The sequence below is a fragment of the Heyndrickxia sporothermodurans genome, assembly GCF_003055045.1.
GTDB lineage: Bacteria > Bacillota > Bacilli > Bacillales > Bacillaceae_C > Heyndrickxia > Heyndrickxia sporothermodurans.
Genome location: NZ_NAZB01000069.1, coordinates 1 through 50,530, shown reverse-complemented (window position 1 = coordinate 50,530; position 50,530 = coordinate 1). Strand labels below are relative to the sequence as shown.

The window sequence follows — 50,530 nt, the reverse complement described above, 5'->3', positions numbered from 1 at the left end:
AAATAAAGTGGCTATTTACATTACTACCATAACAATTGTTAAATATATTAAGATAAAAAATATGCCCAAATATATCCCCTCATATCTTAATCTATCGTTTTTATTTTTCTACCCATCTTTTACTAGTAAAAAACGATTAATAATTGTTTTGATTTCAACATTTTAGGGAACTTTAAGTTGATAATAGTATTGCGAGGTGAATATATGGATGAAGAAAATATATTCCACATCAAATTGGGAATGGTATCGCATGGAAAGTGATAATACATCTGAACTAAAAAAGCTTGTAGATCATACTCAGTATTGTAATTATTGGATTAATCGAATCAATAATAATGAATCTAATTACCTTGAAGTTTCTACCTTTAATCCCGAATGTTTGCATTTAAGTGGGTCGATTATCTATCTACAAAATAGTAAAGTGCAAAATGAAAATGATTTGTTTCATTTTTTTATTACAAAGGAATATTTTATTACCGTAGATTTAGACTTTTCAAAGCTACCGGAAACAGTTATTTCAGAAATGTTAATGGAAATGGAACACACCTCTACTGCGATAGAAGGTTTTTTTATTCTAATAGGAGAAATGATCAAAAATTATTTAGCTAAAATTGATGACTTCGAATTAAGACTTAATCAACTGCTTTGGGACTTAAAGGAAAAAAATAATATTGAAATATTAGAAAGGATCCATCATGCGCGGCATGAAATTTTAATTTGGAAAAATTTAATGATTCCTATTAAAGAAATACAAATAGGTATGGATGAGGTGTTTGGTGAAGAACTTACTTCATTTCCTGCTTGTAAACGAACGAACAAAAGAATCGAGAGAACATTACATTTGTTAAAAGAATACCAGCAAGAAATCGATGCTTTAGTTGACTTTGAAGTAGTCGTTTCATCACATCGTGGAAATGAAATAATGAAAACTTTAACTGTGTTAACAACTTTATTCACCCCAATTGCCGCATGGGGTGCTCTTTGGGGGATGAATTTTAAATTTATGCCGGAATTAGATTTAAAATTCGGCTATGTTTACTCGATTATAGTGATAGCTGTTACTACTCTCATCCTTTATTTTTATTTAAAGATGAAAGGCTGGACAGGAGATATTTTGCAGTCATCTAAAAAGCATTCTTTCTTTAAATAATAGAAAGTGTCCCAAAAGCATTCGATACTTTTGGGACACTTTGATTAATAGACTGATGTTTCTTTAGATATGTTTTCAAGGATTTGCTTCACACGTTGGAGGAAACGGCCACAAATTAATCCGTCGAGTATGCGGTGATCGAGTGACATACATATATTCACCATGTCACGAACAGCGATCATACCATTGTTCATAACAACCGGACGTTTGACGATTGATTCTACTTGAAGGATTGCAGCTTGTGGGTAGTTAATAATTCCCATCGATTGAACAGAACCAAACGAACCAGTATTATTTACAGTAAATGTACCACCCTGCATTTCATCTGCCTTTAATGTTCCTGTACGAACTTTATTGGCAAGTTCAAAAATATCACGAGCAATTCCTTTAATAGACTTATCATCTGCATTTTTAATAACAGGTACGAATAAGGAATCGTCAGTTGCAACGGCAATTGAAATATTAATATCTTTCTTTTGTATAATTTTGTCTCCTGCCCACATAGAATTGATTTGTGGAAATTCTTTCAATGCTTGTGCAACTGCTTTTACGAAGAACGCAAAATAGGTGATATTAAAGCCTTCTCGCTTTTTAAAGTCTCCCTTAATCGAATCGCGGTATTCAACAAGATTCGTTACATCCACTTCCATCATTGTCCAAGCATGTGGTGCTTCATGTTTGCTTCTTAGCATATTGCTTGCAATCGCTTTTCTTACACCACTTACTGGAATTTCAATATCACCCGGTAATGTAGGAATGTTTACCGCTGGTGCAGCTGGTTTTGATGCAGCAGGTTGCTTACCTTCAGATACTTCTTTTTCAGATACGGTATTTGTAGTTGGAATATGACCGGATTCAATAATTTTAAGTAAATCTTTACGTGTAATTCTTCCGTCCTTGCCGGTACCATTTACTAAAGAAAGGTCAATATCATGCTCCTGTGAAAGTTTAAGAACGGCTGGGGAATAGCGAACTTTTCCTTTGTCATTTTTCGCAACAGTCGTTTCGTTCTTATCTTGTGTGGACTCATTCACTTTTTCCTCTGTAGGCGTGTCTACTTTTTCAGATGGTGCACCATTACTGCCTTCTACATCCATCATACAAATCACTTCACCGACTTCTAACGTATCTCCTTCGTCGGCGATTAATTCTTTTATCACCCCAGTAAATGAAGAAGGTACTTCTGCATTCACTTTATCTGTCATTACTTCTGCGATTGGATCGTATTTGTTAACGTGATCCCCCGGGGATACTAACCATTTACTAATAGTACCCTCTGTTACACTTTCACCTAATTGAGGCATCGTTATCTTTTCTAATGGCAATTTAAGTAACCTCCTTTTAAGACATTGGATTAGTATTCAGCCAATTCTCTCATCGCTTTTTCAACTTTATCTGGATTGATCATAAAATATTTTTCCATTGTTGGTGCATATGGCATTGCTGGAACATCTGGGCCGGCCAATCTCATAATCGGTGCATCAAGATCGAATAAACAATTTTCTGCTATAATTGCGGATACTTCACTCATAATGCTGCCTTCTTTATTGTCTTCTGTTACAAGTAAAACTTTTCCTGTTTTAGATGCAGCCTCGATGATTGCTTCTTTATCGAGTGGATAGACTGTACGAAGATCTAATATATGGGCTTCTATTCCATCTTGAGCTAAGCGCTCAGCCGCTTGAAGAGCGAAATGGACGGATAAACCGTATGTAATAACCGTGATATCCTCACCTTGGCGTTTGACATCCGCTTTTCCGATTGGTAAGACATAATCATCGTCTGGAACTTCTCCTTTAATTAAGCGATACGCACGTTTATGCTCAAAGAAAAGAACAGGATCTTCATCTCGAATCGCAGCTTTTAATAATCCTTTCACATCATAAGGAGTAGAAGGCATCACAATTTTCAAGCCTGGTTGATTAGCAAATACGGCTTCGACAGACTGAGAATGATACAAGGCTCCATGGACTCCGCCACCATATGGCGCCCGAATGACGATTGGGCAATTCCAATCATTGTTTGAACGGTATCTAATTTTTGCTGCTTCAGAAATAATTTGATTGACAGCCGGCATAATGAAATCAGCAAATTGCATTTCCGCTATCGGTCTCATTCCATACATTGCTGCACCAATCCCAACACCTGCTATCGCTGATTCCGCTAATGGCGTATCTATAACACGATCTTCACCGAATTGATCGTATAAACCGTGAGTCGCTTTAAACACTCCACCTTTTTTCCCAACGTCTTCACCAAGTACGAAAACCTTCGGATCCCTTTCCATTTCTTCACGTATTGCAGTAGTTACTGCATCAATATATGACATCACTGGCATTTTATTTCCCTCCTGTTCTCACGTCTCATTTATTATTCGTTCCCGTATACATATTTTAATGCGTCCTCTGCATCTGCATAAGGAGCATTTTCAGCATAATCAGTTGCTTCATTGACAATTTTCATTACACGATCATTGATTTCTTTTTCAAGCTCATCATTCATAATACCTGTTTCTTTTAAATAGGCACCGAACGTGATAATAGAATCTTTCGTTTTTGCTTCCGCGACTTCATCAGGCGAACGATATGAGCGATCATCATCATCTGAAGAGTGTGCAGTTAAACGGTAAGATACAGCTTCGATAAGTGTCGGACCTTCACCACGTCGCCCTCTTTCTGCTGCTTCCTTAACCGCTCTATATACGTCTAATGGATTATTACCATCAACAGTAACACCAGGCATGCCATATCCAATCGCTCGATCAGATACTTTCTCACATGCTAACTGTTTTTCGATTGGAACAGATATAGCATATTTATTGTTTTCACACATGAAAATTACCGGCAACTTATGTACTCCAGCAAAGTTTGCTCCTTCATGGAAGTCCCCTTGGTTTGATGAACCTTCACCGAATGTCACAAATGTAACTAAGTCTTTATTTTCCATTTTACCCGCCAGAGCAATACCAACTGCATGTGGCACTTGGGTTGTAACCGGAGACGATCCTGTTACAATACGGTTCTTCTTTTGACCAAAATGTCCCGGCATTTGACGGCCACCAGAATTCGGGTCTTCTGCTTTAGCAAATCCCGATAACATTAATTCCTTTGGAGTCATACCAAAGGTTAAAACGACACCAAGATCACGATAATACGGTAATACATAATCCTTATTACGATCTAATGCAAAGGCAGCACCAACTTGTGCAGCTTCTTGACCTTGACAAGAAATAACAAATGGAATTTTTCCTGAGCGGTTTAAAAGCCACATCCTTTCATCGATACGGCGTGCCAACAACATCGTTTCATACATTTCCAATACGGTTTCGTCACTCAAACCTAGTTCTTTATGTCGGTTTTCAGCCATCACTTTTTACCTCCTAAATTTCTTATTTTATTCATATTACGAATGGATTGCTTTACCATCTACAGCTAAAGCAGCTTCACCAATCGCTTCACTTAAGGATGGATGCGGGTGGATCGTATGCCCGATTTCCCACGGTGTTGCATCTAATACTCTTGCTAAGCCAGCCTCGGATATCATATCTGTCACATGAGGTCCAATCATATGGACACCAAGAATATCATCTGTATCTTTATCAGCAATAATTTTCACAAAACCATCGGATTCGCCATATACTAATGCTTTTCCAATTGCTTTAAATGAGAATTTACCAATTTTAACATTATATCCTTTTTCTTTTGCTTCGTTTTCTGTTAATCCAACACTTGCCATTTCCGGATTACTATAAATACACTTCGATACTAGCGAATAATCGATAGGTGTTGGTTTCTTACTCGCCATGTGCTCAACCGCTACAATTCCTTCATGTGAAGCTACATGTGCAAGCTGCAATCCGCCAATAACATCACCAATCGCATAAATATGAGTTTCCTTTGTCTGGTAATATTCATTTACTTGGATGTAGCCTTTTTCTACTTTAATTTCCGTATTTTGCAAACCAATATTTTCGGTGTTGGCGATTCTGCCGACAGACACTAAAATCTTTTCCCCGGTAAAAGTTTGGTTCTCACCTTTAATTTCAGCAGATATTGACACTTGGTCATCTTCCTTAACTAAAGTTTCTGATAAAACTTTAGCTGAGGTAACAATTTTAATGCCTTTCTTTTTGAGAATTCTCGCTGCTTCTTTTGATATTTCATGATCTTCTGTTGGTACAATACGATCAGCATATTCAATAACGGTTACATCGACACCAAAATCATTTAACATGGAAGCCCATTCTATCCCAATCACACCGCCACCTACGATAATCATAGATTTAGGTAATTCTTTTAGTTGTAGTGCTTCATCTGATGAAAGAACAAAGGAACCATCAATATCCAATCCCGGAAGAGATCTTGGACGAGATCCGGTAGCAATGATCACGTTTTTTGGAATGAGCATCTCATTTTCTTTCCCATTATTTAATTCAACAGATATCGTTCCAGGCATTGGAGAAAAAATTGATGGTCCTAATATTCTTCCTATTCCTTCATAAACATCGATTTTTCCCTGTTTCATTAAATGTTGAACACCGCGATGTAATTGCTCGACTATCTTTTCTTTTCGTTCTTGCACATGGGAGAAATTAAGTTGGATGTCACCAATTGAAATACCATATTCCTCACTTTTTTTCGCTGTCGCATATACTTCTGCACTGCGTAGTAAGGCTTTGCTAGGTATACATCCTTTATGTAAACAGGTTCCGCCTAAAAGTCCTTTTTCAACGATTGCTGTTTTAAGACCTAATTGTGATGCCCGAATCGCAGCTACATAACCACCTGTGCCACCGCCAAGAATGACTAAATCATATTCCTGTGCCAAGCTTATTCCTCCATTCCTATAAAAACATTCTATTTTAAATTCATTTTTCTCATTACATTCTGATATACCTTCACATTTTCCACACCTATGAAGAAATAAATATCAATGAATCAGCTAAGCTGATTCATTGATATTTATTGACTAAGCACGATAACTTAAAATATGACGGTTATTTAGTAAAAATTGACTTCTTGATTTGGATACTTTAGCAATTCGCTCTTCCGCCATTCTATCAGCAGCTACGTATGTTGGAATGCCGTCACGTTTTGAAATTTCGATTACTTTTGCCACATTATTATAAATTCCTTCAACTTTTTTCATCGCACGTTCAGGATTATATCCATATAATTCATCCGCAACATTGATTACTCCACCAGCATTGATAACGTAATCTGGTGCATAAACAATTCCCATTTCATGAATTTGGTCACCATGACGTGTTTCTTTTAATTGATTATTAGCTGAACCTGCAATTACCTTTGCTTTTAATTGAGGAATTGTTTCATCATTAATAATCGCACCCAATGCACATGGCGCAAAAATATCGCTGTTTACACCATAAATATCATTAGGATCGACAACTTCGGCACCAAATTGTTCCACAGCTCTTTGCACAGCTTCTTTGTTAATATCCGTCACGATTAATTTCGCGCCTTCTTCATGTAAATAACGGCAAAGTTCAAAAGCAACGTTTCCTACACCTTGAACAGAAACCGTTAGTCCTTCAAGTGAATCCGTTCCAAATGCTTCATTTGCTGCAGCTTTCATGCCAACATAACATCCATAAGCAGTTACTGGTGATGGGTTACCGGAAGAACCAAATGCTGGTGAAATACCTGTAACAAAATTTGTTTCCTCATGTATTAAATCCATATCAGCAACAGTTGTACCTACATCTTCTGCAGTAATATAGCGACCGTTTAGACCTTGGATGAAACGGCCAAATGCCCGAAACATTTCTTCATTTTTATCTTTGCGAGGGTCACCAATAATAACTGTTTTCCCTCCGCCTAAGTTTAGCCCAGCTGCTGCATTTTTGTATGTCATCCCTCTAGCTAAACGTAGTGCATCTTCAATGGCTGCATCCTCAGAAGCATATGTCCACATCCTTGTCCCACCTAATGCAGGTCCTAAAGTAGTATCATGAATCGCAATAATTGCTTTTAAGCCAGATTGTTCATCTTGACAAAATAATAATTGTTCATAATCGTATTTTCCCATATATTCAAAAATTTTCATTTCAATCTCTCCATCTCTTTATAATTTAGCAGAACAAATCGCTAGTGCTAATAAATATAATTCTTTTCGTCTCTACATAAATAAAAACTTGCTAAATTTTTCTACCACAAATGAAACCGCTTCCAATACCTCGTAATCTTCTCGCAGCTGCAATTGCTACTTTTACTTTATTTTGTTGGGTTGCACGGTTAAGTATTGTGTCTAAATCCATATGTGCTGCCTCAACCCCTTTATATAAAAATCCGTACTCTATGTACTGATGCAATTTTCATGCCAATTAAATTATAGCATTTAAATCAGTATTAATAAAATTTTAACTACCAAAACTCGTGCAATTTTTTTCAAACTACGCAAATTATTGCATGTTATTATTTGCAAGCTTAAATTTTTCTAACTTGTAATATAAATTTCTAATTGATACACCTAGTTGCTTTGCTGTTGCTGTCTTATTTCCATTGTTTTTCTCCAATACTTGTTGAATGACATTTCTCTCATAGCTCTCTACAAGAGTAGTTAAATCTTGTTCAGCTGTCATTGTTTCGGAGTAGGTGGAGGCATGTTGAATATCTTTTTTATTGGATAATACAAGAATATGTTGCTGATCAATTTGTGCTTCATTATAGCCCATAAAAATGATTGCTCGACTTAAAATATTCTCCAATTCACGAACATTTCCCGGCCAATCGTAATCCATTAGTTTTACCAAGGCCTCTTTCGTAATCCCCTCTACATTTCTTCCATAATCCTGATTAAGCTATTGAATTAGCTTTTGGCATAAAAGCGGTATTTCCGTTTTCCTATTTCTTAGGGGAGGAATTTGAATCGGCATTCTATTTATTCGATAATAAAGATCTTCACGAAATGATTTATCTGCAATCGCCTTTTCTAAATTTACATGTGTTGCCGCAATAATTCTAACATTGATTGGGATAGGTTTAGTCCCACCGACGCGGACAATCTCATTTTCCTGCAAAACCCTTAGCAATTTTGCTTGCGTATTAGCACTTAGTTCGCCAATTTCATCTAAAAAGATACTCCCGTTGTTCGCTTCTTCGAAAAGTCCCCTTTTGCCACCTCTCTTTGCTCCTGAAAATGCTCCTTCTTCGTAACCAAATAATTCACTTTCCAATAATGATTCCGAGATTGCGGCACAATTCACACGAATGAATTTATTATACTTTCGATCGCTTGCATTATGTATCGCATGAGCAAAAAGTTCCTTCCCAGTTCCTGACTCTCCCCTTAGTAAAATCGTTACAGGGGTTTTTGCCCCTAATTTTGCTTGTTCAACTGCAATATCCATTTCTTCCGAATTGGAGATAATATCCTCAAATGTATATTTTGCTTCTAAATTTCTAATAATTTGCCGTGCCCGGTCCAATTCTTTTGTCAGCGATTGAATTTCTGTAACGTCATGAATAACCCCAACACTCCCTTTTAAAATTCCATCGACAATAATTGGAGCGACATTTACAATGACTTCTTTTTTCATTGGTCCTACGCGCATTTTCGTTCCACGAATCGCTTTTCTCGTTTGTATGACCTTTAAATGCATACTTTCCCCTTCGGAAATATCAATAGTTGCCGGTTTTCCGATTACTTGCTCCTTCGTTAATCCAGTGATTCGGGTATAAGCGGGGTTAATTAATATTCCTCGTCCATTTTCATCAACTACAGATATTGCATCATCACTTGAATGAATAATTGCTTCTAACATCGTTTGAATTTCTTTTAAATTTGTAATTTCTTCGGCTAAATTGACTACTTCAGTAATATCTTTAAAAACAGCAATCGCACCAATAACAATATTCTTTTCATTTATAATCGGTATCCGCGTCGTTATAATTTTCAGTCCATTATCAAGCACTGTTTCTTGATTTGCTTCAATTCTTCTAGTTGAAATTACCCTAGGTAATTGACTTTTCGGAATAACATCGAGAATATGTTTACCTATCGCATCTGCGATCGGAACTTCTGTCATTCTTTCAGCACTTTTGTTAAAAAATATAATCTTTTCTTCCGTGTCTATTACAACCATAGCTTCATCTGTTGAATTAAATATCAGATTATGCTTATACGTTTCATCTTGTAAAGTTGATATCAGCTCTTCTTTTTCCTCCATCAATGTTGCGATTAAATAAGCAACACTCCCAGGAATTAAAACAGTGTGTTTATTACGAACTTGAAGAATTTCTTGAAAAACAGCTTCATCTCCCGTAACTTCGATAATGATATCAATGGAATCATCTAAAAAATCTTTCCAGTTCTCCCCTGTTTGTATGCCCCTTTTTTTAGCCAATTGGATTCCTTCTGCATTGTTGTTTGGGTCGGTAACCGCTATCACTTTAAACATGCTGCTGCCGACGAGCATTTTTAAAATAGCCGCACCACCCTTACCACCACCAACCAATAATACGTTTTGCAAGTTTCGAGCCCCCTAACAATGCAATATATTTCATACTTTTATTTTATGAATAGTTAAAGGTAAATTCAAGTTTTATAACGGGTCGATTGCTTGACAAATAATTTCGTTGTTATATGATTTTTTTGTTGGATAAAACATTTACCTAAGTTTATTTACTTAAGGAGAACCTTTATGATACGTCTTATTGCTTTATTAATAATGGTAATACCGGGATGTTTCGCGGCGCTTGGTATTAAATTAATGCGGGATATGTTGTTTGGAATCCTCCAACCTCCATTTCCATATTTGTGGCTTCAATTTCTTGTAGGTCTCGTTTTATTTATTGGAGGATTAGGATTTATTGCAGGATTTGTTTTTTATCGTGATCGAAAACGAAATAAAGTCCAAAAACGGTTTAGAAAAAGTATTAAATAAAAAAATCTGCGTGTATTGAGCAGATTTTTTTATTTTGATAGTTTTTTTCTTATTTTAAATGCCTTTTCCGGATAGTCAGTAATAATCGCTGAACACTGAATGGCGATTAATCTTTCCATGTCACTTTCTTTATTCACTGTATATGGGCGAACGGCTATCCCATTAGCCATGGCCTCTTGTATAATCATATTCGGTGCTGCCTTAAAGTTTGGATGCAATCCTTTCGAATGAATCGCTTTAGCGTATATCCACGGCATATATAAGCCATCCGAGTATAATGGGGCGGTTTCTAATTCAGGAGCCAATTGATAGCAGCGTACAAGCGAATAGTGATTAAACGAAGAAATAATGATTCGTTCCTCGTACCGATAATCTCTTATCAGTTGGATCACTTTTTCTTCTAATAACGGATACATGATTTTTCCATTTTTCATTTCAATATTACATAGGAGATTATTTCCTCTCATCCACTCAAACACTTCTTTTAAAGTAGGTATTTTGGGACTTCTAATAAAGGACTGGAAGGTTTTAAATTTATAGCTTGCATTCAATTCTTTTAGTTCCGCTACCGTCAACTGATGAACAAACCCTTTTCCGTTTGTTGTGCGATCCACCGTTTCATCGTGAATAACGACAATTTCTCCATCTTTAGATAGATGAACATCAAGTTCAAGCCCTTCTGCACCTGATTTTTCAGCAGCAATAAATGATTCCATCGTATTTTCAGGATGTGTTCCTGCCGATCCACGGTGTGCAAATATAAAGGTCATGTAGTCACTTCCTTGGCTTTTTTTATTTCTAGTCTATTACACAGTATGAACAATAACATCCATATGGAAGAAATTTTACTTAATTGATTAATTTACTTGTTATTTTACCAATGCATATTCCACATTCCAATCAATATACATAGTATAAACGAAATACTTGTCATAAGGAGTGCATGATGAAAAAGGTTTTAATAAAAATCGTCGTACTATGTCTATTATTGATCGTCCTTTTCTTTTTATTATCTCGTCCTTCAACTAGTTACAAAAAAGTAGTAATTATTGAAAAATATTACACTCCCCAATCAAAAGGAAAAGCAAAAGGAGTGAAAACTAAGAAAAGTATACCAGTAATATCAACTCCAAATGGAAAGGCAGCATGCTTAATGGAATTTGATAACGGAAAAATTCTAGAAATGGATTGCGATACGTATGTACAATATTCAATTGGGGAAAAAGTAAAAATCAAATATAAAAATCATCGTTTAATCGATATAAGACGAAAATAATATCCATCAAAAAGGGTCCTTACGTTAGGACCCTTTTTAAATACAATTTAGAAAAAAATTTATTAGGACGCTTTATGTTCCAAACGCAGTTTATCCGCAACCATTGCAATGAACTCGCTATTTGTCGGTTTAGCTTTGGACATGCTTACTGTATAACCAAATAAGGAAGAGATCGAATCAATATTTCCGCGACTCCATGCAACTTCTATCGCATGGCGGATTGCACGTTCTACACGACTTGCAGTCGTATTAAATTTTTTCGCGATATCAGGATATAATACTTTGGTAATTGATCCGAGAAGCTCTATATCATTATATACCATGGAAATGGCTTCTCTTAAATACAAATACCCTTTAATATGTGCGGGTACACCGATTTCATGGATAATGCTGGTGATACTTGCATCTAAATTTTTTGGTTTCTCTTCATTATTAGATCTAATAAAGGAATGATTTTCCTTTTTCAAAATTGGACTTGGCTTCCCGCTAACTTGCCGAATTTGGTTTGCAAGATTATTCATGTCAAAAGGTTTTAAAATAAAATATGAAGCTCCGAGTTCAACCGCCTTTTTCGTAACATCCTCTTGTCCAAATGCAGTCAGCATGATTACGTTTGGCATTTCACTTTTTTGTCTTAACTTTTCAAGAACTCCTAATCCATCGAGATGAGGCATAATAATATCCAATATTAGCACATTTGGTGAAGCATCTTGTAACATTTCTAAGCACTCTTGCCCATTATACGCAACACCGCTAATTTCCATATCATCTTGAGAAGAAATAAATTCTTCTAATAAAGCAACTAACTCACGATTATCATCTACGATACAAACTTTAATTTTGTTGTTCACTCCTTGTTTCCTCCTCAATTACTAACCACTTTTTTTCATATCTTATTCTCTTATCACATTTTCGACAATGCCTTATAAATTCCTTCTTATATTTGAAAATTTATTAAAAAAAATATATTTTCTCTATTTTTCTCTTTATTTCTCTCGATTTCGACCTCTTTCGATTTTTAATTATATATTTGTCGAATTATCTTTATTTTCATCATAACATATTTCATTCGTACTAAAAATGCAAAAAAGAAAGCTGAAGAGAAATTTCTCTATCAGCTTGCCTTTTCTTCATTTCTTTTTTGATAAATATTTATTCCCGCTTCTCGAAGCATCCATTCGATGTGAACGCCATATCCTGACGTTGGGTCATTAACAAATACATGAGTAACTGCTCCGATGATCTTTCCGTTTTGAATAATTGGACTACCACTCATTCCTTGAACAATTCCGCCTGTTTTCTTCAATAATTTGGGATCAGTAATTTTTATTATCATCCCTTTCGTTGCTGGAAACTTTTGAGGAATGGCATTTATTATCTCAATATCATATTCCTCTACTTTATTTCCTTCAACGACTGTCAAAATTTTTGCCGGACCTTCTTTTACTTGATAGGATAATGCGATTGGCATCGGTTTGTCATACTTTTCATTTTTTATTTTCTTATCTAACTTTCCAAATATCCCAAAGGAACTATTTCGTGTAATATCACCAATAACTTCATGGTCTGAAGAAAAGCGCGCAAGTTTCTCTCCGGGTTTTCCGTCACTGCCTTTTTCAATAGACGTTACTGTCGAATTTAATATTTGCCCTTTTTCGACCAAAATTGCTTTTTTCGTGTCCATGTCTGAGATAACATGGCCAAGTGCTCCATATTTTTTTGTTTTTGGATCGATAAAGGTCATTGTTCCAATTCCTGCGGCCGAGTCCCTAATATATAAGCCAAGTTTATACGTTTGTTCTGACTGATCCTTTTGTGGATTTAAAGAAGTATTTATTTTTTGCTGTTCTCTTTGGATGGTGATATTTAAAGGGGTCCCATCTTTGCCCGCTTTTTCTACTAATGGAGCTACATCTGACAGCTTTTCTATTTTTTCCCCATTAATTTGTGTAATAATATCCCCTACTTTAATTCCAGCCTTTTCTCCCGGTGAAATCTTGCCTGATTTTGTTTCGACAAGATGATGTCCTACTACTAAAACGCCAAGTGTATTTAATTTAACACCAATCGATTGTCCACCCGGAATTACCTTGAAATCCTTAATTACTTTTACATCCACTTTTTTTATTGGCAGTCCAGCTAATTCGAAAAATACTTCATCTTTTCCCGCAGAATTACCTTTTATGTCTAGTGATTTCTTTTGTGCAAACACGTCAATACTTTCGCCTTTGGATGTTACTTTAGCAGACACATTTGCCGCTTTCGCAATATTTAAAACGTCACCTTCAAATAATGTGATATCGGTTGGTATATGAAGATAATTTTGAAACGGTTTTGAAAATCCTATTAAACAAAGTGAAACAAGGAGAAACCCACCAATTACTTTTCTTAGATGATCCAATTTCAAAACTTTTCACTCTCCTCGCTTCTAGTCCACTTTTAAAGAGTAACCTTTTTATTTTTTTGGTTACAATTTTAATTTAGCCTTGATACGGCGGAAATATAACAAGGGATTAAGAAAAAAGCTACCCATTGATGGATAGCTTTTCAAGTGAATTTTTTTGCATAGGCAAGTTGTAGCAATTCTTGTGCATGTTCTATTGCTTTATCGGTTATTTCAACACCTGCAATCATGCGACTAACTTCATTAATTTTTTCTTCCAATTCAAGTGTTTTCACCTTTGTTCGTGTTCGTCCATCAATGGTTTCCTTCATGATAAACAAATGTGTATCTGCCATAGCTGCAACTTGCGGAAGATGGGAAATACATAAAACTTGTGAATGCTCTGAAACTTGATAAATTTTCTCTCCAATTGCTTGAGCAACCCTTCCACTTACACCGGTATCTACCTCATCGAAAATGATCGAAGTAATGCCTTGATGTTTTGAGAAAATCGTCTTCAACGCCAGCATCATTCTCGATAATTCACCGCCTGAAGCAACTTTATTTAATGGTTTTAAAGGCTCACCCGGATTTGTTGATATATAAAATTCAACTACATCCAAGCCATCTTTTCGAAATGGAAGATTTCCTTCATTTTTATAGTCCTCAGCTGATTGAAGGAACTTCACCTCAAATACTGTTTTATCCATATACAATTGCTTTAGTTCTTTATGGATTGCATTAATTAATTTTTTTGAGCATTTTTTTCTTAAATCACTAAGTTGTTTAGCTTCTAAATACAAGTCTTTCTCAAGTTGTGTTAATGTTATTTGTAATTTATCAATATGGCTTTCACGATTAATAATCGTTTCAATTTCTTCTTCTATTTTCGAACTATATTCCAATATATCTTCCAATGTGCCACCATATTTTCTTTTTAATTGGTTTATTTCGTTTAGGCGGCTTTCAATCTCATTTAACCGTTCAGGGTTAAACTCCAAGCTATCTAAATCATTGCGAATCGTACTTGCGGCATCTTCAAGGATATAAAAACAATTTGAAACAGATTCTAGTAGTGGCTTAAAATCAGGCTCAATTTCAGCAGCTGTTTCTAACTGACTCATAACCAGCCCTATCCAATCAATTCCTTTTTGTTCACCCTGCAATGCACCGTAACTCGTTTTCAATGAATCGAATAGCCGTTCAAAATTCATTAATTTTTTCTTTTCTTCCAAGAGAATGGTGTCTTCGTCTATTTGAAGATTTGCCTTTTGGATTTCTTGAAGTTGAAATTGAATAAGATCTAATCGGTGGGCCATTTGTTGTTCATTTTCACTTAATCCTTTAAGTTTTGAAACGATTTGCTCATATTGTTTGTATATTACACGATAATTATCAAGAGCAGTCTTAATCTCTTTACCCCCATATTGGTCAAGAAGCCTTAAATGATGGGTTTCATTCATTAATTCTTGGTGTTCGTGCTGGCCATGAATATCAATTAGTGTACTGCCAATTTCACGCAAAATTGAAATCGTCACTAATTTCCCATTAATTCTACAGACGCTTTTTCCGGAAACGGAAATATCACGATGAAGGATAATCATTCCTTCTTCAATGTCAATTCCAAATTCGTTTGCACGATTATAACATGGATGTGACTCGTCATTTAAGATAAAAAGTCCTTCTATTTCAGCTTTTTTTTCACCGTGACGAACGAATTCTGAAGAACCTCTTCCGCCAACTAATAAATTTACCGCATCAATGATAATCGATTTTCCTGCTCCGGTTTCTCCTGTTAATACCGTTAATCCTTTTTCTATAGACAAATAAAGTTCATCAATGATGGCAAAATTTTTGATCGATAATTCTTGTAACAAGGAAAACTTCACCCCATTTTTTCAATTACCCGTTTAATTCTTTGTTTTATAACATATCTAAAAAGCGTTGTGAAACCATTTCTGATTTTTCTTGGTCCTTGCAAATGATTAAACATGTATCATCTCCGCATAACGTACCAATAATTTCTTCCCATTCAAGAATATCAATTAAGGCGCCTAATGCATGGGCATTACCGGGTAATGTTTTTAAGACAATTAAATGGCCGGCAAAATCTATGCTGATAAAAGCATCTGTTAATGTTCTTTTTAATTTTTGCATTGGGTTAAAACGTTGATCTGCCGGCAGACTATATTTATATCTGCCATCCATAAGTGGTACTTTTACTAAATGTAATTCCTTTATATCACGAGAAATCGTTGCCTGTGTAACATTGAAACCAGCATTTTTTAAATGATCAACTAGTTCATCTTGAGTTTCAATGTCAAAATTTGCGATTATTTCTCTTATTTTAATGAGTCTTTGTCCTTTATTCATCCTCATCCACCTTTACAAAGTTACACTGACAGTTTCTTTAACAATAATACTGACATATCCCACCATGCTTTTTACTACAATGTTAGCTTATTTTTGTCAAAATGTACATAATTAACACGAATGGTGGCAAAAACACAAGAAAAAAGAACAGATCCTATTATTGATCTGATCTTCCTGTTAACTCGTTATGTGCTGCGTTTACTACATCTTTAATTGTAAAATCAAGCGCATTTGATCCATTTTCTTTTTTATTTGAACCAGTCCATTTTAAATGGATTAAAAATTCAATATTTCCTTCTCCTCCAGTTATTGGGGAAAAGGATAAATTTATTACATCATAGCCTTCGGTGAGGGATAGCTGGACAATTTTTTCAATAACGGATTCGTGAACCTTTTTATCCCTTACAATCCCTTTTTTTCCGACCTGATCTTTTCCAGCTTCAAATTGTGGTTTAATCAGGGCTATAACATCACTCGATGGAACCAATAATGTTTTTAAAACTGGTAAAATGAGCGATAAAGATATAAACGAAACATCAATTGTAGCAAAATTAGGCATTTCACGTACTAAATCTTTCGGAGTCACGTAACGAAAATTCGTTCTCTCCATAACGACTACTCGTTCATCCTGTCTAAGCTTCCAAGCTAATTGATTGTAACCAACATCTAGTGCATATGACATTTTCGCACCATTTTGCAAGGCACAATCTGTAAAGCCACCTGTAGATGCTCCAATATCTAATAAGATTTTATCTTTTACAGAAAGCTCGAAAACACGTAATGCCTTTTCAAGCTTTAATCCTCCCCGGCTTACATAGGGTATCATTTTCCCCTTAATCGTTAACGGAATATCCTCATTTACTTTCTCGCCGGGTTTATCGAGACGCTCTTCATTTGAGTAGACTAATCCCGCCATTATCGCACGTTTTGCTTTTTCTCTCGTTTCAATTAATCCTCTTTCAACTAAAAGAGTATCAATTCGTTGTTTTTTGCTTTTCATATGTCATGCCCTTTTTTGTATTTTAGGTGAAAAAGCTTGAATTCTTTTTACAACCTCTTCCTTTGTTAAACCAATTTCTCTAAGTAATTCATTGACACTTCCATGTTCAATAAATTTATCTGGAATACCCATACAATCAATTACATTTGTAAATCCGTGACTATGCGCAAATTCAAGTACAGCACTGCCAAATCCACCTTGTAACACAGCTTCTTCGATCGTTAAAATCGGCATATTTGTATCTAACAATTCTTTTAACATTTTTTCATCTAATGGTTTAATAAAACGTGCATTGATTACTTTGACGGAAAACCCTTGTTTTTGAAGGAGATTAGCCGCTTCAAGTGCCATAGGAATTGTTGTACCAAACGTCAAAATTGCTGCATCCTTTCCTTCACGGAGCGTTTCCCATGTCCCAATCGGTATCGTCCTTAATGTTTCATCCATTGGAACGCCATATCCATTTCCACGAGGAAATCTCATCGCAATTGGACCATCATTGTACTTAATCGCCGTATTAACCATATGTTGTCCTTCATTTTCATCTTTTGGCATCATAAGTACTATATTGGGAATATGACGAAGAAATGCAATATCGAACACACCTTGATGTGTTTCTCCATCTGCACCTACTAATCCCGCACGATCAATACCAATGAAAACATTAAGATTTTGCCGACATATATCATGTACGACTTGATCATATGCACGTTGTAAAAATGTAGAATAAATTGCTAAAAACGGTTTCATGTTCTGTGTGGCTAATCCAGCAGCTACAGTTGCAGCATGTTGTTCTGCAATTCCAACATCATACATACGATTAGGAAATTCTTCAGCAAATTTTTCAAGTTTAGATCCTACAGGCATTGCAGGTGTTATTGCGACAATCCGCTCATCTTTTTTAGCAAGTTTTAAAACTGTGTCACTTACAAGTTTACTCCATGCAGGTGGTGCATTTACCGGTTTAATTAAATCACCAGTTTCAATTTTGTATTGTCCAGTACCATGCCAAGTACCTATCGTATCGTTTTCAGCAGGCTTATATCCTTTACCTTTTTTCGTTATTACGTGTAATAGAATTGGCCCCTTCGTTTTCTTTGCATATTGTAATTGTTCAAATAGTGCTTCGAAATTGTGTCCATCTACAGGACCTAAATAAGTGAAGCCTAATTCCTCAAAAAACATTCCTGAGACAAGAAAATACTTCATACTATCTTTAAGCCTTTCAGCTGTAGCAGCGAGTTTTCCACCAACTGCAGGAATCTTTTTGAGCAAATTCTCAAGTTCGTCTTTCGCCCATTGATATTTATTTGCTGTACGGAGTCGTCCTAAAATATTATGCAAAGCACCTACATTAGGAGCGATGGACATTTCATTATCATTTAAAATAACAAGTAAATCCTTTTTTTCGTGTCCAATATGATTTAATGCTTCTAAGGCCATTCCGCCAGTCAAGGCACCATCCCCAATAATTGGAACTATAAATGACTTTTCACCTTTTAAATCTCGGGCAATAGCCATTCCCATTGCAGCGGATAGGGATGTGGAAGAGTGTCCTGTTTCCCACACATCATGCTCACTTTCACACATTTTCGGGAATCCGGATAACCCCTGATACTGCCTTAACGTAGAAAATTGATCTGCACGACCGGTTAATATTTTGTGAACATAAGATTGATGACCCACATCCCAAATAAATTTATCATTCGGACTATTAAAACATTTATGCAAGGCGATAGTTAATTCTACTACACCCAAATTAGGGCCAATATGCCCACCCGTTTTAGATAGATTTTCAATTAAAAAATGACGAATATCATTACTTAGTTCTTTTAACTGGTCAATATTCATATCTTTTAGAAAGGAAGGGTCCTTAATTGATAATAGATCCAAAATGGATCACTCACTTTCATTTCATAGATTTTACTGTTGATGTCTTGATTTTTATAATTGTAACGGATAGTTAGATTACTGTATTATAACATATTTTACTTACATACTCATTCTATACCTATTTTAATGATTTCTTACTACAATTAATTCAGCAAGTTCTTCTAAAAGCTTAGTATCAAGATTTAGATCCCGCAGCATATCTTTTGCAAGATTCGTATGATAATGGAGACGTTCCTTCGCACCATCTAACGTTAATAAGGATGGGTATGTGCTTTTCACATTTCCTTCATCGCTTCCCACCGGCTTACCAATGATTTCTTCTTTTCCTTCAATATCTAAAATATCATCACGGATTTGAAAGGCAAGGCCGATATTTTCTGCATATTTTTCTAACAAATCTATTTGTTCACTCGATGCACCTGCTATTATAGCACCTGCTACCGCACTGAATGTTAGAAGTTTACCGGTCTTATTTCTGTGAATATATTCTAATTCTTCTATTGATAATTCTTGTTTTTCACCAAGCATATCTGCAACTTGTCCACCAACCATGCCTTCAGGACCGGCAGCAATCGCCAGAAGTTCAATGATCTTTACCTTTTGTTCGCTCGTTAAAGTTGAATCCTGCGCAATCATTTGAAAGCTATATGTGAGTAGACCATCACCCGCTAAAATCGAATAGGCCTCACCAAATACTTTATGATTCGTTGGCTTTCCACGTCGTAGATCATCGTTATCCATCGCGGGTAAATCATCATGAATTAGTGAGTATGTATGAACCATTTCTAATGCACAAGCTGTTTTTATTCCATACTTCATTTCTTTTCCAAAGGCATGTAAGGTAGCTAAAAGCAATGTCGGACGGATTCGTTTACCACCTGCTTGAAGCGAATAAGCCATAGCATCCTTTATTTTTTGAGGAGCATGTAATTTCACAATAGCCTGAGAAAGTTCTGTTTCTAATCGTTCGTTCACTTTCTTCATAAATGATCTTAATTTATGTAAATCCAATTCTACTCCTCCTCTTTGATGATAAACTCCTCTTCTCCATTTTCAGTAATTACACTAGTTAATTGTTCTTCTACCATTTTTAATTTATCATGACAAAGCTTTGAAAGACCCATTCCTTTTTTATAGATTGTAAGTGCCTCCTCTAATGGAACGTCTCCTTCTTCTAACCGCTGGACAATTACTTCTAACTGTTCCATTGCTTCTTCAAAAGATAATTGCTTTTCCATTTTTCTCTCATCCCTTTTCAATGTTTTCAACCGAACAGATGATTTTCCCATCCGAAACCATTACTTGAATTTCTTCACCTTTAGAGGTTTGTTCGATGCTTTTTATAATTTCTTTTTCTGGAGTATATGCGAGGCTATATCCTCGTTCCATTACTTTAAGGGGACTTAAAGCCTCCAGTGCAGTAATTGCTTTTGAAAACTCTTGTTGTTTCGTTTGTAAAATTGCTTGCAAACGACTCCTTAATTCTTTATTTAACCGTACATGTTTTTCTTTTCCCCGCTCAAGTAACTGATGAGGCTGATTTCTTTGTAGTCTTTTCGCTAGTTGTTCATATCCTGTCATTTCGTGTTGCAACGTTTTGTTCATTTGCCGTGTCAATCGTTCCGTAAGGTGATCCATATACTCCATTTTTTGCTCATACAATCTGTTTGGGTTGCGAAAAACATAGGATCGTTTAATAAATTGCAGCCTTTTTCGTTGATGCTGAACGATTTCGGAAAATCCCCTAATTAGTCTTGATTTTCTATTTAATAATTTTTCCATAATTTCTTCGATATGCGGCACAGCTAATTCAGCGGCACCAGTTGGAGTTGGTGCACGTAGGTCAGCAACAAAATCTGCTATTGTGAAGTCTGTTTCATGTCCAACCGCAGATATAATAGGTATCTTTGAGTTAAAAATCGCTCGAGCAACAATTTCTTCATTAAATGCCCAAAGCTCTTCAATTGATCCCCCACCACGACCAACGATCAATACATCTATTTCTTTCATTTCATTCATTTTTTCAATCGCATTTGCAATCGATTTTGCTGCATTTTCACCTTGAACTAATGCAGGTATTAATTTGATTTTGCCGATCGGATATCGACGTTTTATCGTTGAAATGATGTCTCTAACGGCCGCACCGGTAGGAGAGGTAATAACACCAATATTTTTCGGGTATGGGGGTAATTTTCTTTTTCTTTCTAGCGCAAATAAGCCTTCCTGACTAAGTTTAGTTTTAAGTTGTTCATAGGCTAAATATAATTCACCAATTCCATCCGGCTGCATTTGCTTTACGTATAATTGATATTGCCCGCTACCTTCATACACGGTAATCTGACCCTGAATGAGAACGTTCATGCCATTTTCAGGTTTGAATTTCAATCCTTTATTTGATTTTGAAAACATCACTGCTAATATTCTAGCTTTGTCATCCTTTAATGTAAAATACATATGACCGCTAGAATGTTGCTTATAGTTAGAAATTTCACCTTTTACATGAATATCAACAAGATGTGGATCAACATCAAATTTTCTTTTTATATATTTTGTTAATGCATGGACTGTAAGATAGGGTTTTGTTGTCATTCAAAAACATCCTTAATCTCAAAAATTACGTTACAAAACAAAAGCTGCTTCCACGGAAGACAGCTTTTGTTTACATTATACAACTTAATCACCGTATTTACGAAGTTTAAATTACTTTTCGATCGAATCTTTTATTTTTGAAAGCACTCCATTAATAAATTTACTTGAACGTTCATCACCAAATCGCTTAGAGACCTCTAACGCTTCGTTAATCGCCACATTTGCTGGAACTTCGGGTACATAAACAAGTTCAAATACTCCAAGTCGTAAAATATTTAAATCTACTTTAGCTAAACGTTCGATTGTCCACTTTTCTAAATGGCGTGAAATGGTGTCGTCAATTTCTTTAATATGCCCACATGTTCCGTTTACCAAAGTGTTTAAGTATTCATCATTTTGTTCATCTCTTAAGATATTCTTAATTGCTTCTTCTGGAGCAGCCTCGTTTATATCTATTTGAAATAATGCTTGAAGTGCTTTTTCTCTAGCAGTTCTTCTTTTCATCTTTACATAAAACTCCTTTTAAACTAGTCATGAATAATATCATTATCGCCAGTTACATTGTAAAATTACACATTTCCTAAAAAGATAATATCACAAAAACAACTAAGAAAGCACATTTATCATGAGAAGATTGAATTTTAACATCGTTCAACAAATTAAAAAGGTAATCCAAAATAGATTTTGGATTACCTTTTCTAATTACATCATTTCTGATTCGAAATCCGTTTCAGGTTTTTGGGTTTCAAATTGAATCCCTACAATATGAATATTTATTTCTTTTGTTTCCAGTGCTGTCATATTCAATAATGCTTGCCTAATATTATCTTGTATCTTTTGCGCCACTGTTGGGATTGAAATGCCAAAGTTCATGGAGCAATATACATCAATAATAATTCCTTCATCCGTTAAGTCTACCTTTACGCCTTTTCCATGATTTTTCCTTCCGAGTTTTTCAGCAACACCCGAAGCGAAATTCCCACGCATCTGTGCGACACCCTCGACCTCAGAAGCGGCGATTCCAGCAATAACCTCGATAACTTCTGGTGCAATTTCAACTTTACCTAATCCATCGTGCCCATAATCCATTTCTAGCATTGAATTTGTCTCAACCATATGATTAAGCACCTCCGTACGATTAATTATTTCATTAGATCGTATATCTCTAAAAATTTTGTATTAAAGTCACCTTTAACAAAAGTCTCATGTTCTAATAATCTTAAATGAAAGGGAATTGTAGTGTGAACACCTTCAACTGCAAATTCACTTAAGGCTCGCTTCATTCTTGCAATGGCTTTTTCCCTCGTTGAGCCATACGATATTACTTTAGCAATCATCGAATCATAATATGGAGGGATCTCATAACCAGGATATGCAGCTGAATCAATTCGAATACCTAAACCACCTGGTGGTAAATACATTTCAATTTTTCCCGCTGATGGCATAAAATTTTTAGCAGGGTTTTCAGCATTTATTCTGCATTCAATTGCCCAACCGGAAAATGTTACATCTTCTTGTTTAATGGACAATGGCTTTCCAGAAGCAACAAGTATTTGTTCTTTAACTAGGTCAACACCTGTAACTAATTCAGTAACCGGATGTTCTACTTGAATTCGTGTATTCATTTCCATGAAATAGAAAATTTGATTACGATGATCATAAATAAATTCAATTGTTCCAGCGCCAGTATAATCTACTGCTTTCGCTGCTTTAACAGCTGCTTCACCCATTTTTTCACGTATTTCCGGAGTGAGTGCAGGTGAAGGCGACTCTTCTAGTAATTTTTGTAACCTTCTTTGTATTGTGCAATCCCTTTCACCTAAATGGATCACATTTCCATGTTGATCTGCCATCACTTGAATCTCAACATGTCGGAAGTCTTGAATATATTTTTCAATATAAACCCCTGGATTTCCAAAAGCTGTTGCTGCCTCTTGTTGAGTAATATTAATCCCTTTAATTAATTCGTCTTCATTGTTTGCAACGCGGATTCCTTTACCGCCGCCCCCTGCAGTCGCTTTTATAATGACTGGATAATCCATTGAATTAGCTAATTCAATCGCTTCTTCTATGTTGTTAATAATCCCATTGGACCCGGGAACAATCGGAACACCAGCTTCCTTCATTGTTTCTCTAGCAATATCCTTCGTTCCCATTTTAGAAATTGCTTCCGGACTTGGACCGATGAAGATAATATTGCATTCTCTGCATAATTCTGCAAAATCAGCATTTTCAGCAAGGAAACCATATCCTGGATGGATTGCATCGCATCCAGTTAATTTCGCAACACTTATAATATTTGTTACGTTTAAATAGCTGTCTTTTGATGATTTTGGACCTATGCAATAGGCTTCATCAGCTAATTGTACATGCAAAGCATCTTTATCAGCCTCCGAATAAACAGCCACTGCTTCGATTCCTAAATCACGACAAGCACGAATAATTCGAACGGCTATCTCACCGCGATTTGCGATTAACACTTTTTTTATCATTGAAGTTCTCTCCTTACTTAGACTTCACCAAGAATAAAGGTTGTCCATATTCAACAAGTTGACCATCCTTTACTAGAATTTCGACGATTTCTCCTTCAACTTCAGCTTCGATTTCATTAAATAGTTTCATTGCTTCGACGATACAAACAACAGTATCCGGTTGAACTTTTGAACCAACCTTTACATATACATCACTATCTGGTGAAGGTGATTGATAGAATGTACCAACCATTGGCGAAACAATTTTATGTAAATTTTCGTCAGCAGCCGCTTGTGGTTGAACTTGTTCAGCTTCTTTTTTCACTTCTGCTACAGCAGGTTGAGATACTGGTACTTGTGCGACTTGCTGAGTTGGAACGTTAGCAACAAGTGGTGTTTCAACTAGAGTTACTCCGGATTGTTTCTTCATTTTAATAATTGAACCATCATTTTCAATTTCAATTTCATCAATACTTGATTGATCAACAAGTTTGATTAATTCACGAATTTCTTGTATTTTCATATTGAATTACACCTCTTTTTGAATTTTTCAGCTATTACTATTATCCCGCTGAAAGTCTGACAATGTCAAACATCTAATAAAAAATTAGATTTTGGTAGCTTATGACTAGCTACTAATATCATACGATAATAGTTAGTCAAAATTCAATAACTGAATAGGAACAATCGAATATCCCCACGAATCAATCTCAAAAGAATTTAAAAAAGCCCCTTATCAATAAGGGACTTTCATGTATTTTAAGGTTGAAAATTTACGGCAACATTTTGTAAGCTACCTAATTGTTCAGTTACGAGTCGAACAATTTGGTTTGCCGCTTTTGTATCGTGTTCTTTTGCCTTCACCGTGATTTTCATATCATCTCCATCTGCATGAACTAAAACGTCCTCATATCCTTTTGATTTAATTAAGTTTTCCAAAACCTTTTCTGTTTGAGCTATTTCTGTTAATTTTTTCATTTCATCTACCGCTTTACTTCTTTCATCGGCAGATAAATCGGTTGAAGCTGCTTTTGCAGTTAAATCTTCTCTTAGTTTACTTCTAGCATCTTGAACTTGTAAGCGGATTTGTTCAAATACTTCATTATCTGCAGATTCAGTTACCACACTTTTATTTTTTCCTTTTTTAGTAGTGTCTTGATTCTTTGTTGCTTCTTTGCCATCTTTATTCTCAACTGCTGCCATATCCGATTGTTTTGGCTCGGAAGTGACATAATAGACTGATAAAACAACAACTAAGCTTAGCATTGTTAATAACCATACTGTTTGTTTTTTTAATAACATAGATAAATCCCCCTTAGCTTTTTTTAGGTTGAACAGATACACGGTGGCTCGGAACATCTAAAACTCTTGAAACTGCTTCAATAATGGTGCTTTTAATGAATATATTTTTCGCGCCATCTGCAATAACAAGAACGCCTCGAATAGCTGGTTTTTTTGTTTCAGTAATTATTGGTATTTCTTTATCTCCATCCCTAATTACAACGAGCTTTTCATCCTTCGATAAATCTTCAATTTTACGCTCACCACCATTTGGATCTGTTTCAGTTGTTGTTTGATTTTGGATGACTGTATTTTTCTCATACACTTTACTCTCAGTTGCTTCTAGATTCACAATCACCCGGACCTTTCCAACACCTGATATTTGTTCTAACGCATCCTTTAACTCAGTTTCAAATTGCATTTCATAATCTTTCATCGATTTATTCTGATTTTTATTACCAGAACCAAATGTTTCTACATCTTTTTGATTATTTGCCGCACTATAGACGGATGTGGATGTTTCCTTTTTCCCACTTTTCCATATATCACTGATGAGCATGAAAGCAATTCCACATACTAATACAATTAAAAAATATTGATACTTTTTACTTTTTTTACTTGGATCTTTTTCGTTTGTCTGAAATAGTTTTTCCTTAATCCAATCGACTGGACCTTTATTATTACTCATTCCGGTCTAGAACCCCCCTCTCCGTTATGGAGTTCAATTTGGTCGGGAGCTATTCCCCAGCGTTCGGATAACATAGATAATATGCTTTCATTTTCTCTACTTCCCATCCCTTCTTCCGGCTCTTCTTCACCAATGCTAATATTAACTGGTTTAATGATCGGAACGGAATCATCTTTCTTTTTTTCCGCGAGATAAACAATCACCTTTTCTATCGGATTTTCGTTTTCTGCAACCCGGTCTTTAGAATCTATCTTTATTTGTTGAATATCTTTGTCAAATCTGTCTATCAACTCCTCTTTAACATCATTTTTCATTTTTTCACCCACTTGTTTTAATGTATATTCAACTTGTCCTGCTTGTATTTCTTTTTTTTTCGATTCTATTAAATTTTCTACTTTGTTACTGTCTATTATTTTTTTGTTTGAAAACGATGCAACGACCTGATCGAAATCTTTTGCTACCACCTTTAGAAGAGGGGTTAGAATAATCGCAATTAACAACAGGCCGGTTACCATTTTTGTATACTTTTTCATTGCCGAGTTTGGTAGGAGCATATCCACAATCATTGCCAACAAGATAAATACAACAATATTCATAATCCATTCTGTAATAAAAGACAAAAACGTCACCCCTCCCTATTCATATATTTTTATTTAATCTAGCGCATCATGATTGTAATATTTCCGGCTGTAATAATAATGGTGATGCATAAAAAAAACATAAAAGCAACAATGGCTAATGCGGCAAAAACATAGACCATATTTTTGCTGATTGTATCAAGGCAACGAATGACCGGACCATTTCCAATTGGCTGTATAATTGCCGCTGTAAATTTAAACATAAATGCAAGTACCAAAATTTTGATTGCAGGAAATGCTGCAATAATAAGAACGATCGCCACCCCGGCAATTCCTAATGTGTTTTTCAATAATGCAGAAGCACTGATGACTGTGTCTGCAGCGTCCGTAAACATCCTTCCCACGACAGGAATAAAATTCCCGGTTACAAACTTTGCCGTTCTTATCGTAATTCCATCTGCAACTGCAGTTGCTGTTCCTTGAACGGAAATGACGCCTAAAAAGATAGTCATAAAGATTCCAAGTAACCCAATACTGCAGTTCCTTAATAATTGCGCTAATTGTGTCGCCTTATACTCTGATAACGTACTTACAATACTAAGAACAGTAGACAATAATAATAATGGTAAGACGATATATTGAACGAGTATACCGCTTGTATTCATGAGAAAGAGAATAACCGGATGAAAAAATGCCGCAGAAGTAACACCGCCTGAGGTTGATATTAATGCCAATAAAAGAGGAATAATTGCTACAATGAAGTTAATCATCATCGTTATGGCATTTTTGGCGTAATCAATTGCTACATGAAAACTATTTAAAGCTAAAATAATTATTACGATAAATACGATTGCATAAGCAACCTTACTTATTGTCCCCTGTTCAAATGCGTTATGAAGTGACTGAAGAAACATGCTAAAAATAGTTAAAATGATTAACGATCCTAGTAATTTACCATTGGCAATCAGTTCATGGAAAAAAAATTTTAAAATACCATGAAACCATTGATTTAGCGAAAAATCTTTATCACCTTTAATAAAGTCAATTAAGCTTCCTTTTTGACTATCCGGTAAATAACCGCCATATTCGTCGACGATTGTTTCCCAATACTGCTTTAATTCATTTACACCTAAATCGTCCATCTGTTTTTCAACAAGTTCATCTTGAATGGTCGTATTGTTTTCGCTCGAAGAGGCTGCATGAACGGTATCTTGTCCAATAAAAAAAATCAGTAGTATAGTGAAAATCGGGAACCATTGCCTCAAATTTTTTCACCTCATCACTCGGTCTATCCTTTCGGAACTAAATTAATTACAGTTTCAATTAAAACTGTCAAAATAGGTATGGCCATTGCTAAAATCAATATTTTCCCGGCAAGTTCTACCTTTGCTGCCATTGTTCCCTGTCCGGCATCTTTTGAAATATGTGATGCAAATTCCGCAATATACGCTATGCCAATGATTTTTAGGATGGTTTTTACATAGATTGTATTGACGTTCGCATTTGCAGCGATTCGTTCTACCATCTGTATAATCGCGTAAACTTGGTCGACTAAAAAGATGAATATCCCACATCCAACAAATAAAACTAATAAAAACGCAAAATTAGGTTTCTGTTCTTTTATAATTAATGCAAGAAAAGTTGTGATTAAGGCAATCCCTACTATTTTTAAGATTTCAATCCTTAATCCCTCCTCTAGCCTTGAAATAAGAATACTGACTTTATTTTTTGAAATAAATCATCGACGATTGAGGCTACTAAAAACAAAATATATAAAAAACCAAATAATGTAACCCACTGAGCGTATTCCTTTTTTCCAACTTGATCTAATATCGTGTGCAAAAATGCAACGACAATACCTACACCAGCTATTTTAAAGATTACATCTACGTCTATCCCCACAACCTATTCCTCCTACAAGAGCAAAATTACGATTAAAAGACCCGAAAGAAAACCTAAGCTTTTCATCATTTTTTCATATTTTTGTTGTTTATCACGTGCCTCCGACTCCTCACGTTCCAAATGTGTTAATGTGAGAATAATTTGTTTCTGTTCTGTTGCACGATCATGCTTACCTAGCGTTTCACCAAATTGAATAAGAATTTCGTATTCACTTTTTTTTAATGCAGTTATTTTCCAAATTTCTTGTAAGCTTTCTTCCCAAGCAATTTTAACCGTCGTTTCCATAGTCGTTAACTTTTGTGAGAATCTCTCAAAAATAATGGAGATTGGTTTAGGTAATTGTGCAGCTAATTTTCTAGATGCTTCATGTAAAGGTGTATGACCATACATGATTTCTGCTTCTAATGATTGTAATGCCGTTCGAAGCATCCTTAACTGCTTCGGTCTCTCACTTAAATGTCTTGAAAGTTCAAATCCTGCCCATGTTGTAGAAAGAATAATAAATATAGCTCCAATCACACTAACCACTCATAACACCAGCTTTAAATTTCTTTTCATCACCATTTGCATTAAGAAACTTTTTAATAGTTCCGGGACCATTTTTCCTGGAAAGTTCAAGGTAATTTTCAAATACATGCTGGTCCAAAATATCCCTTAATATAGGCCGTTTTTTGATCTCTTCAAACGAGTTTCCATGTGTAGTCATAATCAATGTAATTCCCGCATTAATCGCTTCCATAATCGCGATACTATCTTCTTCTCTGCCTATTTCATCCACGATAAGAACGTCCGGACTCATCGAACGAATAAGCATCATCATCCCTTCAGCTTTCGGACATGCGTCCAAAATGTCAATCCTCGGACCAAAGGTTAATTGAGGAATCCCTCGCACACAACCGGCGATTTCGGAGCGCTCATCGACTATTCCCACCTTTAAAGGTGGAATCCCTTTTTCTTTACTTCCTGTTGAAATAACTCTAGCAATATCCCGTAACAAAGTTGTTTTTCCTGTTTGCGGGGCGCCGATGATCATCGTATGTTTCCATTTTCCTTGATATAGAAATGGAAGAAATGGTTCAGAAATACCGATTTTTTCTCTTGCAATTCTAAAATTAAAAGATGCTAAATTTCTAATTGCTTTCACTGATCCATTTTCTAGAATGACCTTTCCTGCTAATCCAACCCGATGGCCGCCGGGGATTGTAATATAACCTTTTTGTAATTCCTCTTCTAATGTATAAAACGAATAATTAGCTAACTTGTTAATTAACTGTTCCGCATCTTGCTCTGAAACAAGATATGGGAGGAAGTATGGCTTCCCTCTAGTCGAAACCTCAAGAGGTCGGTTAATTCGAATTCTTATTTCCTCCATTGTATTTAAAATGGGAGCTGGCAATTCGCGGATTTTTTCTGAAATTTGTTTTGGCAAGAATGCAAGTATATTTTCCAACGTTCGTTCCTCCTTATGTTGCTGCTTTAATAAGTTTTAAAATGCTTGTACTCCCGATATTAATATGTATTCATCCTACTTGGGAGTATGACTAAAAGACATAAAAAAAAGCTGTTCAAAAGGGTTATATGTAACCTTTTGAACAGCTTTGCACTCCTATTATGCACGTGATACGTAAGAGCCATCTGTTGTATTAATGATTAATTTATCTCCTTCGTTAACAAAGAAAGGAACTTGTACAATTAAACCAGTTTCAACTTTAGCCGGTTTCGAACCGCCTGATGCAGTATCTCCCTTAATTCCCGGTTCTGTTTCAGTTACGGTAAGTTCAACTGTGTTTGGAAGTTCAATCCCAAGTGTTTCTCCTTGATACATCATAATGTGTACTTCCATGTTTTCTTTAAGAAACTTCAATTCATAATCAATTGCTGCAGAACTTAATTCAATTTGTTCGTATGATTCATTGTCCATAAAAACGTGTTGATCACCGTTTGCATAAAGATATTGCATTCTGCGATTATCAATTTGTGCTTTCCCTACTTTTTCACCGGCACGGAATGTTTTTTCTTGAATGGCACCGGTTCTTAAGTTACGTAATTTAGAACGAACAAACGCTGCTCCCTTACCAGGCTTAACATGTTGAAAGTCCATTACTCTCCATATTCCACCATCTACTTCGATTGTTAAACCAGTTCGAAAATCATTAACTGATATCATGTTGTTTCTTCCTCCTATTTATTCAGAATTAAGGAATCAATCCTTAATATACTGAGGTTCAAAATCATATTAAAGAATAATTAAGTCTTTTGTTGAATGAGTTAGTTTTTCATTCGAATCCTCTGTTATTAATGTGTCATCTTCGATACGAACTCCACCAATACCTGGTAAATAAATACCAGGTTCAACAGTCACAACCATGCCAGGTCGTAGGACAATATCAGATCTTACTGATAACGCAGGTCCTTCATGAACTTCTAAACCAATTCCATGTCCGAGAGAATGACCAAAATATTCACCGTAGCCTCTTTCAGAAATATAATTTCTTGCGATGGCATCAGCTTCAATACCTGTCATTCCTGGTTTAATGTTTTCCATCGCAAGCAATTGTGATTCTAAAACAACATCGTAAATTTCTTTCAACTTGTCTGATGGTTTCCCCACTGCGACCGTACGAGTAATATCAGAAACATATCCTTTATGAAGTGCACCGTAATCTAAAGTAACGAAATCACCTTTTTCAATCACCTTATCGGAGGCAACTCCATGCGGAAGTGCTGATCTTGTTCCAGAAGCAACAATTGTATTGAAGGATGAAGAAGTTGCACCTGCTTTTCTCATGAAAAACTCAAGTTCATTGGATACTTCAAGCTCAGTAACACCAGGCTTAATATAATCTAATATATGTTTAAATGCAGCATCAGCAATGTCGGCTGCTTCCTTTAATATCTTAATCTCTGATTCGGTCTTAATCAAGCGTAAATTTTCAATTAAACTTGAAACTGGAACTAATTCTACAGAAAAAGATTTTTCATACAGAATATAGTCGGAATAATTCACGTAGTCTTGTTCGAATCCAAGTTTTTTAATTCCTAAAGCAGTAAGCTGCTGTGCAATTTCCTCATGGACAATTCCTTTGTGCTGAATAATTTCAAAATCTTGTGCTTGTTTTGCAGCTTGTTCTACATAACGAAAATCGGTAATAAAAAGTGCTTTTGTTTCTGAAATTAGCACGACACCTGCTGTTCCCGTAAAATTAGTCATGTATCGCCGATTATATGGACTTGTTATTAAAATCCCATCAATCCCTTGTTTAGAAAATTGATTGCGCAAGTTCTCTAATTTTTGCATTGTTTACTCTCCCTTGCCTATGTATTCTACTAATGCTTTTAACGCTAATTCATAACCAAATAGTCCTAATCCGACAATTTGTCCAGCTGTCACCGGTGAAATGACGGATACCCTGCGGAATTCCTCGCGATTATGTACATTTGAAATATGCACTTCAATGACAGGTACATCAATCGAAGCAATCGCATCACGAATCGCGTAACTATAGTGGGTAAATGCGCCGGGATTGAAAATAACCCCTAAAAAGTTCCCATTACTTGTTTCATGCAATTTGTCAATAAGTTCACCCTCATGGTTGGATTGCATTGAAACGACTTCTACATTATATTCTTTTTCCAATTCACTAAAGCGCTCATATAAAGTTTTTAGCGAATTCTTTCCATACACATCCGGTTCTCTTTTACCTAATAAATTTAAATTAGGTCCATTTAATAATAAGATTTTCATAATCAAACGCACCTTTAAAAATGGTATTTGTAGAAATTGTTAAGAATTTTCTACACAACACATTTTATCATAAAAATTATCGCTTCAATTCATTTTCTTTAAAATATTTTAGTTCATTATGTTCATAGGAAATCGAGTACCCAATAAAAAGACCATATAAAATGTACACACATGCAGCGGCAATTAAAGTATTTATATCAATTTGAAAAAATGGTTTCATACTTGGAAATATTGGGTTTAAGATCATAAAAACAACTAAAAATAGAACGAAACCATAACCGATACCGACCCACATTGTATTTAATTTTTTTAATAGAATATAATACACTAACGCTACACCGATCGAGATAATTCCGTACAAAATGATTGTAAGAATAATCCCTATCCAGCTTTCTCGCCATGTTCCTACTGTAAATGGCTCTAATAAAATATTTGGTTCAATTGTCGAAAAGTTAAAATAGTAACATAAATAACCAATTAAGCTCCAAAATATTCCCCCAACAAACCCGGTTGTGACAGTCATTAATAGAAAAGACATTTTTGGAAATTCTACTTCATCTTTATGATTTGACATAATGCACCCCCAATTACATGTACTATTTATAGAATAACCACAAGTAATGGTGCTAGTCGTAATTTTGTTTTTTTAGTAAAATAAACTTAATAAGTCTTGCATTCAAAGAAATGGTTGGTGAAAAATTAGTGGAAAGTCAAAAAAAGCCCTCATATGGTGGGCAAGCTGTAATAGAAGGAGTTATGTTTGGTGGGAAGAGCCAAACTGTAACTGCGATCCGTCGTAAAGATCATACAATAGATTATTTTTATTTACCGAGGAAATCACACCCCACATTGCAAAAGCTTAAAAAAATTCCCTTTTTAAGAGGGATTATTGCGATACTTGAAGCGAGTGCAAATGGTTCCCAACATTTAAATTTTTCGAGTGAACGGTATGATCAAGATCCTGAAAATGATCAATATATTGAAGAAGAAAAAGTTTCTAAAACGACGATGATTATAGGTGTTGCTACACTTGGCGTTCTATCATTTATTTTTGGGAAATTTGTGTTTACTCTTGTACCGGCAATACTCGCATCATTCACAAAGCCAATCTTTTCAAGTGATGTGGCTCAAGTACTAATTGAAGGATTAATAAAGCTAATCCTTTTATTGGCCTATATTTACTTTGTATCGTTAACGCCTCTTATTAAACGTGTGTTTCAATATCATGGTGCGGAGCATAAAGTCATCAATACATTCGAAAATAATTTAGAACTTACCATTGAAAATGTCCAATCACAATCAAGACTTCATTATCGATGTGGAAGCAGTTTTATTCTTTTTACAGTAATCATTGGCGTTTTTATTTATATGTTAGTACCAACAAATCCACTATGGTTACGCTTAGTCGATCGGATTGCATTAATACCCGTTGTATTAGGAATTTCTTTTGAAGTTCTGCAATTTACAAATAAGTTAAGAGAGATACCCGTTCTCCGTTATTTAGGATACCCTGGTCTATGGCTACAGTTACTTACAACAAAAGAACCTACTGATGATCAAGTAGAAGTGGCCATTGCATCTTTTAATGAGCTTTTGAAACTGGAAGAAAATCAAACAACGTCTAAAGAGGATTCACAGTCTTTGCAAATGTAACATGAAGCATTTCAAGCCTAAACTTTATCCAAGTCTTTATTTGCATGTTTGAAAAGATATAAATATGTGAAAAAAATGGTATAAAAGGATGAATTTACGGACAAAATGCTTATGATGCTCGTAAGGAGGTGGCTTTCTTGGTTGCAAAAAAATGGTTGATCGGACTAGTTTTTCTGCTTGCATTAATTGGGCTTGGATCAAATGTAATTCAACAGCCCGGAGCATTATTTAAACAATTACTTATTTGGGCTGTTATTATTTGTTGTATTTATCTAATTTATCGATTATGGTCAGGGAAACGTCCTTCTCATCAAAATAAAAGGGCTTTTCTAAAAGCCGCACGACGATCGAAAAAACGAATAAAAAATCGACAAGCTACTGCTAGTACGCAGATTAATGCTTTGAAAAAGCCAATACGAAAAAAGTCTCAAGCAAAATTAACTGTAATTGAAGGAAAAAAAGGCAAAAAGAAAAATCGAGCGATATACTAAACTCGATTATTCTCAATTGATCAGTATGTCCACGTTTTTAAAAATTCCTTAGTTTTCATTCGCCCTAACTTGATGAGGGCGTCTTTTTTTTCTTCGGATATTTGAAAGTCTGTCGAAACATAGTTTTCCGCAGAAATAAAAACAATATCCTTTTCATGTTTTCTTGATATATATCTAGAATCATGCGCTTCCTTCATCGTTTCAAATAATGCATTGAATAATTGTATTCCGTTTTTTATCATATGTTTTGGATGCTCTTTTAAATCATAACTTAACGATACGCCAACAACTGGCCGCTTTTTTTTCGTTTCATTATTAACGAAAATCCACATTGGAAAATTGCTTAAAACACCACCATCAACGATGACACTTATTCCTTCTAAACTTTTCAACTTCACTGGTTCAAAAAAATATGGAATGCTACAGCTCATTCGGATTGCTCTAGCGACAGGAAAACTATCAATCGGTATACCGTACTGAACAAGATCATCGGGAAGAACAAGCAGACGGCCATTGCTTAAATCAGACGCAACAACTTTTAAGGAATCTTTCGGTAAATCTGCAAACGTATATATCCCTTTTGCACCTAACATCTCTCGTAACCAATCTTCCAACGCTTTCCCTCTATACAGGCCTAAGCGCCAATACAGAAAAATCCATTTTGAAATTTGTTTTGGAATAGGCATCCATGTTTTCCATGAATCCAATAAACTTTCATATGGCACCTGTGAAAAAAGATTTTTCATCTCTTGACTAGAGTAACCAGCTGCAATGAAACCGGCTATAATTGACCCAGCACTTGTCCCTGCTACACGATTAAATGTAAAGCCTTGTGATTCTAATTCTTCATAAGCACCGATTAGTGCTAAACCTTTTATGCCACCTCCTGAAAACACTCCATCTATATCCATGTTCGCATCTCCTTTGGTGTCGATCCTCATGTTATATTTTTAAGATGGTGTTTAAGAAAATAGAACAAAAAAAGAAAAAGAGATAGGCTTTTGCCTATCTCCCATTACTTATAATCCACATTTTAATTGTGCATTACAGTTTTCACATGTATTACAGCCACCAATTTCTTTAACTTTCCCCTTACGGCAAACAGGACATGTATTGCCAATTTCCGAACCAATTGTTACACTCGTTGAGCGCAAATCCTGAATCGTATCAACTATTACAACTGTTTGTTTATCCTTTATTGGCTCAATGCTATTTTCGACTTGATTTTCTTCGGCTTTTAAAGTTAATACTTGTGAATCACGGCTTCCATCAACATATACTGTGCCGCCTTTAGCTCCACCTTTATATAGACGTTCATATACTTTTTGGACCTGTTCAACAGCATAACCCCGCGGTGCATTTACTGTTTTAGAAATTGAGCTGTCAATCCAGCGTTGAATAATACATTGCACATCAGCATGTGCTTCTGGTCGTAATTCCATTGCTGTCACAAACCAATTTGGCAATTGATCAGCATTTACATCTGGATTTGTCTTTAAATACTCTTCGACAATTTCCGCCTTTACTTCAATAAATCTACCTAGTCGACCACTTCTGTAATAAGTAAATGAGAAATATGGTTCTAGGCCAGTTGAACATCCAATCATCGTACCAGTCGATCCAGTTGGAGCAACAGTTAGCAAATGAGAATTTCTAATACCGTTTTCTAATATCGATTGACGAATGTCCTCAGGCATTTTTTTCATAAATCCAGTTCGGATAAACGCTTCTCGTAAACGAATTGTTTCTTCATCAGTCTCCCCTTGTAAAAATGGGAAGCTTCCTTTTTCCTTTGCTAATTCGATGGATGTACGATAAGCTGTTGTCGCGATCGTTTCCATTACTTTATCAACCAATTGGTTGCCTTCTTCTGAACCATATTCTTTCTCACAATAGATCAGTAAGTCTGCAAGACCCATGACACCAAGACCAACTCGACGCTCGCCAAGCGCCTGCTTTTTATTTTCGTCTAAGAAATAAGGTGTAGCGTTTATAACGTTATCCTGCATGCGGACGCCGACTGCTACTGTTTTCATTAACTTTTCAAAATTAACCGTTTTATTTACCTTATCCGCCATCTCAGCAAGGTTCACTGCTGCAAGGTTGCAGACGGAAAATGGTGCGAGAGGTTGCTCCATATCTCGCTCTCTTATTTCTAAGAGGATCGGACTATCGCTTACAGTATAATAGTATAATATACTGGCTCAACCGCTTTAGTCTCTCAGGCTGGCATTACCCTTGCCCCCTGTTGCCCTCAGCATAACCTGTTAGGGTTCCAAGTCAATTAGGTCGAGTTTTTAACGTGAGGCAAGCAATTTACCACACGGATTTGTAGCAACAACTTGTTGACCATATGCTTTAGCATTTGTCATATCGTTGGCATTATCGATGAAGAAAATTCCTGGTTCTGCTGAGTAGGTGGCGCATATATTGATTAAGTTCCAAAGTTCTTTTGCCTTAATTTTTTTGTAGACGCGCACTTTATATCCAAGTTTTTCCCACTCACGGACATCTCCGATTTTGTGCCATTTCTCATTATAAATATTCATTTCCTCTTCATTATAATGTTCAACATAAGGGAAACGAAGTTCATACTCTCCATCATTTTCAACTGCTTCCATAAATTCCTTTGTTAGGCAAACAGAAATGTTTGCACCCGTTAAGAACTCTGGATTATGGACTGTGTAATTGCCACCAACAGCTAATTTCTCTTCAGCTTCAGCAATGATATTTTCACTAAAGCCACCATACCCAGGAATATTTTTATAGTTTATAATTCCTTGATATATAGCAATTTCTTGCATTGTTAAAGGTGTAAACTTCAATTTGTCTTTCGCTAGTTTTTTAATCGTTTCATCTTTTGTATTTTCAATTAAAAATCGCAAAATTCTTGGATTTTGCATCTTTGAAATAATAAATTCTATGATATCCGGATGCCACGTATTTTACCGTCCTTTTCAGGATATTTACTCTGCTTTTGCAAAACGGACTAGACTATATCATCACCCTCAGCATGATCTGTTAGGGGCCGGGCGCTTATGAGGTTTTATTGTTGGGACTCAACCTCTAGTCGTTGAACCTTCGCCATAACCTATGCCCTATGACGCTTGGCTGCAGATTGTCCAATACTCACAATTTTTATAGCATTCACGTTCACCGTTTCCGGACACGTTGTAGCTTGTAAGTCTCTAAGGATTTTCCCGCAATTCACCCGATTTTTTAGTCGTTCATTTTCTGAACGACGCGGACTAAGGCATCTTTTTAATCCGCTAACATTATCATTTGAGCTCCACGCTATTTTGTTACACTCAGGCTAAGAGTGGCTAGGTCATTTCTGCCTAGCTCTCATGCTTTCACATGAGATCAGACTATCTCATCAAGGAAGAAAAAATCGTAGCTATATCCATGATTATGGAGATATATAAATTTTTTTAATTAACTCTTCCTTGTCTCGCGCCTCATAAGGTCGTTTCCATACCATATGATTTACTCCTCCCATTTCTTCCATTTAATTTACACCTTTTTTATGTTTTTAGTAAGAATTAGGGAGTTTCAATAGTCGTTGAACGTTCATCTCCGTTTCCAGAGATGCTTCGCTGCTGATTGCCCAATCCTTATCATTTTCAAACCTTCACGCTCACCGTTGCCAGTCACGTTGTGGTTGATAAAGCTCTAAGGGTGTTCCAGCAATTCACGAGATTTTAATCCCGCCATTGGAGTGTTTAACGGGATCCACCCTGCTCAACCAAATGTGTTAATTTCGCAATATCATCAAGCCATGATACAGAACCTGATGACTTGCCGTTTACGCCGCGAGCCAAAGTGTTTCTTGGCCTTAATGTCGAGCCATTTGTTCCTACTCCGCCACCTCTGCTCATAATTTCCATTACTTGTTTTCTATGTTCTGATATCCCTTCACGAGAATCTGGTACGAACGGCATAACGTAACAATTAAAATAGGTTACTTCTGTATCTGCACCAGCACCATAAAGTACACGTCCAGCAGGTACAAAATTTAAGTTCACAAGTTCTTGATAAAACTTTTCGAACCATTCTTGACGTTTTTCCTCGGTTGTTTCAACTGAAGCCAAACCTGTTGCGTTCCTTTTGGCAATTTGCTCATAATAAACTTCCAATGGCTTTTCGATAATATCTAGTGGTCTAGTAATAAGTCCTGTTTCAATTTCTTTCGGATCTTCTAAAGCACTCCGATATTCTTCATCAACTAGTACATCTGCTAATTTTTGTTCCCAATCAATATTTTTGATAAATCCTAGTCCTCTTGCAGGAAATTTCGGATCTTCCTTGATGGTCAAAACGACAAAATCACCATTCGATAATGTAAGCTTTTCGGTATCTTTGAATGCATAGCGGTCAATCATTACTAAACGTGATACACCTTTATGTGTGATTTTCATATCTGGTGTAACAGGATGTACCTGTGGAAACAATTTGATATCTTTGTTTAATTGTTCCTCATTAATCTTCAATTCATTTGTAAACGCAACAGACATTTTGACAACTCCTTCTATCTTTCTAGCATAAAATCTAGCTTGAGTACTCTTGTTGTATTCTTCTATAAGTTATCATATTCACTTATAGAAAATCAATAAATAAATACAATATATAGTGTTATTAATACTAAGAAAAATACTATATATTGTGAAATGGTTAAACTTTGTTCCTTTTTGTCAAATCGAAAAATAAATAAAATAAAGAGAAAAGAGGAGAAAAAGAGAGTTATAGAATTAAATTTAGGGTAAATTTGAAAATTTCCACGGTTGCATATTTTTGAAGCAAATGAAAGATAGGTATATCAAAGATACTACCCCTTTCTTTCAAAAATAAATATTTTTATAGCAAAAAGTTTTGATTCCTCTTCCATTGATGAATATAATAGAAGATAGTGGTGTATCGAAGAAAGGAGAAAGTTTAGTGGGTAGTTTATATTTTCTTATTATTGTCATAGTAGCAGTCATTGCCTATACGCTCTATAATTATTTTTCTCAAAAGAGAGCGGTTAAAACTTTAACTGAAGAAGAATTTAAAGCGGGCTATCGGAAGGCACAATTAATCGACGTTCGAGAAGCGAATGAGTTCGATGGAGGACATATATTAGGTTCAAGAAATATTCCATTATCGCAATTGAAAATGAGAATGAAAGAAATTCGTCCTGATAAACCTGTATACTTATATTGCCAAAGCGGGATGCGCAGTGGTCGTGCTGCTCAAATGCTTTACCGTAAAGGTTATAAAGATCTTTACCAATTACAAGGCGGATTTAAAAAATGGACTGGTAAAATTAAATCTAAATAAATGAATACATGTTTAAAGCCTCTTCCATTCGGAAGAGGCTTTTTATCTTTATCTTTGATTATTATAGCGTAATACTGGTTTACGGGCCGCTTGTGCTTCATCTAAACGTTTGATAACGGTTGTATGTGGAGCCTCTTGAACGATTTCAGGATTCTCTTCTGTTTCCTTTGCAATTTGTATCATCGCATCGATAAAGGAATCCAAAGTTTCTTTTGATTCTGTTTCAGTAGGCTCGATCATCATACATTCCTCAACGTTTAACGGGAAGTAAATAGTTGGTGGATGATAGCCAAAGTCTAACAGACGTTTAGCAATATCTAATGCGCGAACACCTAATTTCTTTTGGCGTTTTGCACTTAAAACAAATTCATGCTTACAATGACGGTCATAAGGTAGATCATAGTATTCTGCTAACCTTCTCATCATATAGTTTGCATTTAGCACTGCATTTTCGGTTACAGCTTTTAAACCATCCGGTCCCATTGTTCGAATATACGTATATGCTCTTACATTTATCCCGAAGTTACCATAGTATGGCTTTACTCTACCGATGGAAAGTGGGCGTTCATAATCGAACTTATAAACATCGTTTTCTTTCACAAGCACTGGCTTTGGTAAAAATGGGATTAAATCTTTTTTCACCCCGACCGGACCAGAACCTGGACCACCACCGCCGTGCGGGCCAGTAAATGTTTTGTGAAGATTTAAATGAACAACATCAAATCCCATATCCCCCGGGCGAGCTTTTGATAGCACTGCGTTTAAGTTAGCACCATCATAGTATAGTTTACCACCTGCACTATGAACGATTTCTGCCATTTCCAAAATATTTTCTTCAAATAATCCTAAAGTATTCGGGTTTGTTAGCATTAGAGCAGCTGTATTTGAATCTACTAATCTTCTTAAATCTTCTAAATCAACAAGTCCATTTTCATCCGATTTAACCGTTACCGTTTCAAGTCCTGCAACACTAGCGGATGCTGGGTTTGTTCCATGGGCGGAATCGGGAACAATTACTTTAGTCCGATTATGGTCACCATTTGCTTTGTGATAGGCACGAATCATCATTAAACCTGTCCATTCACCGTGAGCTCCTGCTGCCGGTTGGAGAGTCACTTCATCCATTCCGGTGATCTCAATTAAATGTTGTTGTAAATCGTACATTAATTCCAGAGCACCTTGGACAGAGCTTTCATCTTGTAGTGGATGTATATGAGCAAAACCAGGGTAACGTGCCACCGATTCATTTATTTTAGGATTATATTTCATTGTACATGACCCAAGTGGATAGAACCCTGAATCCACTCCATGGTTCTTTCTTGATAAAGCGGTATAATGACGCATAATATCAAGTTCGGAAACCTCAGGTAAATGCACTTCTTCATCACGAATATAGTCGGAAGGAAGGTAATCGTTAATATCAATCTCAGGAACGTCAAGGTCAGGAAGGCTATAACCAATTCTGCCTGGTTTCGTGATTTCAAAAATTAATGGTTGGTTCTCCTTATTCATGGCTATCCCTCAATTCTTTAATCAATTGATCGATTTCATCTTTCGTTCGTAATTCAGTAACAGCTACAAGCATGCAATTCTCCAGTAGAGGATAATCTCTACTTAAATCATAGCCACCAATAATTCCTTTACTCAAAAGATGTTTATTAAGCTCTTTAACAGGTTTATTCAATCGAATAACAAATTCATTAAAACTTGGACCTTCAAATTCGATTTTAAAACCTTCTTGCTTAAATGCTTTTTTAGCATAATATGCTTTTTGAATATTTTGGACAGCCATTTCCTTAACACCTTTTTTGCCTAGAGCAGTCATAGCGACTGATGCAGCTAATGCATTTAGGGCTTGATTGGAACAAATATTAGATGTCGCTTTATCGCGTCGAATATGCTGTTCACGGGCTTGCAGGGTTAAAACATAGCCTCTTTTCCCATTTTCATCAACCGTTTCGCCAACTAAGCGACCAGGAACTTTTCTCATTAATTTCGTTGTTACTGCAAAATAACCACAATGTGGTCCACCAAAACTTTGAGGGATACCGAATACTTGTGCATCACCAACAACAATATCTGCACCAAATTTCCCCGGAGGTGTGATCGCCCCTAGCGCCAGCGGATTACTTGATACGATAAATAATCCTTTATGCTGATGTGCCAATGGTTCAATTTCTTTTAACGGCTCAATTTGACCGAAGAAATTTGGATATTGAACGACAACGGCAGCTACCTCTTCGCTTAATTCAGCTTGTAATGCTTGTAAGTCTGTCACACCGTTTTTATGAGGAATTTCAACTACTTCAATAAATTGACCTTTTGCATATGTTTTTAATACTTCCCGCGATTCCGGATGAACAGTTTCAGAAATAAGTATTTTTTTTCTACGTGTTTGTCCACAGCTTAACATAGCGGCTTCGGCTAAAGCTGTACCCCCATCATACATCGAGGAATTCGCTACATCCATTCCTGTTAACTCACAAATCATCGTTTGAAATTCAAATATCGCTTGTAATTCCCCTTGGGAGATTTCAGGTTGATAAGGTGTATATGCAGTATAAAATTCAGATCGGCTAATAACATGATCAACAATCGTTGGAATGTAATGATCATAAACACCAGCGCCTAAAAACGATACATTCTGTTTTACATCCGCATTTTTAGCAGCCATTTGGCTTAACTCTTTTAACAAAGCTGTTTCTGATTTTGCTTCTTTAATATTATATAAGCCTTTAAAACGGACTTTTTCAGGAATATCACTGAAAAGGTCATCGACAGAAGGTACTCCAATTGTTTCTAGCATTTCCTGCTGGTCTTGATCTGTCATCGGTAAATAGCGATGCTTTGTCATAATTCTCTCTCCCATCCTACTTTTTAGGTCGTTTATAAAATGGCGTTGAAATTACTTTTGCTTTTAATCGTTTGTTGCGAATCTCGACATCAACCATTTGATCAATATCAGTAAACTGAATATCGACAATCCCTAATCCGATATTTTTCTTTAATGTCGGGGACTGTGTGCCCGTTGTGATTGAACCAATTTCTTCATCACCGGAAAAAATTTTATATCCATGACGAGGGATTCCGCGATCAATCATTTCTATCCCAACAATTTTTCTCGCTAAACCGTTTTCTTTTTGTTCTTTTAATGCGCTCTTCCCAATGAAATCAGTATCTTTTGCAACCTTAACGGCAAAACCAATCCCTGCCTCTAAAGGGCTAATATCTTCAGAAAGTTCCTGCCCGTAAAGTGGAAGAGTTGCTTCAAAACGAAGGGTATCTCTCGCACCAAGTCCACATGGAAGAAGACCTTCATCTTTTCCTGCCGCTAATAGTTCCCTCCATAAAAATACGGTATCTTCAGCTTTACAATAGATTTCAAATCCATCTTCACCTGTATATCCTGTTCTTGAAACGAAAGCTTTAACACCTTTTACATTTACATTTTCATCAAATTTAAAAAACTTAATCTCTTCTAAATTTTTATCTGTTACCTTTTGAAGAATTTGTTCCGCAATTGGACCTTGAATAGCTAGCTGTCCAATACTTGCGGATATATTTTCTACTTCTACATTGCCCTCGATATGTTTTTGAAGCCACGAAAAATCTTTTTCAATATTTCCTGCATTTACTACGAGTAAATAATTATCATCAGCAATTTTATAAACTAAAAGATCATCAACGGTACCACCATTTGGATAGCACATCGCCGTGTACTGTGCACCGCCGATTTGAACCTTTGAAATATCATTTGTCATCATTTTCTGTAAATAAAGGGTGCTATCTTTTCCTTTTACAGTTATTTCTCCCATATGGGAAACATCAAATAAGCCTGCTCTTGTACGTACTGCTTCATGTTCTTCTTTTATACTAGAAAATTGAACAGGCAACTCCCATCCACCGAAATCAATCGTCTTTCCACCATATTCCTTATAAATCTCAAAAAGTGGGGTTCTTTTCAAATTTGACATTGATGATCCTCCAATCAATATTCTAATTCCTTCTTTCAATTTCACAGCAAAATACTCAATGCACATAAAAAAAAGACAGAAAAAACCAATTTTAATATACTGGTTGTCTCTGTCCTGGCACCTGAAAGTTTACCTAAACGGCTGTCCCCTTGGGTGGCTTCAATATTCGAAGCACTCTCCAGAGTTGCGTCAATCAGAAGTCTTTTTGCCTGAGAGATTCATAATGATCCATTACTTGCTCCTTCGGCTCTGCATTTAAGCAGTCTCTCCCCCTGAAATCATTCGCCTATATTTAATTGAAAAATGGATATACTAGCATAAAAGATTTATTTTGCGCTAACACCCTTGTAAAGCTAACTACATCCTAACATTATTCAGCTTTTTCATCAATCATTTTTCAAGCAATTTTGAATAAAATAACCACTTTTTGCATTTTATCTGATAGTTGTAAGGGGATTCATTCGAACAAATATAATAAAAGACGAACAATACTCTATGATTTCCTTTTATTATACGTAAAATATAATACTCACATTTCAATTCTATTTCATAAGGAGTGGAATTATGTCGATTAATATTCATTTTGATCACTCTTGGGGAGAAGGGTTAACAGAAAGATTTTATAAAGATGGACCTTGGGGAAATTGGCAATTGTATCAATTAGCCATTGAAATGGAGAAACATCAAATCATTCCAGAGTTTGAGGGATTGCAAGCTCCGAAGCATTTAGCAAACTTAAAACCATTGCCTCATCAACTTGAGGTAGCCCAACAAGTAGTGGAAAACATGAATGGAAAAGCTATTTTGGCCGATGAAGTTGGACTTGGAAAAACGATTGAGGCTGGGCTCATTTTAAAAGAATATATGATACGTCGTCTCGTGAAAAAGGTATTAATCCTCGTCCCTGCATCATTAGTGTCGCAATGGGCATTTGAACTAAATACGAAGTTTCATATCCCTGCTGTAGCACAGAAAAAAAGCTATGTGTGGGATCAATTTGACTGTGTGATCTCATCCATTGATACGGCGAAACGGAGTCCTCACCGTGAAAAAATTTACGAACAAAATTATGACTTAGTTATTATTGATGAGGCCCATAAATTAAAGAATCATAAAACTAAAAACTATGAATTTGTTCAAAACTTAAAGAAAAAGTTTTGCCTATTATTAACTGCCACACCTATACAAAATCGTGTAGATGAAATTTTTCATTTAGTATCCCTTTTGAAGCCCGGGCATCTTGGCAGTCAGTCCGGATTTATTGAAAAATATAAAAGCAGTAATCGATCGGCGAAAGACGATGAGCGCCTGCGTGAACTAGTAAATAAAGTAATGATTCGAAATCGCAGAACAGATACCGGGATTGAATGGACGAAACGTCATGTCAAAACCATTTTAATTGATTTTTCTAAAGAAGAAAGAGATTTATATGATTCGATTCAAATCTTTAAAAATGGTTCTCACTCATTCGGTAATAGTGGTTTTTCAATGATGACATTACAGCGGGAGGCTTGTAGCAGCAGAGAATCCGTATACTACACATTAAAAAATATGTTAAAAAAAGCTGAGAATCCGTCCCCTGAACTCGAGCAAAAGATTCAATTTATGATAAAAAAAATTGAAGCTGTCAAGCAAAATTCCAAGGCGGAAGAAGCGGTAAAATTAATCAAACAAATCAACGATAAAGTGATTATTTTCACCGAATATCGAGCGACCCAGCTATATTTACAATGGTTTTTAAAACAGCACGGAATCAGTTCGGTACCGTTTCGCGGCGGATTTAAAAGAGGAAAAAAAGATTGGATGCGCGAATTGTTCCAGAAGCATGCCCAAGTATTAATTGCAACTGAAGCCGGAGGGGAAGGAATCAACCTTCAATTTTGCCATCATATGATTAATTTTGACTTACCGTGGAATCCAATGAGACTTGAACAACGAATTGGAAGGGTGCATCGTCTTGGTCAACAAGAAGATGTTCATATCTATAATTTCGCAACAAAAAATACGATAGAGGATCATATTTTAAAATTATTGTATGAGAAGATTAATTTATTTGAAAGGGTTATTGGTGAATTAGACGATATATTAACACGATTAGAATTTGGAAAATTAGAAGACCATTTACACGATATCTTTCAGCTTTCTCGAACAGAAGGTGAGATGAAAATTAAAATGGAGAACTTAACGGAAATGATTCAATTCGCCGAGAACATAAAAGAAAATGAAGGAGATCGTTTCGATGCAGCAGCAGGAAATACATCAATATCTTAATCAATATTTTGAAGCGAATGAGTGTGAAATACTAGAGAATAAAGACGGATATATGACTGTTCAATTAACGATTGAACTGGATAAAGAACTCATGAATCGTCCCTTTTATTGGCATTATCTAGAGAAAACGGGGGGAATACCAAATCCATCTAAATTAACGATTATTACCGATCAAGAACGATGTCCTGATCATATTAAGGGTGAAGTCATTCATTTTGGTGCACCACGATTGCATCAAATATTTCAGTCAACGAAAAAATTTGCGAAATACATTCGCTTGTATGAAAATATCACACCGAAAGCAAACCAACAAACTCCATTATATCCTTGGCTTGGAGTAAATATAAAAATTTCCTATCAATGTGATCGCAAAAGAGATGTTTTTCGTTCTTTCGGATTAAATTTAATCAATGGAACATTAGTTGAAGACTTTCATGAAAAAATAAAAAAACGAGCATTATCCCCGAAAATTCCGGACTTATTTTTTACGCTAACGCCCATCATTATGCCTAAAAGTGGTTTGACAAGAATTGAAACATTTTTAAATCAAGAAATTATGAACGAGGATCACACATGGGCCGAACAAGCAAAAAAGCGATGGGAAGAAGATTTAGCATTATTAAATCACTTTTATGAAGATTTGGATGAAAAACCAGAGGCTTATTTAATCGAAAAACAGGCGTTACAAGACCAGTACGAACCGAATATTACAATTGAAATTATTAATGGCGGTCTATTCTATTTAGCAAGTAATCAAATTTAAGAAAAGAAAAATAGGAGAGTGTATTTCTCTCCTATTTCCGTTTAAATACCATTATTATTGAATACGGTAGAATCCCGAACCATCGATAAAGAAAAGGTGCTTTTTCCTCTTTTCTTTGGATTCTATGCTGTTTTCTATCCAATTTCGGCGTATCAAAATGCTTTACAAAGGTTTGTGTAATGAATTTGATATAATCATTTGTAGACATAAACTATACACCACCTTCATCATATCTAGTTTGCCCACTAATGAAATTATTTATTCATAATTAAAGCAAAATTACTTTTCTTCCCATCTTAATATACGTTTTTCTTGTTGATTATAAATAACTTCGCTTTTTATAGATAAATGATTATCTAAGTTTATTCCCAACATAATGGAATACATATTCTTCTCCTTCTCATGAATGGTAAAGTTCACTGTTCCTTTATTATAGGAAAATTTCCCCGCAGACAAATAATCTTCTTTATTTATCGAATCTACTATTTTTTTAACCGCCATTGAACTCATACTATTAACTAAATAATATTCCTCCATTTCTTTCAAATATCTTTTTTCTGATAAAAAGATCTCAATAGACGTTGTTAACACAAATAGGCACGTAACGACAATCCCTAAAGTTAACGGAAAAATATACCCTTTTTCATTATTTATTTTCATTTCTTATTCCTCATTTTCTCGTAAAGAAAAAAATAAATGGGCTTCTCTAGAATGATTATTTACAAATTGTACATGCAGAATAATTTCATTTTTATTACTATCAAAATTAATTTGCTTTACTTTTTGCAAAACCACCTCATGTCCTTTCCCATCTACCCTTCTTCGAATCGATTGATTATATTTTTCATAAACGACTACTTCTTGGCCCCTATTTAAATATAGGCTGTTTCCTGTAACTACCCATCCATTACTTGTTCTTAACTCTTTCCTTAATTCCATTAGAAAAAGATTCCATTCAAAATCTTTTTCGGTTGAGTATGCATGGTCAATCCGTTCATATGCTTTTATTAAAAGTGGAAAAAAAGCAAGAATCGTCGATAAAATTAGTAAGGAAAAAATACATTCAATCAGTGAGAACCCTTTCTCGTTCATACTCCTCGACAATGCATTGTTGCTTCTTATCATAATTAACACAAACCTTCCATTCAAATTCATTGCCCTGTTGAAACGTGATCGTATATTGTCTTCCATCAACGATGTATAATTGATCTTGCGACTGACCTGTCATTAAATTCGCTTCGGTTCTTTCGTACATTAACCTAGCTGCAATTAAATCCCGTTTACCTTCCTCTTGTTTTTGAATAATTAAAAACATTAGAGGAAACAGGCTTGTTGCAATTAAAAGTATCGCACTCAATGAAACAAGCCCTTCCGCAACTATAAAACCTTTATTATTCTTCAATACGGAATCTTCCCCTCCCAATATTGAAAATCAGCTTCATTTCCTTTCCACTGTGTTTAAATTTCAACGTGCCAAATTTATTAGTATTTCCGTCCGGTGTAATCATAAATGATGTGAAGGAACCATTCATCATATCAACGGAAGCAGGCAATGTTCGATCAACAATTTTACTTTTTGAAGTTACTGAAGTGGCGATGTAGCGGTCATTATATGGATAGAACTGAACAACAACAGATTCATGTCGATTCACAGCATATGATTGCACATAGTAAAGATCCGCTTCCATTTGAGAAATAAACATTCCTTTTTCTAACGAACGCCAAATAGGTTTCATGCTTGTAAATCCAAGGCCGATAAAAATGGAAAGCACAAGTAATACAATAAGGACTTCCATTAAAGTAAATCCCCTATTATTTTTTATCATCATTACTTTTGACTCTTCACTTCCGAAACTTTTCCATTTGAATCAATTGATATTTCGTTTCCATTTGGACATTTTGTTTTTCCAGAAGTAAGATAGTCTTTCGACACTAACTCTGCTGTATCTTTAGGAAGTTGGTGGAATTCCATTTCATAAGCTTCCACTTGTCCTTGAACCATCGAAATATACGCTTCACAGCCTTTATTGTTTATTGATGTACTGTGCTTCGTAATATTTGGTATCGCTACGAAAATTAATATTGTAATGATAAGCAGTACGACTAACATTTCTATTAATGTAAATCCTTTATTATTTTTCATCACATTTCACCCCATTTAAATTGAATCAATCATCTCAAACATTGGTAATAAGATAGACAAATAAACAGCAATGATCATACAGCCTATAAAAATAAACATGATTGGCTGCAATATTCGAAATATTTTTTGGATGTTTTCCTCCATACGCAGTAAACAATATTTGCTATAAAATAGCAGCTCATGATCTAATCGACCATTTTTTTCACCATGTATTGTAACGGTAATAAATTGCTGATCGAGAAACGCCATGTCGGAGAGAGAATGGGAAAAAGAAAGCCCTGTTGTTAGATCAATTCGTATTTTTTCAGCGATTTCTCTAATAAGTGGACGGAAACTTTGCGATCTCATCATTTCTAATATTTCAATAATGGAAAATCCACCTTGGAGTAAATAACTCCATTCGCGGGCCAAAAACTGACACGTAAACAATTTATAATAAAATCGAACAATCGGTATTTTGGAAATCAAAGTTGCTTTTTGAATTGATGTTTTTTTGTTCAGTGCATAATAGATGAGAAGGCTAAAGATGATGAATAAACTGAGGATACAGCCTATAAAAAATTGAGCGTTATTCATCAAGTAGATAAAAATACTTACAATTTTTGTTGGACGATAATTCATCGAAGAATATAAAATTTCGAATTGAGGGAGTAAAAAATTTTTAAGCAGCAATAGTACAAATATCAAGAGGAAGATAAGAATCACTGGATATTGAAGCAATTTCAAAAATGTTAAACGATCTTGATGTTTTTTTATTAAATAACCTCCAGCTTCTACAAGTACATTCGATAGATTGCCGTGCTTATCGGCAAAATAAAGCTGTGTACAGGCCTTTTTATCAAAATTTCTTTGACTTAGAACTTCATAAAATGGAATACCGTTTTGTAAATCTTTGAGCATTTTTTGAGAGTGCAACGAAGCTGTTGAATCAAGATGATCTAAAAAATCAATAGCTTCTGCTAAAGTAAATCCGTTTTCAAGCATTTCCCCAATTCTACTCAAAAACATTCCTTGAGTTTTGATAGGGATTCGATTCTTCCTCTTCATCAAAAACCCACCGATAGTATTCATTTGTTGAAATATATCCAAGTGCAATCCCCTTTCGTATAATCTCTCTCAATGTTTTATATTTAGTCTTTATCCGATTACCATTCGCCTCAGTCAATACATTTTTCAACGTCTTCCCTGATATCATTTCATAAACGGCAGTCCTGTTTTTCTTAAAATAATTTAAACAATATGGTGAACATACATTACCACAAAATGGGCATTTCAATTTCACTAATCTTTGTGCGGTCACGGCAATCAATGTTTGCTCAATTTCGTGCCATTGCACCCCAAATTCTAATAAGCGATAAATAGCTCCTTTCGCATCCCTTGTATGCAATGTACTAAGAACTAAATGCCCCGTTAATGCTGCCCTAATAGCGATTTTCGCCGTTTCACTATCACGGATTTCTCCTACCATAATAATATCGGGATCATGTCTTAAAATAGCTTTTAATCCCGTACTATACGTAATTCCCGCTTTTTCATTCACTTGCACTTGTAAAAACGAGCTATTCTGCTGCTCTACGGGATCTTCTAGTGTAATCACATTTCTTTTCAGTTGATTGGAACAATGCTCCACAAGGGTGTACATCGTAGTGGATTTGCCGCTGCCGGTTGCTAGCGTATCATAAATA

The 50,530-nt window shown here is 35.5% G+C and carries 51 protein-coding genes, 4 pseudogenes and 1 riboswitch; of the genes and pseudogenes, 8 read left to right on the top strand and 47 right to left on the bottom strand.

The window, feature by feature from the left end:
- Positions 1–208 precede the first annotated feature (208 nt).
- Positions 209–1,150 (top strand): magnesium transporter CorA family protein, encoded by a 942-nt coding sequence (locus tag B5V89_RS18610; RefSeq protein ID WP_108073428.1) that lies wholly within the window; start codon positions 209–211, stop codon positions 1,148–1,150.
- Between the two features lie 44 nt (positions 1,151–1,194).
- Here B5V89_RS18610 and B5V89_RS18605 read toward each other — a convergent pair whose 3' ends face one another.
- The 6 genes and pseudogenes from B5V89_RS18605 to B5V89_RS18580 form a co-directional block, all read right to left on the bottom strand.
- The gene (locus B5V89_RS18605; protein ID WP_108073427.1) at positions 1,195–2,475 is read right to left on the bottom strand and encodes a dihydrolipoamide acetyltransferase family protein; all 1,281 of its coding nucleotides are present in this window, start codon (positions 2,473–2,475) and stop codon (positions 1,195–1,197) included.
- Between the two features lie 29 nt (positions 2,476–2,504).
- Positions 2,505–3,488, bottom strand: a complete 984-nt coding sequence (locus tag B5V89_RS18600) for an alpha-ketoacid dehydrogenase subunit beta (RefSeq protein WP_066234539.1) — start codon at positions 3,486–3,488, stop codon at positions 2,505–2,507.
- 32 nt (positions 3,489–3,520) lie between these two features.
- A complete protein-coding gene (locus B5V89_RS18595) occupies positions 3,521–4,516 on the bottom strand; it encodes a thiamine pyrophosphate-dependent dehydrogenase E1 component subunit alpha (RefSeq protein WP_066234536.1) in 996 nt (331 codons plus the stop codon).
- 36 nt (positions 4,517–4,552) lie between these two features.
- Complete coding sequence (gene lpdA / locus B5V89_RS18590; RefSeq protein WP_066234534.1) at positions 4,553–5,977, bottom strand: dihydrolipoyl dehydrogenase; 1,425 nt, start codon at positions 5,975–5,977, stop codon at positions 4,553–4,555.
- Between the two features lie 141 nt (positions 5,978–6,118).
- Positions 6,119–7,216 (bottom strand): branched-chain amino acid dehydrogenase, encoded by a 1,098-nt coding sequence (gene bcd / locus B5V89_RS18585; protein ID WP_108073426.1) that lies wholly within the window; start codon positions 7,214–7,216, stop codon positions 6,119–6,121.
- A 355-nt stretch (positions 7,217–7,571) separates the two neighbouring features.
- Positions 7,572–9,587 (bottom strand): annotated as a pseudogene (locus tag B5V89_RS18580) (sigma-54 interaction domain-containing protein).
- A 225-nt stretch (positions 9,588–9,812) separates the two neighbouring features.
- Here B5V89_RS18580 and B5V89_RS18575 point away from each other — a divergent pair.
- A complete protein-coding gene (locus B5V89_RS18575) occupies positions 9,813–10,055 on the top strand; it encodes a DUF2627 domain-containing protein (protein WP_066234525.1) in 243 nt (80 codons plus the stop codon).
- Positions 10,056–10,084: 29 nt separating this feature from the next.
- Here the strand turns inward: B5V89_RS18575 and B5V89_RS18570 are convergent, their stop codons facing one another.
- Positions 10,085–10,825 (bottom strand): glycerophosphodiester phosphodiesterase, encoded by a 741-nt coding sequence (locus tag B5V89_RS18570; RefSeq protein ID WP_066234523.1) that lies wholly within the window; start codon positions 10,823–10,825, stop codon positions 10,085–10,087.
- 176 nt (positions 10,826–11,001) lie between these two features.
- Here B5V89_RS18570 and B5V89_RS18565 point away from each other — a divergent pair, with 176 nt between their 5' ends.
- The gene (locus tag B5V89_RS18565; RefSeq protein WP_066234521.1) at positions 11,002–11,331 is read left to right on the top strand and encodes a hypothetical protein; all 330 of its coding nucleotides are present in this window, start codon (positions 11,002–11,004) and stop codon (positions 11,329–11,331) included.
- 62 nt (positions 11,332–11,393) lie between these two features.
- Here the strand turns inward: B5V89_RS18565 and spo0A are convergent, their stop codons facing one another.
- The 25 genes from spo0A to B5V89_RS18440 all read right to left on the bottom strand — a co-directional run bounded on the left by spo0A (position 11,394) and on the right by B5V89_RS18440 (position 32,808).
- Positions 11,394–12,182, bottom strand: a complete 789-nt coding sequence (gene spo0A, locus B5V89_RS18560) for a sporulation transcription factor Spo0A (RefSeq protein WP_107920144.1) — start codon at positions 12,180–12,182, stop codon at positions 11,394–11,396.
- Positions 12,183–12,445: 263 nt separating this feature from the next.
- Positions 12,446–13,738 carry a SpoIVB peptidase gene (spoIVB, locus tag B5V89_RS18555; protein ID WP_107920145.1) on the bottom strand — a complete coding sequence of 431 codons (1,293 nt, stop codon included), beginning with the start codon at positions 13,736–13,738 and terminating at the stop codon, positions 12,446–12,448.
- A gap of 140 nt (positions 13,739–13,878) precedes the next feature.
- The gene (gene recN / locus B5V89_RS18550) at positions 13,879–15,591 is read right to left on the bottom strand and encodes a DNA repair protein RecN (protein WP_066234511.1); all 1,713 of its coding nucleotides are present in this window, start codon (positions 15,589–15,591) and stop codon (positions 13,879–13,881) included.
- A gap of 46 nt (positions 15,592–15,637) precedes the next feature.
- Entirely contained in the window at positions 15,638–16,087 is a 450-nt protein-coding gene (gene ahrC / locus B5V89_RS18545; RefSeq protein WP_066234507.1) for a transcriptional regulator AhrC/ArgR, read from the bottom strand.
- 157 nt (positions 16,088–16,244) lie between these two features.
- Positions 16,245–17,087, bottom strand: coding sequence for a TlyA family RNA methyltransferase (locus B5V89_RS18540; protein WP_066234504.1), 843 nt, complete (start codon positions 17,085–17,087; stop codon positions 16,245–16,247).
- 3 nt (positions 17,088–17,090) lie between these two features.
- A complete protein-coding gene (gene dxs / locus B5V89_RS18535; RefSeq protein ID WP_066234499.1) occupies positions 17,091–18,980 on the bottom strand; it encodes a 1-deoxy-D-xylulose-5-phosphate synthase in 1,890 nt (629 codons plus the stop codon).
- Between the two features lie 123 nt (positions 18,981–19,103).
- Entirely contained in the window at positions 19,104–19,964 is an 861-nt protein-coding gene (locus tag B5V89_RS18530; protein WP_066234685.1) for a polyprenyl synthetase family protein, read from the bottom strand.
- 29 nt (positions 19,965–19,993) lie between these two features.
- Positions 19,994–20,218: an exodeoxyribonuclease VII small subunit gene (xseB, locus tag B5V89_RS18525; protein WP_066234496.1), complete on the bottom strand. Its 225-nt coding sequence runs from the start codon at positions 20,216–20,218 to the stop codon at positions 19,994–19,996.
- Positions 20,219–20,225: 7 nt separating this feature from the next.
- Positions 20,226–21,569, bottom strand: a complete 1,344-nt coding sequence (xseA, locus tag B5V89_RS18520; protein WP_066234493.1) for an exodeoxyribonuclease VII large subunit — start codon at positions 21,567–21,569, stop codon at positions 20,226–20,228.
- A 111-nt stretch (positions 21,570–21,680) separates the two neighbouring features.
- Entirely contained in the window at positions 21,681–22,073 is a 393-nt protein-coding gene (gene nusB, locus B5V89_RS18515; protein ID WP_066234490.1) for a transcription antitermination factor NusB, read from the bottom strand.
- Positions 22,074–22,271: 198 nt separating this feature from the next.
- Positions 22,272–22,685: an Asp23/Gls24 family envelope stress response protein gene (locus B5V89_RS18510; protein WP_107920149.1), complete on the bottom strand. Its 414-nt coding sequence runs from the start codon at positions 22,683–22,685 to the stop codon at positions 22,272–22,274.
- Between the two features lie 26 nt (positions 22,686–22,711).
- A complete protein-coding gene (accC, locus tag B5V89_RS18505; protein ID WP_066234482.1) occupies positions 22,712–24,061 on the bottom strand; it encodes an acetyl-CoA carboxylase biotin carboxylase subunit in 1,350 nt (449 codons plus the stop codon).
- A 13-nt stretch (positions 24,062–24,074) separates the two neighbouring features.
- Positions 24,075–24,563, bottom strand: coding sequence for an acetyl-CoA carboxylase biotin carboxyl carrier protein (gene accB / locus B5V89_RS18500; protein ID WP_066234478.1), 489 nt, complete (start codon positions 24,561–24,563; stop codon positions 24,075–24,077).
- A gap of 236 nt (positions 24,564–24,799) precedes the next feature.
- Positions 24,800–25,342, bottom strand: a complete 543-nt coding sequence (locus tag B5V89_RS18495) for a SpoIIIAH-like family protein (protein ID WP_066234474.1) — start codon at positions 25,340–25,342, stop codon at positions 24,800–24,802.
- A 13-nt stretch (positions 25,343–25,355) separates the two neighbouring features.
- Complete coding sequence (gene spoIIIAG / locus B5V89_RS18490) at positions 25,356–26,009, bottom strand: stage III sporulation protein AG (protein WP_107920150.1); 654 nt, start codon at positions 26,007–26,009, stop codon at positions 25,356–25,358.
- Entirely contained in the window at positions 26,006–26,629 is a 624-nt protein-coding gene (gene spoIIIAF / locus B5V89_RS18485; RefSeq protein ID WP_108073424.1) for a stage III sporulation protein AF, read from the bottom strand. The genes spoIIIAG and spoIIIAF overlap by 4 nt, the downstream gene beginning before the upstream one ends.
- Before the next feature lie 38 nt (positions 26,630–26,667).
- A complete protein-coding gene (spoIIIAE, locus tag B5V89_RS18480) occupies positions 26,668–27,852 on the bottom strand; it encodes a stage III sporulation protein AE (protein ID WP_066234465.1) in 1,185 nt (394 codons plus the stop codon).
- Positions 27,853–27,875: 23 nt separating this feature from the next.
- On the bottom strand, positions 27,876–28,262 hold the full coding sequence (spoIIIAD, locus tag B5V89_RS18475; RefSeq protein ID WP_084347816.1) for a stage III sporulation protein AD: 387 nt from the start codon (positions 28,260–28,262) through the stop codon (positions 27,876–27,878).
- Between the two features lie 20 nt (positions 28,263–28,282).
- Positions 28,283–28,489, bottom strand: coding sequence for a stage III sporulation protein AC (gene spoIIIAC, locus B5V89_RS18470; protein WP_066234458.1), 207 nt, complete (start codon positions 28,487–28,489; stop codon positions 28,283–28,285).
- A gap of 12 nt (positions 28,490–28,501) precedes the next feature.
- Complete coding sequence (gene spoIIIAB, locus B5V89_RS18465; protein WP_066234456.1) at positions 28,502–29,017, bottom strand: stage III sporulation protein SpoIIIAB; 516 nt, start codon at positions 29,015–29,017, stop codon at positions 28,502–28,504.
- Complete coding sequence (spoIIIAA, locus tag B5V89_RS18460) at positions 29,010–29,939, bottom strand: stage III sporulation protein AA (RefSeq protein ID WP_066234453.1); 930 nt, start codon at positions 29,937–29,939, stop codon at positions 29,010–29,012. Before spoIIIAA ends, spoIIIAB begins: the two co-directional genes overlap by 8 nt.
- A gap of 159 nt (positions 29,940–30,098) precedes the next feature.
- Positions 30,099–30,656: an elongation factor P gene (gene efp, locus B5V89_RS18455; RefSeq protein WP_108073423.1), complete on the bottom strand. Its 558-nt coding sequence runs from the start codon at positions 30,654–30,656 to the stop codon at positions 30,099–30,101.
- A gap of 69 nt (positions 30,657–30,725) precedes the next feature.
- Positions 30,726–31,787, bottom strand: a complete 1,062-nt coding sequence (locus B5V89_RS18450; protein WP_066234448.1) for a M24 family metallopeptidase — start codon at positions 31,785–31,787, stop codon at positions 30,726–30,728.
- A gap of 3 nt (positions 31,788–31,790) precedes the next feature.
- Positions 31,791–32,237: a type II 3-dehydroquinate dehydratase gene (aroQ, locus tag B5V89_RS18445; protein WP_108073430.1), complete on the bottom strand. Its 447-nt coding sequence runs from the start codon at positions 32,235–32,237 to the stop codon at positions 31,791–31,793.
- 73 nt (positions 32,238–32,310) lie between these two features.
- On the bottom strand, positions 32,311–32,808 hold the full coding sequence (locus B5V89_RS18440) for a YqhR family membrane protein (protein ID WP_108073422.1): 498 nt from the start codon (positions 32,806–32,808) through the stop codon (positions 32,311–32,313).
- A 182-nt stretch (positions 32,809–32,990) separates the two neighbouring features.
- Here B5V89_RS18440 and B5V89_RS18435 point away from each other — a divergent pair, with 182 nt between their 5' ends.
- Together B5V89_RS18435 and B5V89_RS18430 are read left to right on the top strand one after the other, a co-directional pair.
- Positions 32,991–33,887, top strand: coding sequence for a DUF1385 domain-containing protein (locus B5V89_RS18435; protein ID WP_235993013.1), 897 nt, complete (start codon positions 32,991–32,993; stop codon positions 33,885–33,887).
- A gap of 137 nt (positions 33,888–34,024) precedes the next feature.
- Entirely contained in the window at positions 34,025–34,378 is a 354-nt protein-coding gene (locus B5V89_RS18430) for an SA1362 family protein (protein ID WP_066234435.1), read from the top strand.
- Between the two features lie 20 nt (positions 34,379–34,398).
- Here B5V89_RS18430 and B5V89_RS18425 read toward each other — a convergent pair whose 3' ends face one another.
- The 4 genes and pseudogenes from B5V89_RS18425 to B5V89_RS18410 form a co-directional block, all read right to left on the bottom strand.
- Positions 34,399–35,289 (bottom strand): patatin-like phospholipase family protein, encoded by an 891-nt coding sequence (locus B5V89_RS18425; RefSeq protein WP_066234431.1) that lies wholly within the window; start codon positions 35,287–35,289, stop codon positions 34,399–34,401.
- A gap of 108 nt (positions 35,290–35,397) precedes the next feature.
- Positions 35,398–36,513 (bottom strand): annotated as a pseudogene (locus tag B5V89_RS18420) (vitamin B12-dependent ribonucleotide reductase); the annotation flags it as partial.
- A 183-nt stretch (positions 36,514–36,696) separates the two neighbouring features.
- Positions 36,697–37,317: pseudogene (locus B5V89_RS18415) on the bottom strand (vitamin B12-dependent ribonucleotide reductase); the annotation flags it as partial.
- Between the two features lie 786 nt (positions 37,318–38,103).
- Positions 38,104–38,892 (bottom strand): annotated as a pseudogene (locus B5V89_RS18410) (ribonucleotide reductase N-terminal alpha domain-containing protein); the annotation flags it as partial.
- A 421-nt stretch (positions 38,893–39,313) separates the two neighbouring features.
- Between B5V89_RS18410 and B5V89_RS18405 the strand changes: the two are divergent.
- The gene (locus B5V89_RS18405) at positions 39,314–39,694 is read left to right on the top strand and encodes a rhodanese-like domain-containing protein (RefSeq protein WP_066234422.1); all 381 of its coding nucleotides are present in this window, start codon (positions 39,314–39,316) and stop codon (positions 39,692–39,694) included.
- A gap of 48 nt (positions 39,695–39,742) precedes the next feature.
- Here the strand turns inward: B5V89_RS18405 and gcvPB are convergent, their stop codons facing one another.
- The 3 genes from gcvPB to gcvT are packed head-to-tail and all read right to left on the bottom strand — an operon-like array spanning position 39,743 to position 43,668.
- Positions 39,743–41,206, bottom strand: a complete 1,464-nt coding sequence (gene gcvPB / locus B5V89_RS18400) for an aminomethyl-transferring glycine dehydrogenase subunit GcvPB (protein ID WP_066234420.1) — start codon at positions 41,204–41,206, stop codon at positions 39,743–39,745.
- The gene (gene gcvPA / locus B5V89_RS18395; RefSeq protein WP_066234418.1) at positions 41,199–42,548 is read right to left on the bottom strand and encodes an aminomethyl-transferring glycine dehydrogenase subunit GcvPA; all 1,350 of its coding nucleotides are present in this window, start codon (positions 42,546–42,548) and stop codon (positions 41,199–41,201) included. The genes gcvPB and gcvPA overlap by 8 nt, the downstream gene beginning before the upstream one ends.
- A 16-nt stretch (positions 42,549–42,564) precedes the next feature.
- Complete coding sequence (gcvT, locus tag B5V89_RS18390) at positions 42,565–43,668, bottom strand: glycine cleavage system aminomethyltransferase GcvT (RefSeq protein WP_107920869.1); 1,104 nt, start codon at positions 43,666–43,668, stop codon at positions 42,565–42,567.
- A 187-nt stretch (positions 43,669–43,855) separates the two neighbouring features.
- Positions 43,856–43,950, bottom strand: a riboswitch (glycine riboswitch).
- A gap of 282 nt (positions 43,951–44,232) precedes the next feature.
- On the opposite strand from gcvT, the gene B5V89_RS18385 reads away from it, so the two are divergent.
- Together B5V89_RS18385 and B5V89_RS18380 are read left to right on the top strand one after the other, a co-directional pair.
- Positions 44,233–45,939 carry a DEAD/DEAH box helicase gene (locus B5V89_RS18385; protein ID WP_066234409.1) on the top strand — a complete coding sequence of 569 codons (1,707 nt, stop codon included), beginning with the start codon at positions 44,233–44,235 and terminating at the stop codon, positions 45,937–45,939.
- Positions 45,908–46,702, top strand: a complete 795-nt coding sequence (locus B5V89_RS18380) for a YqhG family protein (RefSeq protein WP_066234406.1) — start codon at positions 45,908–45,910, stop codon at positions 46,700–46,702. Before B5V89_RS18385 ends, B5V89_RS18380 begins: the two co-directional genes overlap by 32 nt.
- Before the next feature lie 31 nt (positions 46,703–46,733).
- Here B5V89_RS18380 and B5V89_RS18375 read toward each other — a convergent pair whose 3' ends face one another.
- From B5V89_RS18375 to B5V89_RS18345, 8 genes are all read right to left on the bottom strand, one after another.
- Complete coding sequence (locus B5V89_RS18375) at positions 46,734–46,910, bottom strand: YqzE family protein (RefSeq protein ID WP_066234403.1); 177 nt, start codon at positions 46,908–46,910, stop codon at positions 46,734–46,736.
- A gap of 71 nt (positions 46,911–46,981) precedes the next feature.
- Entirely contained in the window at positions 46,982–47,362 is a 381-nt protein-coding gene (gene comGG / locus B5V89_RS18370; RefSeq protein ID WP_066234400.1) for a competence type IV pilus minor pilin ComGG, read from the bottom strand.
- A gap of 3 nt (positions 47,363–47,365) precedes the next feature.
- A complete protein-coding gene (gene comGF, locus B5V89_RS18365; RefSeq protein ID WP_181294716.1) occupies positions 47,366–47,794 on the bottom strand; it encodes a competence type IV pilus minor pilin ComGF in 429 nt (142 codons plus the stop codon).
- Positions 47,766–48,104 carry a hypothetical protein gene (locus B5V89_RS20265; RefSeq protein WP_066234394.1) on the bottom strand — a complete coding sequence of 113 codons (339 nt, stop codon included), beginning with the start codon at positions 48,102–48,104 and terminating at the stop codon, positions 47,766–47,768. The genes comGF and B5V89_RS20265 overlap by 29 nt, the downstream gene beginning before the upstream one ends.
- Positions 48,094–48,528, bottom strand: coding sequence for a competence type IV pilus minor pilin ComGD (gene comGD / locus B5V89_RS18360; protein ID WP_258223531.1), 435 nt, complete (start codon positions 48,526–48,528; stop codon positions 48,094–48,096). The genes B5V89_RS20265 and comGD overlap by 11 nt, the downstream gene beginning before the upstream one ends.
- Positions 48,529–48,530: 2 nt before the next feature.
- Positions 48,531–48,845, bottom strand: a complete 315-nt coding sequence (gene comGC / locus B5V89_RS18355; protein ID WP_066234385.1) for a competence type IV pilus major pilin ComGC — start codon at positions 48,843–48,845, stop codon at positions 48,531–48,533.
- 15 nt (positions 48,846–48,860) lie between these two features.
- Positions 48,861–49,892 (bottom strand): competence type IV pilus assembly protein ComGB, encoded by a 1,032-nt coding sequence (comGB, locus tag B5V89_RS18350; protein ID WP_181294715.1) that lies wholly within the window; start codon positions 49,890–49,892, stop codon positions 48,861–48,863.
- The coding region (locus tag B5V89_RS18345) for an ATPase, T2SS/T4P/T4SS family (RefSeq protein WP_181294714.1) at positions 49,840–50,530 on the bottom strand (691 nt) is incomplete at its 5' end. The genes B5V89_RS18345 and comGB, both read right to left, overlap by 53 nt.

Bases quoted from the DNA above. Each gene is read 5' to 3' on its own strand.
- B5V89_RS18610 (WP_108073428.1), top strand. From the start codon at position 209: ATGAAGAAAATATATTCCACATCAAATTGGGAATGGTATCGCATGGAA.
- B5V89_RS18600 (WP_066234539.1), bottom strand. From the start codon at position 3,488: ATGCCAGTGATGTCATATATTGATGCAGTAACTACTGCAATACGTGAA.
- B5V89_RS18595 (WP_066234536.1), bottom strand. From the start codon at position 4,516: ATGGCTGAAAACCGACATAAAGAACTAGGTTTGAGTGACGAAACCGTA.
- bcd (WP_108073426.1), bottom strand. From the start codon at position 7,216: ATGAAAATTTTTGAATATATGGGAAAATACGATTATGAACAATTATTA.
- B5V89_RS18575 (WP_066234525.1), top strand. From the start codon at position 9,813: ATGATACGTCTTATTGCTTTATTAATAATGGTAATACCGGGATGTTTC.
- B5V89_RS18570 (WP_066234523.1), bottom strand. From the start codon at position 10,825: ATGACCTTTATATTTGCACACCGTGGATCGGCAGGAACACATCCTGAA.
- B5V89_RS18565 (WP_066234521.1), top strand. From the start codon at position 11,002: ATGAAAAAGGTTTTAATAAAAATCGTCGTACTATGTCTATTATTGATC.
- ahrC (WP_066234507.1), bottom strand. From the start codon at position 16,087: ATGAATAAAGGACAAAGACTCATTAAAATAAGAGAAATAATCGCAAAT.
- B5V89_RS18540 (WP_066234504.1), bottom strand. From the start codon at position 17,087: ATGAAAAGCAAAAAACAACGAATTGATACTCTTTTAGTTGAAAGAGGA.
- B5V89_RS18530 (WP_066234685.1), bottom strand. From the start codon at position 19,964: ATGAAGAAAGTGAACGAACGATTAGAAACAGAACTTTCTCAGGCTATT.
- xseB (WP_066234496.1), bottom strand. From the start codon at position 20,218: ATGGAAAAGCAATTATCTTTTGAAGAAGCAATGGAACAGTTAGAAGTA.
- xseA (WP_066234493.1), bottom strand. From the start codon at position 21,569: ATGACAACAAAACCCTATCTTACAGTCCATGCATTAACAAAATATATA.
- nusB (WP_066234490.1), bottom strand. From the start codon at position 22,073: ATGAAAAGAAGAACTGCTAGAGAAAAAGCACTTCAAGCATTATTTCAA.
- B5V89_RS18510 (WP_107920149.1), bottom strand. From the start codon at position 22,685: ATGGTTGAGACAAATTCAATGCTAGAAATGGATTATGGGCACGATGGA.
- accC (WP_066234482.1), bottom strand. From the start codon at position 24,061: ATGATAAAAAAAGTGTTAATCGCAAATCGCGGTGAGATAGCCGTTCGA.
- accB (WP_066234478.1), bottom strand. From the start codon at position 24,563: ATGAAAATACAAGAAATTCGTGAATTAATCAAACTTGTTGATCAATCA.
- B5V89_RS18495 (WP_066234474.1), bottom strand. From the start codon at position 25,342: ATGTTATTAAAAAAACAAACAGTATGGTTATTAACAATGCTAAGCTTA.
- spoIIIAG (WP_107920150.1), bottom strand. From the start codon at position 26,009: ATGAGTAATAATAAAGGTCCAGTCGATTGGATTAAGGAAAAACTATTT.
- efp (WP_108073423.1), bottom strand. From the start codon at position 30,656: ATGATATCAGTTAATGATTTTCGAACTGGTTTAACAATCGAAGTAGAT.
- B5V89_RS18450 (WP_066234448.1), bottom strand. From the start codon at position 31,787: ATGCAAAAATTAGAGAACTTGCGCAATCAATTTTCTAAACAAGGGATT.
- B5V89_RS18440 (WP_108073422.1), bottom strand. From the start codon at position 32,808: ATGTCAAATCATAAAGATGAAGTAGAATTTCCAAAAATGTCTTTTCTA.
- B5V89_RS18435 (WP_235993013.1), top strand. From the start codon at position 32,991: ATGTTTGGTGGGAAGAGCCAAACTGTAACTGCGATCCGTCGTAAAGAT.
- B5V89_RS18425 (WP_066234431.1), bottom strand. From the start codon at position 35,289: ATGGATATAGATGGAGTGTTTTCAGGAGGTGGCATAAAAGGTTTAGCA.
- gcvPB (WP_066234420.1), bottom strand. From the start codon at position 41,206: ATGAATAAGGAGAACCAACCATTAATTTTTGAAATCACGAAACCAGGC.
- gcvPA (WP_066234418.1), bottom strand. From the start codon at position 42,548: ATGACAAAGCATCGCTATTTACCGATGACAGATCAAGACCAGCAGGAA.
- gcvT (WP_107920869.1), bottom strand. From the start codon at position 43,668: ATGTCAAATTTGAAAAGAACCCCACTTTTTGAGATTTATAAGGAATAT.
- B5V89_RS18385 (WP_066234409.1), top strand. From the start codon at position 44,233: ATGTCGATTAATATTCATTTTGATCACTCTTGGGGAGAAGGGTTAACA.
- B5V89_RS18380 (WP_066234406.1), top strand. From the start codon at position 45,908: ATGCAGCAGCAGGAAATACATCAATATCTTAATCAATATTTTGAAGCG.
- B5V89_RS18375 (WP_066234403.1), bottom strand. From the start codon at position 46,910: ATGTCTACAAATGATTATATCAAATTCATTACACAAACCTTTGTAAAG.
- comGG (WP_066234400.1), bottom strand. From the start codon at position 47,362: ATGAAAATAAATAATGAAAAAGGGTATATTTTTCCGTTAACTTTAGGG.
- comGF (WP_181294716.1), bottom strand. From the start codon at position 47,794: ATGAACGAGAAAGGGTTCTCACTGATTGAATGTATTTTTTCCTTACTA.
- comGD (WP_258223531.1), bottom strand. From the start codon at position 48,528: ATGATAAAAAATAATAGGGGATTTACTTTAATGGAAGTCCTTATTGTA.
- comGC (WP_066234385.1), bottom strand. From the start codon at position 48,845: ATGAAAAATAATAAAGGATTTACATTAATAGAAATGTTAGTCGTACTG.
- comGB (WP_181294715.1), bottom strand. From the start codon at position 49,892: ATGAAGAGGAAGAATCGAATCCCTATCAAAACTCAAGGAATGTTTTTG.